Origin of the sequence: Arcticibacter svalbardensis MN12-7 (assembly GCF_000403135.1) — a bacterium.
Lineage (GTDB): Bacteria > Bacteroidota > Bacteroidia > Sphingobacteriales > Sphingobacteriaceae > Arcticibacter > Arcticibacter svalbardensis.
Map to the genome: position 1 here is coordinate 1 of NZ_AQPN01000085.1, position 57,671 is coordinate 57,671.

Genomic DNA, 57,671 nt, shown 5'->3' on the forward strand with positions numbered 1-57,671 from the left:
TTTTATGTTTATGCTATATGACTACGATAAAACTAGCCATTAAAGAGGTTTCCAAGGCCACCAAGCATATTCGTGCTTAAAGCTTGCATTTCTACCTGGTGTACATTTTCGGCTTGTATAATCGCTTTATTTACGGCTACGGCAATTAACTCCTCTAATTCTTCTCTATCGGAACTTTTATAAAACTCCTCGTCAATATGAATCGCGCTGATATGCTTGTTACCATTTGAAGTAACCACTATTTTACCACCTTCAGCTTCTCCTTTTACGCTAATAGAATCTAACCTTTTCTTTATTTCTTCAGCTTGCTGCTGTACCTGCATCAATTTATCGAACATAACAATCAGTTTTTTTAATTAAACAATACGAAGTACCAAATAGTTTAAATCAATCCTTTAAGAATTGCAGGAGACAATGGTTTTGATATAAAACCCTTAACAGGTGGATAAGCCAGAGCTCTTATTTTGTCCGTTTCATCTACCGATGAGCTTACAATATAAATATGAATATCTTTAACTAGTTCTTGATCAAATAGCTTAAATCTTTCCAAAAAATCCCATCCATCAACAACCGGCATATTTAAATCTAATAAAATAACATCCGGAAGCTCTGATTTATTATTTAAATTTTCATTGATAAAATTTAAGGCCTTAATAGCTTCGGTATAACTGGATATAGTATTATAAGTATGATGTTTTTCAATCATTATTTGGGCAATCCTTTGATGAATTACATCATCATCAATGATAAAGACCTTGCTCATTGCAGTATAAATATAAATATATATTTCATTAGAATATTCCTTTCAACAATAAATGCCTTCTATATGCTAAACATACAAAAAGGAATTCGTTCTAGCATTATTTAAAAATAAATCACTCATCCGTACTATCACCATTTCCATGATAAGCAGACTTGCGAACAACCGGCATTCCTACCATTTTATACAAGTCATCCAATTGCAAAAGGCTTCCATTTGTTAAATTACTCAATAACACTATGGTCACATCCGATTTTAAATCGCGCAAATAGATGTGCCTGAATCCGTGCCACCAGCCAGTATGATAAACCACCTTTTCGCCCTTTCCATCAAATGTTCTCCAGCCATATCCATAACTAAAATGACCATGACTCAATTCACTATGTGCGGTATACGCCGAGTCCTGCCATGCCTTACTCAATATATTTCCTTTTCTTAATGCCCTGTCAAACAAAAATAAATCCTGAACAGTACTGTACACTCCTTTATCCCCTACTGGGCCATCAAGAAAATTCTGCACCACTGAATACCTCCATGTACGATCATGTCCCACCACATCTACCGGAATTGTTTCATATTCAGCCTTCGAATATACCGCAGTATGATGCATCCCTGCTGGTTTAAAAACATTCTCCATCATGAACTGAGAATAACGCATTCCGCTCACTTTCTCGATGATAGCACCCAGAACCATGAAATTGGAGTTATTATAATGGAACTTTACATTAGGTCGTGTGTAAGGGGAAGGCTTTTTCTCAGCGATTAATTTCATTACATCCTGATTACTGATTCCCTTACTTTCACTTTTCTTTTCCGCTTTAAAAACCCCATCCACAAAATAAACATAGTTCATCATTCCTGAACGATGAGAAAGCAACATCCTGATAGTAATACCAGGATATGGAAATTCAGGAAAGAAATCATTTACCGTCTGATCCAGTTTCAATTTACCCTTTTCTGCAAGCATCAAAATGGCAGTACCGGTCATCGTTTTGGTTAGAGAGGCCAGTTCAAACTGCGAATTAATATTCAAGCTATCCCGATGAAGGTAATCTGCCCATCCAATTGCATTCTGGTATATTATTTTTCCTTTTTTAGCTACCAGTACATTGCCATTAAAGCCTCTTTTCTTATGCAGGTTTTGCATAAATTCATCTATCTTAAGATCACCCTTCTTCGGATCATAAACCAGCATCAGGCTGTCCGATTTGTCATCTTCAACAGTACGGACTTCAGGCTTTTTCTCAGATGAGCAAAAGGTGAGTGCAATGGAAGAGCAAAGCAGAATTGTTATAAATAGGGATTGTCGTGTCATAAATCAATAAGAAAACTGAAATTCAACGGCGAAAGTCAGAATTTTATTACAAAAACCCTAACAAGAGTATTCCATAAAACACTTTTCAACTGATTATGAAGGATAAAAAAATTAAATTTGCCTACTAATATTTTACAATCATGAATTTTAGAATAGAAACTGATACCATGGGCGAAGTGCAGGTACCCGCAGAACAATACTGGGGTGCTCAAACTGAACGTTCAAGAAATAACTTTAAAATAGGTCCTGATGCATCCATGCCATCAGAAATTATCGATGCTTTTGCCTATCTAAAAAAGGCGGCTGCATTTACAAATACTGATTGTGGTGTACTTCCCGCTGATAAGCGTGATCTTATTGCCCAGGTATGTGATGAAATCTTAAAGGGTGACCTTTATAAAGAGTTCCCACTGGTAATCTGGCAAACAGGATCAGGAACACAATCCAACATGAACCTGAATGAAGTGATCGCCAATCGCGCACATGTGATTCAGGGACATAAACTAGGCGAAGGCAAAACCTTCATTCACCCTAATGATGATGTCAATAAATCACAATCATCAAATGACACTTACCCTACAGCCATGCACATTGCTGCATACAAAATGGTCCTTCATACCACTATTCCTGGAGTAGAGAAACTAAGGGATACGCTTAAAGGTAAAGTTGAGGCATTCAAAAACGTGGTTAAAATAGGTCGTACACATTTAATGGATGCGACTCCATTAACACTGGGACAAGAATTCTCCGGATATGTTTCTCAGTTAGATCATAGTCTCAGAGCCATAAAGAACACTTTATCGCACCTTTCTGAGCTTGCATTAGGTGGTACAGCCGTTGGAACCGGTATTAATACCCCTCAGGGTTACGACGTTAAAGTTGCAGCCTATATCGCCGAATTCACAGGCCTTCCTTTTGTGACAGCCGAAAACAAGTATGAAGCCCTTGCTTCTCATGATGCAATGGTCGAAACACATGGTGCATTAAAACAACTTGCTGTAGCCTTGATGAAAATTGCAAACGATATCCGGATGATGGCTTCAGGTCCCCGTTCAGGTATTGGCGAACTTATTATTCCTGCAAATGAACCCGGCTCTTCCATTATGCCCGGAAAAGTAAATCCTACACAGAATGAGGCCGTAACCATGGTTGCAGCCCAGGTAATGGGAAACGATGTAGCCATTACTATTGGCGGATCAAACGGACATTATGAGTTAAATGTATTCAAACCTTTAATAGCCGTTAACTTCCTTCAATCCGCCCGCCTTTTAGGTGATGTGTGCGTATCCTTTAATGATCATTGCGCCGTTGGAATTGAACCTAACTATGAAGGCATTAAAAAGCATGTAGATAATTCGCTGATGCTTGTTACTGCCCTTAATCCGCATATCGGTTATGAAAATGCGGCAAAAATTGCTAAAAAAGCACATAAGGAAAACAAATCACTTCGTGAGGTTTCCTTAGAGCTTGGTTTATTAACAGGAGAACAATTTGATCAATGGGTACGTCCCGAAGATATGATTGGAAGCCTTAAATAAAAATCCTTAAATCCCTCCCTGAAAAAACAAGGAGGGATTTATAATCTTTCTATGACATACAGATCACAGGTACTCGTTACTTTCTTATTTATTTTATTCCTCTTCTCTGCCTGCAGGTTTAACCCTGAAGTGCAACAACCTGGTTCTTCTGCCTTACAAGGCATTTGGGAGGAAGAACCTTTGAAATATGAGGATAGTTTACTCACACACACAAAACACTCATTTACATTCACCTGTGATTCATTTTATGTAACACTCGAAACTACCTCTAAGGTCAACTACTATGAGGAAGAATGTTACCACAATGGTCATTGGAAAGAATATGCTAAAGGCAATTACGTAGTAAGCCATGACACCCTTTACATCATTGGCACCTACACAAAGGAAAATTTCAAACAAAAGATATCAGGCTGTTATCGTACAGGTCAATACCTACCTATGTTTCTAATTCAGAAAATAGCACCAGGGGAAGTTAAATTGATGAACCTTCAACAGCATTTGCCAGTAACACTTAAACTAAAACAACGAACTAAGTGTAATCCTCAACCACTATAAAATGAACAACATTTTTAAAATAACTCTTATTGCAGGACTCATCCTATATCTTCCCCTACAATCTATGGCCTGGGGAATGCTTGGCCACCGCGTTGTAGCTGAAGTTGCAGAATCTTATCTCTCTTCAAAAGCGCGGAAACAGATCAAAATGATAATGGGGGACGAAAGTATCACCATGAGCAGCAACTGGATGGACTTCATCAAATCAAACTCTAGTTTTAACTATACAGGCAGTTGGCATTACGTCAATTTACCAGCAGGTCTTACTTACGAACAGGCAAAAGCTGCTCTTGCCAAGGATACCAGTGCAAATGCGTATAACAAAATACTTTTTGTATCTGCAGAACTGAAAAAGAAAACCGTTTCGAAGGAATTAAAGCAATTCTACATCCGGGTTCTGGTACACATGGTCGGCGATCTACATCAACCTCTGCACTGCGGCAGAGTAGAGGATAAAGGTGGAAATGATGTTGATGTCAAATGGTTTAACCATCCGGATAACCTGCACAGTATCTGGGATTCCAACCTGCCAGAATATCAACAGTTAAGCTATTCGGAATATACCCGTTTTATAAATCACCCTAATCCAACACAACTCAAGGAATGGCAACATGATGATTTAACAACCTGGGTTTTCGAATCGTATCAGATTAGTGAAAAACTATATAAAGAGGCTGAAACTAACACTTCTTACGGCTATAAATACAATTATGAATGGGTGGATACCATGAACAATCAGCTGCTTAAAGGCGGTATAAGGCTTGCCAGCTTATTAAATGGTATCTTTGCACATAATTAAATACTATGTCAGATCAACAAAAAGGTCCTTCTTTCTGGAATCAATACAAACGTTTTGCTACAACTGAACTCCTGATGTACCTTGTCATGATTGTTGGAATATTTTTAGGGATTGTTATTTTTAGTTAACAATCCTTTTTATCATACTGATCCTGCTTTCGTCCAGTTCAGCAACTTGCTGGTAAAAACTAACCAGGTCTTCATATTTTTCAGGAGGGTATATGCCCTCTTTTAAATGCAACTTACGCGTATAAACCAAAGTATTCCCTTTTTCCTGTATATCAATAGCATATTGACCAAAGGGTTGTTCTATTTTAAAGTTTTCAGGGCGGCCATCAATCTTATAATTGTCTGGAATCGTATAGGTTATTTCATCAATATCTGTATACCCACGACTGATATCCAGTATATTCACCCGGTTATGTACCTCTTTTATACTCCTTCCACGGTTTAAAGCATTTAACGTGATAAAATACTGCTGGCCATTTAATGAAGCATAATCCCCTGCATAAAATTTCATACGCTCTGTGGTAACCGGAACCCTGCCCTTATCCTGTTCCAGTTTAAAGGATTGGATCTCCAGATTATTTAATGTATAAATCTGCTGGAGCTTTTTAACCTGCTCCGTAAACGGTTCATCGATCAATTGTTCTCTATTATCATATTGCAAGCCATCAAAAGTAGTAGTCATCTCCCCATTTAAATTACCCTTTTCATCAAGTTTGAAGCTTGCTTTACGAATTTGCCTGCTCGCCTCAGACGTATACGCTGGTGTACGAATGAGTTTACCACCTGTTTCTGTACAAGCCAGGGCTATTCTATCATCAGTAAAGTCACCCAGATATCCAAAAGGGATTGTTTTACTTGTACAATCCACCCAAGTGGTATCCTTTGCAAAAGGAATGCATAGAATGATATGATTGAACTGGTTTATACTGGCAAAATCAACTATAGCACTTTTCTTTTCCGGTCCCGCTTCTACAATTGTATAGTAGGAATTGATTCCCACTACCTTCAGCAATCCTTTGGTATAATTAACCAAGCCTTTACAATCTCCATAACCTAAACGATCTACTTCAGCTGCTGTAATAGGCTGAAAGCCCCCAATCCCCACTTGCACACTCACATATCGTGTTTTACCTTGAACAAATTCATAAATTTTCTTTGCTTTAAGTCTTGGGTCTTCGATATCCTTCACCAGTTCCTTTATGTAAGTTGCCGTTTCAGCAGGAATAATATCCCGGTTTAGCAGGATTTTTTCATTCATCCACAATCCATATTCCGACCAGTTCGTAAAAGATCCGTTAACCGACTGATAAGCAAACTTTACAGGAGCAATACGTACGGCAGGCAGATAAGTATCAGCAGAAGGGCTATAAGGTTCATCCCGCAAAGCTTTAAGGTGATGTACTTCCCATGTATAGGTTTTTAACCCCTCTGTATCCGTCACATTTACCTTACCGGCATAATTTTCTTCTTTAAAACGGATCGCAAAATCAGGCTTGCACATCAATGTCAACTTTGCATTTTCCAATGAAACACCTGTGGTTGTATTGGGTTGCCAATCAGGCAAGGACAAACTCTGCTTAGACCGAATTTCATATTCATATTCGAGCGTATACGGATAGGTAGTAATAGCAGGAGAAAATCTTTTAACTCTGGTATCATCAAACAAGGAGGAATTACTTACAGCACTTTCATCTTTGAATTCCTTCTCCGCAATTTTGCCCTTTAATAAGCCAAACTCATCGTATACGACTGCCTTTATATATTTTATCTGCCGGGTCTTATCATACCACACAACCATACGCGCTTCGCTATCACCGTTTTTATTCAACACGGTAACAGCCTCCTTAACCCTGATTACAACATCATTCAAATCCTTCACTTCAATACTCATCTCATCATTTCTAATCACCGCACTTGCCCTCACCATGAGCTCCGGAGGAATAGCGCTGACCGCATAATTTTGTTGAGCAATTGTATCAAAGCTTACTAAAAGAAAGAAAAGTATACCACCTATAAGTCTCATTGTTTCTTTTTAAATATGATATCTGTTTTTTGAACCTGAACCATTTTATTAAAGAGCTCTTTCAGGTAAGGATATTCCTCTGGTTGATAAATTGATTTATTAAGCAAAGTCATTTGTTGAAATAAAAACTGACTGCCATCAATAGATATTTCACTTGTAAATCTACCCCCCTTGTCAGGCAAGGCCAATGCAACAGGCTCAGGCTTACTAGTCACTTCAAATCCATCAGGAAAAGTGCATACCAGGCTAATTCTTGTATCTGAGGGAGCCCCTAAATCTACCGGATAATTTCGTTCCCTCAGCTTGAATGGATTCTCTTTTGTCCGGTCCATAAAAAATGGATTAAATGCAAACTGACCTTTATTTAAATTGTCAAAAGCATTTATCTCTACTTCATAAGATTCCGATAATGGGACATCCAGACTATCTAAACCAACAATTTTATTACTGATGATTTTGGTTTTAGGCATACTTTCGTCTAAATTTTCTACGTATTCCTCTATGGAATTAAACTTTTTAATCGCCTTACGTTTATTATATGCCTCATATCCAAGAGAGATTTCAATAATTTTACCCTTAATTTTCCCATCAGGCAATAACTCAAGTGCCAGGTTATAGATCTTACTTTCTTTCTGTGAGGCTACCAGATCTACCCAGTAAGAGGGTTTGCTCATACTGATTACCCGACCCTGACCATTGATACATTTTATGGGCAATAATCCAAAAGGCAAAAATGGATTTGTCGCATCAAGCATATATGTTTTATCAGCAATATTAACCCGGGCAACTACATAATTAAAATCGCTGAGAATAGGGAACAGATTATTGACCAAGCCATTACTTCTTGTTGATAAAAGAACAGCATCTGCATTCAAACCTGCCTCATTTAATACCGATATCAAAGCCAGGTTTATATCAGCAATACTTCCTGAATGCGTTTCCACAGCTTTTTTAAGTCCGTCGACACTATAAATACCATTAAATCCATTCCATTTAAAATACTTTTGGAAAAAGGAATAGATTTTTTTAGCCTGTATAAGCGCATCAGGTTGTCCGGCTATCAATGCCGGAAGCTGAGTTTTAAAAAGATCTTTTTTTCGCATCTGACTACCGAAATAAGGATCTTTTTTAAGATCATAGTCTACATCTTTCCACTCTTTAGTAATTTGGTGTTTAACACCACGATAATCCATATAATCGGATAACTCATACTTGATAGTCGACTTAAAATTACTTGCAGCAGTCATATAGTCTTCTTCCACAAATGCGGGAATATCAGCCATGGTATACGTAATCTTAGAGCAATCTGCCTTAATTCCTCCACCAGGATTAAAACACTCTCTTTCTAATTCAGCCGTGTTCTTCGTTAGTTTTGTTGCTCCTACTAATACCGTATTGTAATTGTATAAAGCAGGTATATGTGCAATATATTCACTATAAACCTTTGGAATGTCGTCCTGAAAATACCAGTTGCGGAAATTAAATATAAAGGGCGAACTCAGCGTATAAACGTACTCAATAATACACCCGTTAGTCAGATCGGGCATCGCAAACTTAACCAGATTGTGGCGTTTGTCCATATCTTCACGAATAACCTTTTTAAGATCAAGTTTCGTTTCTCTCATCATCCCATCATGGTCGATAAAAAAAGTGGAGCCTTTAATGTCCGAAACTTCTTCATATCGATTGTCCTTGCTTTTGTTAAGCGGAATAACAATATTTCCCTGATTAAACCCTTTGGCATTAAAGATCTTAATACGCACATGATATTCAAATATAAGCGGAGTTTCGTCACCACTGCTGATATGCGTATTACCAAACTCCTGAAGAACTACTGCATTTGCTGAGGTATCTTTCGAATAAGACTTCATTTCTAAATCGGCAATGGAAACTGCGCCATAAGGAAAATTAGCAGGATAAACTTGAATGAAGGACAGGGATAAGGCCAGACAAAAGAATATTTTTTTCATTTCAATGAAAAGATAAGGTTATATAAAGGTTATAAAAGTTAGGCATCAAAATCTTTGAAGCAACACAGTGGAATAGAATCTAATTCCCTGATGATCCATTAGCATGAGAGAATTAAACACCTCTTAAAGAGCTTGATTAATTAAAATTTATATGTCAAATCTAAGGAATAAAATCAGGTTCAAGGAGGTAGCTGGGGAAATTATTAAGGGATTGTGGGAGAGAAATCAGTACGTCTTAAAAAGATGCGCTGATTCCTCTATTTGTACGTATACAAATCATAATACACAAATGAATTTGATTAAATAATATAGAAAATACATACTTTCACTCCAAATTAAACCTAGACTAAAAAATCTTTTTTATAGCATGGCACACTTAGACGAATTGAAAACATTTGGTCACACTTTAAGAGATATTGACAGTATATATTATTTAATAAGCGCTCAACATATAAAGGTTTACGCGTTAATAAACTTACATTACGTTACAACACATCCAAAATTCAATACTTCAAACCATTTTGATATGTACTTACAGAAATGGTTGGTCGATTACCTTCTAAACAATTAATAGGATGAGTAAAAATAGTATAATGACTGTTCAGGGAACGGATATATCAATAACAACCATAAACGAAAATGACTATATCTGCTTAACCGATATGGTAAAGGCAAAAGAAGATGATAGCAGAGCTGCTGACGTCATAAAGAATTGGATAAGAACAAGATCAACATTAGGATTTTTAGGAGTTTGGGAAAGCATTTACAACCCCGATTTTAAAGTGGTCGAATTTGACCACTTTAAAAGTGAAGCAGGATTACCAACGTTTACTATGAGTGTAAGTAATTGGGTTGCAAAAACAAATGCAATTGGAATATTTTCAAAGGCTGGTAAGTATGGTGGAACTTACGCACATAAAGATATTGCTTTTGAATTTGGCGGGGCAATCAGCCCAATGTTTAAACTATACGTACTTAAAGAATATCAAAGATTAAAAGAGATAGAGAGCAACCTTTATGGATTAGAATGGAATGTAAAAAGGATATTAAGCAAGGCAAATTATCACATACATACTAATGCGATTAAAAACCACATAGTACCTCATACGAGGTATAGCCAAGCAAAAAAATGGTTGCTTTATGCTGATGAGGCAGACTTATTAAACCTAGTGTTGTTTAGGTGCACTGCAAAGGAATGGAGGGATGCAAATCCACAAAGACATTTAAACGGTGAAAACATTAGGGATATAGCAAGTATAAATGAACTTACATTAATGTCAAATTTGGAAAGCCTAAATTCAATTTTAATTAAAAATGGTCTTTCAAAAAAAGACAGATTTAAAATTCTAAACGAAACTGCCAAAGAGCAAAAAGAAACATTAGATAGAATAGATTATATAAAAACGATTAAGAAGGAAACGGAATCCACTTTTATAGATAAGCAAAAAGAATCACCCGTAACAGATTTTAACAATACACTAAAGGGAATGCATTCAATTCCTCATCCTAAAAAAAAGAAAGACAAATAACTTTTTTATTTATGTACTTTAAAAACCAGCTTTTAAGTAGCTTTTTCTCTTTTAACCTGATTCGAGAAAGACAATGACATATAACCATGAGGGTCAACAAAATTTCGAATTTGTGACCCTCATGACATAAATCATTACTTTTAATTCAAATGAATACTACCGATCCCTTTTGCAAGCGCAGCTTCCTTTAAATCAGGCATAGCGGTACCTTCTACACGGAAAACAGTAACATCTTTCAGACCAATAAAGCCCAGTACTGTTTTCAGATAGGGCTCAACATAATCAATTGACTGCAAAGGCCCTTCGGAATAAACTCCACCTGATGCTAATGCAATGTAGACTTTCTTCGATTGAACTAATCCTACAGGACCATTTTCGCCGTATTTAAACGTTATCCCGGCTCTGGCAATATGATCAATCCATGCTTTTAGTGTGGAGTGAATGTTGAAATTATAAATAGGGGCACCAATTACAATAATATCGGCATCCATAAGATCCTGAATTGCTTCATCGGAAGGTTTCACAGCTGCCCAATTTTCTGGTGTCCGGTTTTCTGCAGGGGTAAAAAACGAGGAAAGGTGAGCTTCTTCCAAATGAGGAAAATGCGTTTTAACCAGGTTACTTTCCTTTACTGTACTGCCTGGATAAGCAGCCTGGATCTTTTCAATAACAGCATTTCCTAACTTTATGGTATAAGAGTCACCACTTCTTGGGCTCGAAATGATATGAAGTATCTTTTTCATTTTTTCAATTTTTATATGATCAAATCTATCTATATTTGGTTATAAAAAGTTAGTAGTATACAAAAGGTTAGTAGTAACCTTTTGTATACTACCTTAAACGTCAAAAATTATGCAGCTTAAAACTCCAGTCACCGCACAAGAATGCAAAGGATCGCTTACCGCAATTGGCGATGCGCTTTATGTTATTGGTGGCAAATGGAAATTGCGGGTAATTGTAGCCTTAAGGGAAGACAATAAGCGTTTTAACGAAATCCAGCGTACTGTAGAGGGTATTTCTGCCCGTGTATTATCCAGCGAGCTAAAGGAACTGGAAATGAATGGTTTTGTTAAAAGGATTGTACACCCTCAAACTCCGGTTATAGTCGAATATGAACTTACTGAATATGCGGACACACTGGATGAGGTACTAGACGCATTGAAAAGCTGGGGAACGATGCACCGGGAGAAGCTTAAATCGGATAGGTAACTCATCACATTAAGATCAGTTAGTGGTAAGATTAAGGGTGATGCCACGGTGAGGCCACAGTGACGCCACAGTGAGGCCACCTTTTCCCGCTAAAACGTGGCCTCACTGTGGCGTCACCCTAGCATCACTCTGGCATCAAGGGTAAACAGATCTTAGCTTTGTCTTAACTTGATTCCCTCTTATACTGTTGCAATCTGTTTCCCCAACTAAATCATACCCTTTCAATTTGATCTTCCAATCTGAATTAATCCTGTCAGATCCTAAGTCCTGTACCTAAATTAAGCAGGCAATTCGTATTTTTGCGCCATGGCGAACATTAAACCGTCTGTTCCTAAAGGCACAAGAGACTTCTCACCATCAGAAATGGTGAAGCGTAATTATATTTTTGATACCATTAAATCGGTTTTCCGCAAGTATGGGTATCAGGAAATTCAAACTCCTTCTATGGAGAACTTAAGTACCCTGACTGGTAAATATGGCGATGAGGGCGATAAGCTGATCTTCAAGATGTTGAACAGTGGTGACTTCTGGGCTGACCCTGAGAGTAAAAAACAAAAATCGGCTGATTTTACATATACCTCCAAATCGTTGTTACCCCTGATTTCAGAAAAGGCATTACGTTATGACCTCACTGTTCCTTTTGCCCGGTACGTAGTGATGCATCAAAATGAAATTTCCTTCCCTTTTAAACGGTTCCAGGTACAGCCGGTATGGCGTGCAGACCGTCCGCAAAAAGGCCGTTACCGGGAATTCTATCAATGTGATGCTGATGTAGTGGGTTCAGAAAGTTTGTTGAATGAGGCTGAATTTGTATTGATTTACAAGGAGGCATTGTCCTTATTGGGACTAAAAGATTTCACGATTAAGATTAACAACCGGAAAATACTATCCGGGATTGCCGAAATTATTGGCAAACCTGAACTGATTGTAGACATGACGGTGGCTATTGATAAACTCGACAAAATCGGGATCGAAGGCGTTACCAAAGAATTGCTTGAAAGAGGGTTTAGCGAGCAGGACATCGATCAGTTGAAACCTGTCATTCTGTTACAAGGATCAACAGAAGATAAACTTTCAGCACTTAAAAAGGTCCTTTCAACATCCACTATCGGATTAAAAGGTATTGCAGAAATTGAATCGATCATAGATTACTTAAAAAAACTAACGGCTTGCAGTCTTGACGAACTATCCCTATTTTTTGAATTGGATATCACCCTTGCGAGAGGACTAAACTATTATACCGGCGCTATCTTTGAAGTGAAAACGAATGAAGCTGCAATGGGAAGTATTGGTGGTGGTGGCCGCTATGATGACCTGACGGGCATGTTTGGACTTAAAGGATTAACAGGTGCGGGAATCTCTTTTGGTGCTGACCGCATCTATGATGTGTTGGAAGAATTGAATCTTTTCCCTGCAGGCACATCTTCTACAACGGAAGTACTGATTACCAATTTTGATGAACAGGCTGAGCAGTATGCGCTGCCGATCATTAAGGCATTAAGGGATCAGAACATTGCGGCTGAGTTATATCCCTCTGCTGCTAAGTTGAAAAAACAAATGTCATATGCGGACGATAAACATATCCCCTATGTCGTGCTGATTGGTAGTGATGAAATGTTATCAGGGAAGCTGACCTTGAAGAATATGCAGCTGGGAACACAAGAATTGCTGACTAAAGAAGAGTTGATAGCCAAACTAAAAAAGGCATAAAATCAAGCTTTCAGGGCTAAAAAAACACATTTTTTAATGGTAGAAATGAATTCCATGTTCTATTAGAAAAAGTCGGTTGAAAAAAGCAATATCAATTCAAGCCCGCTTATAGAATAGATTGAACTGATTTTAATCAATGAAATTTTATTTCATATTGACAAAAAAATAGGCTGCTATCGTATTTACGATGCAGCCTATTTTTTGAACTATAAACAGGCTTTTAGGGCCTCTTTGTATTATCATTCTACTATTGGTTCAACTACCGTTTCCACTAAAGGTTCGCGACGTGAGCCATCATATAATTCATATTCAAACAAACGGCAATCCAGTTTCCCATTGTAAAATTCTATACGGCGGGAAGCTCTTAATCCGATTTTCTTGGCCAGATCAGGGTTTCCGGTAAACACATATCCGTAATAACCTCTACATGACTGTTTTAAGAAATCACCAACACGTTTGTAAGTAATTTCAAGCTGGGAATGAATTCCCATACGTTCGCCATATTCAGGGTTGAACATGATTACACCTTTTTCCTCAGGCATCACCGTATCAGCAAAGTCGCATACCTGGAAATCAATCAGCTGATCAACACCGGCAGTCTTTGCATTCTGACGGGCTTCTTCAATTGCTTCTTCCGAAATATCACTGGCAATAATCTTGATGTCGACTTGCTTAATAACAGCATCTTTCAGCTTTCTGCGTTCTTCGAAAAACACCTGCTCATCATAACCAAGAATGTGCATAAAACCATAGTTCATGCGGAACAAACCGGGCCTTCTATCAGTAGCAAGAAGAGCTGCTTCAATAGCAAGTGTACCCGATCCACACATTGGATTCACAAAAGTACTTTTACGGTCCCATTTGGTCGCCAGGATAGTAGATGCTGCTAAAGCTTCCAGCATAGGTGCCTTTCCGGGTAACTTCCGGTAGCCATGTTTGGAGATCACTTCTCCGGAAGTATCTATAAAAATCTCAGCTACATTCTCTTTCCAATAAAGATGAACGACAGTTTTGTCGATTGAAGAGCCGGTATTAGGCCTTACTTCTTTCTTGTCTCTGATCCGGTCGACAATTGCATCTTTCACTTTTACATTGGCAAATAGTGATGTGCGGATGTGTTCGTTCTCTACATTGGATGTAATGGAGAAATAACCGGCGAAATCAATGATCTCTTCCCATGCAATTTCTATTAAACCGTCGTAAAGTTCTTTTGGACTGGGTGCATCAAAACTTTTAATGGAGTATAAGACCTGACTGGCGGTGCGCAGATTAAGATTTAATACGATACAGTCGTTGACAGTGCCTTCCAGCTCTAGTCCTGTATTAAATTTGCGTTTGATATCGAAACCTAATGCTTCTACCTCATTTATAAGATAAGGCGTAAGCCTGTTGTTGCAGGTAATAATGATCCTGCTGGGAGTGTTGAAAACTTGCATAAAATATTTTCAAAGTTAATCAATTAATTTCGCCAGTTTTGATTTGATTTTAAAAGAACTAAAAGTATGGATATTAAGGGAAAAGTACATGAGATCTCTCCGGTAATGAATGTTACTGAATCATTTAAGAAAAGAGAGTTAGTTGTAGAATATGCAGAGAATCCTACGTACCCCGAATACATAAAATTCGAAGCATTGCAGGATAAGGTAAACTTACTTGATAGCATGAAGGTTGGAGATCAGGTAGAGGTGTTTTTTAATCTGCGTGGTCGTGCTTACAAAGATAAAACTGGTAAAACAGGTTATTTCAATTCGTTAATTGTATGGAGAGTGAATGTTCTTAATGGCGAAACACCAGAAAGCAGCACTCCTGAATATGCTCCGCCAGCGAATTTCAATGCAGCACCACAAGATGATGACTTACCATTCTAGCTTTTCATCACGAAAAGCTTATACTAACATCATATTCTAAAGCGTTTAAAAAGGCCCTTTGCGAGATGCAAGGGGCCTTTTTAATTTAAAAAAATTATTGAGACAAGAATAGCTGTGTTAAAAAATGTTAAAAGATAATTACAGGACAGGCACTTATGTATTTTTGTAAAGGATGAAGAAAAGAAGTATAGCTCTTATTCTAGGATTGATGAGTGCCGCACTGTTTGGTGTGATAGCTATGCAATATTATTTTATTCGCGAATCTTACGTTCAGAAATCTCAACTATTCGATCTTTCTGTAAATAGTTCCCTCAGCGAAGTAACGAATAAACTGGCTAAACAGGATGCAATGCTTTTTGTTAAAAGAAAGGCTATTGCAGAAGAATTAAAGAAAAATGCTGAGGAAAAAAGACAGGATAGGCTACAGGCAAAAAGGCAGGTTGAACGCTTTACTACCCGCATAAATGCGCTTTCGCAGAATATAGAAAAGGATTTTAAAAAACGTGACAGCACCTTAAGGAGTAAGTTTCCAAGGATCATGACCATAGACAATGATTTTTATGAAACCTATTTTCGTGATCCCGATCAATTAAGTAAAGTACATTTCAAAATAAAAATGCATCAGTCCGTTGATGACTATGGACAAGTGTTTCAGAATGAAGTACATGAACTGTATGTGGACAATGCGGAAGGACAAAAGCTAAAAAAAGCCCGCTCATCGGTTAAAGACACTGTTTTTTATCTGATTGAAGATCCCGTTGCAGGCATAAGGGTGGTATCACTGCCACGAAAAAACCAGACCCTGATTAAAGAATTAGCACTTACCAAGGAACAGAAAGAGACTCAATTTAGGGAGCAACAACTCAGAGAACAGCGCCATAAGGAAGCAAAAAGCATGAATCAATTCTTTAGTAGCGCAAAAAAGACAAATCATAAGTCTGCGATATTTGAAGATCTGGCAAACGACTATGAGCAATTTGATATTCCACTACTCAGACGAGTGAATCCCAGGACAGTGGATACGCTCTTGCAAACTGAGTTAATTAACAGGGGAATTAATCTGGATTATTCCTATAAGATTTCGACAGCAAATTCCGATTCCTTGTTATTTTCAAGCATCTCCAATGTGGAGGGGAAAAATGACGACTTAAGCATTTATCATACGACGCTTTTTCCAAAGGGAATTATATCTGACACCGGTTTACTTACGGTCATGTTTCCGGGTAAGAACCAGTACATGTTTCAAAATATGCATGCAGTACTCGCCTCTTCCGCAAGTTTGCTATTGGTATTAATCGGGTGTTTTGCCTTTACCATCATGACTATTTTCAGGCAGAAAAAGCTTTCAGAGATGAAAACTGACTTCATAAATAACATGACGCACGAGTTTAAAACTCCTGTGGCCACGATTATGATTGCCAGTGAGGCACTGAAAGATCCGGAAATTACAGAAGATAAGTCGCGCATTAGTCGTTTAGCGGGGATCATTTACGATGAAAATATCCGCTTAGGTAACCATATTGAACGCGTTCTGAATATTGCCAAGCTGGATAAGGGTGACTTGAAGCTCGACTTTATGAAAGTAGAGATGAATGATCTGATTAGTGCCATATCCGACAGTATGGAGCTACAGTTTCAAAAAAAGAACGCGAAAGTACAACTTGACCTGCAAGCAGAGCATGCGGCTATTAATGGAGATGAGCTCCATTTAAGTAACGTCATTTTCAATCTGATAGACAACGCCCTGAAATATAGCAAGGAGATTCCTGAGATTAAAATATCGACCTTTAACACAGGGAAAAAATTGGTAATCCGCGTATCTGATCATGGTGTTGGGATGAGTAAAGATCACCAATCGAAAATCTTTGAACAGTTTTACCGTATCCCTACCGGCAATTTGCACGATGTAAAAGGCTTTGGCCTTGGCTTAAGTTATGTGCATGACATTGTGAGCAGACATCGTGGGGAAATAAAAGTGAAGAGCGAAAAGGACAAGGGATCTGACTTTGAAATTATTTTTCATACCGTCTAAGTCACCCAAGCCTTGAATCAGTATATGATTCCTCTTAAAACAGTGCTTTTGAAGCTTAATTACTAACTCTAATGAAGAAAATTTTATTGGTAGAGGATGATCCTAACCTTGGAATGCTATTACAGGATTACCTGGAACTGAAGGGAAAATACGAAGTAAAACTCGCAAAAGATGGCGAAGAAGGACTTACCTTTTTTAACAAAGAGAGCTTCGACTTATGCATCCTTGACATCATGATGCCTAAAAAAGATGGGTTTTCTTTAGGAAAAGATATTAGAAAATCTAACCCGCTGATTCCGATCATATTTGCTACTGCAAAGGCGATGATTGAGGATAAATCGGAAGCTTTTTCACTTGGTGGCGATGATTACATTACCAAACCATTTCGGATTGAAGAGCTGCTTTTACGGATCAATGCGCTACTTAAAAGGGTGGCTAACCAAAACAGTTCATCCACGACGACTCCTGATAGATTTGAAATAGGCCAGTATTATTTTGATTATACCTCACAGTCGATCAAAAAGGATGATTTAATTCAAAAGTTGTCAACTAAAGAAGGCGAATTGCTCCGCCTACTTTGCCTCAAAAAGAATAATGTACTCACTCGTGAAGAGGCGCTATTGAGCATCTGGCATGATGACAACTACTTTAATGGCCGCAGCATGGACGTTTTTTTAAGTAAACTGAGGAAATATTTGAGAGATGATCCTGCTGTTGAAATTATTAACGTTCATGGAAAAGGGTATAAACTGATTGTGAATTAATACCGGAGAACTTCAGGACGCTGAACTATCCTATAATTAATGTGCTGATGGAATGGGGTAAGCTTATCGTTTCTGCCCCTGTCCGGCAATCCAAAGATAATAGGGAAGTTTTTCTTCTGACATATTCAGCACTACGACCACAATTTTCCCATCCGGATTGATGAAAGCGGTGGTTTGAAGATTAACTCTGCTTGAAGAACTAACGATGCGTTTAGCGCCGGGTTGCAGGAATTTGGAGAAATGTCCCAGATAATAATAGCTGTTGGTATAAATTAAATTGCCGGTTTTTAGGTTTGCATGTATGGGTGCAAAACAAAAATTACCAACATGATTGGGGCCGCCATTTTCATCAAGTAAAATATTCCAGTCGGTCCAGCCAGTTGTACCACTATTAAAATCATTTACCAGAGAATTTCCGTAACGCTCTCCTAAACGCCAGTTATTGACATCATCGAGACTGAACTTTTCTACGCACCCTTCTGTGAACATCAGATTTTTATCAGGGAATGCTTCGTGAACCCGTTTTACGTTCTCAAAGTTCATAGCTGTGCCTGTCCATGTTTCATACCAATGGAACCCTATTCCCCAAACGTATTTGGCGGCTTCCGGATCATTTAAAATTGTGCTGGCGCGTTGATAAACCTGATCACGGTTATGATCCCATGCGATTAGCTTTTTAGCACTCAGCCCCTGCTTTTTTAATGTTGGTCCCAGGTAGTTTTTAATAAAGTCCCGTTCTTCTTCAGCAGTAAAAACACATGATTCCCATGTTTGTGTAGCCATAGGCTCGTTCTGTACAGAGAGACCCCAGATAGGAATGCCATCTGCCTCATAGGCTTTGATAAATTTACCATAGTAATTAGCCCAGGGTTGCATAAAATCCGGTTTCAACTTGCCGCCTTTCAGCATATCGTTGTTCGTCTTCATCCATGCTGGTGGACTCCATGGTGTAACAAATAGGTTGAGCTTTCCGTTTGTTGCCTTTTGGATTTCTTTAATTAAGGGGATCTTAAACTTTTTGTCGTGACTGATATTAAACGTTTTAAGATCCTTATCGTTATCGGCAACATAAGTATAACTGTCACTTGAAAAGTCGCAGCTATTGATGTTTGTACGGCCTAGTGTGTAACCAATGCCTTTCTCTTTATCATAATAAGCAGTAAGTAGTTCCTGTTGTTTTTCTTTAGAGAGTTTGGCAAATACTTCAGCAGATGCATCGGTAATAGCCCCTCCTATGCCTAAGATAGACTGAAAGGTTTTAGTAGGATCCACAAAGATGATCAGTTGAGTTTCCAAAGGTTGTTTCATTTCCTTAAAATGAAGGGTACCCGTTGGAGAAAGGTGTAACTCTGTATTTTTTGCAGTAGTGTAAACGGTGATATCTTTATTGTTTGGCTGTCCTATGGTGGCCATTGGACTAGCAAAAAAGGAGATTAAGAGTAAAGAAGTAGTAAGGAGGTGTTTCATAAAAACAGGATAATGGGGATTCAACTAATATCAAAATAGCTATAGAATGGCCTATTAAGCCATTCTATAGCTATATAGACTTAATAACCAGGATTTTGAGCTAACCCACCAGTTACTACGTCATTATTGGGAATCGGAAGAAGTTCATGTTTGCCTTTTACGAAACCTAGTGGACCGAGTTCCTGCACGGCAAGATCCCATCTTACAAGATCCAGGTAACGGAAACCTTCGAAGGCCAGTTCTAATTGGCGTTCTTTTACGATAGCCGTAAAGAGGGTATTGCCAGTAAGACCAGTTAAAACCGGCATAGAACGATGGGTTCTTAAGTTATTCAGATAACCCAGACCTTTGGCTTCTGAAACTCCACCTCCACGATAATTTGCTTCAGCAGCCATTAAAACGACATCGGCATAGCGTAAAAACCTCCAGTTGGTACCATAATTTAATTCTTGTACAGCACCTGCAGAAGTACTGGACTGTGTAGCGAATGATCCATACTTGCGTTGAAAGCAGCCATCAAAGTCATAGACACCTGAGGCAGGAAATTTGCCACCGGCAGCGATTAATTCATCTCTGGACATGATAGTTTGTCCTCTTCTCACTACATCGCCTGCAGCTACAAATGCATTATATAATTTTTGTTTAGCCAGGTTCATTCCCCAGCCTCCAAGTAAGGAATCACCGGGAGCCATTACGTAACCTGCATCAGAACGTGGTCCCCATAGTTGTACGTGGATATTACTTTCTGGTGTGTTACTCCATGGAAAATTACCATAATCATAACCGGAAGTATTGGAATAAGAGATTTCGAATAAGGATTCAGATCCAAATTCACCAGCTTTTGAGAAAGCAGCACCAACAGATGATGCCAGCTGATATTCATTGGAATTGATAACGTTTTCAAACTGAGCAGCAGATTCTGCCCATTTCTTTTCGTATAAGTACACTTTTCCTAATAAAGCTTGCGCGGCACCTTTGGAAGCTCTGAACTTATCTGCTTTGGAATATGCACTTTTTAAAGGAAGCCCTTCGATTGCTTCTTTCAGGTCACTTTCAATTAAAGCATATACATCAGCTTTTGGAGTTCTTCCAATAGAGGTATAACTTGCAGGATCAATATCAGTTGTTACCAATGGAACATCTCCCCATAAGCTAACTAAATCGAAATAATTATACGCCCTCAGGAATTTTGCTTCTGCAATAACTCTTTTACGAATATCCGTATCAGCAGACACTTTCACAATGATCTTGTTTGCACGATACACAGCAGTATAACATTTTTGCCAGGCTGCTGATACTTTATCATTCAGTGGAGTCGTGGTGTATTTATCCAGATCCTGGTAACCGGGCTGATCACCTGTATTTGCTCCACCGGCATTACTTTCGTCTGATGGCATGATTTTGAGCATCAGCATGCTGGTCCAGCCACCATTCCAAAAATCGGATTGCATAATGTCATAGACCGCAATAATGGCCAGATTTGCATCTGCATCCGTTTTATAAAATTCGTCTTCGGTCAGCTTACCTTCAAGTGGCTGATCTAAAAAATCTTTACTGCATCCTCCTATAGTAAGCATTATGACCATGCTTAATAGTATCGTTTTTATAGTTTGTTTCTTCATGACTTCGATTTGTTAGAAATTAAAGGATACTCCAGCCAACACCTTCTTTGAAACAGGATATGCTCCTCGATCTATTCCTACACTGTTTCCTCCATTATTTCCACCTTCAGGATCCAGTCCTTTGTATTTAGTGAAAGTAAAAAAGTCGTCAAGGGATACATAGAAGCGGGCGTTCTTTACACTCAGTTTGCTAAGCAGTGTATTTGGCAAGGTGTAACCTAACTGCATTTGACGAATACGAGCATACGATCCATCAAAAACCATCATGTCACTATTGTATACCCTTGCATCTGCATTGGGTGCAAACCAGGTATTTGTACTTCCATCTCCTGTCCAGCGGTCAGTGTAAAAGAATTCGGGTAAATTAGAGGTACGACGGTCATTACGGACAAAACCAAGAATAACATCGTTTCCCTTTGAACCCTGTAGAAATGCAAGGAAATCAAAGCCTTTGTAACTTAAATTGATCCTTGCTCCATAAGTAAAGTCAGGTATCGCATCCCCAATGTAAGTTTGATCTGTTGGAGCAATTACTTTATTACCGTCAACGTCTACAATTCTTGGATCTCCAGGTTTTGGATTATAGCCGGTAAGGCCGTTATCTGATATGTATTGATTTATATCCGCCTGATTCTGGAAGATTCCGTCTGTTTTATAACCATAAAAATACCAGATAGGAAGTCCCTTTTCAAAGCGGGTAGCTTGCCATCCTGTTCCTACTCCAGCACCAAAAATTACGGGATACAAAGGATTCGTATAGGTTACCTCATTTTTAATTGGACTGATGTTACCCGCTATTTCGTATTTGAAGGCGTTAGTATTGGCATTATGGTAAGTAAGTTCAAACTCCCAGCCTTTATTAACCACATTACCGCTATTGACATCATTCAAGACGTTTCCAGCGAAATAGGGTGCAGAGCCATTGGTAATCAAATCCTTTGTTGTTTTCTTATACCAATCTGCGGAGAACACCAATTGACTATTGAAAAAATTCGCATCCAAACCTATATCCAGCTGTTCACTGGTTTCCCAAGTCAATGGTAAATTAGGAAGATTTGAAGGAGCAGCACCAAGAACAAAATTACCGTTGCCATCGGTATACTTTTGAGCTTGAGAAACAGATGCAGCCCAAGATCCACTACTAACATTAGATAAGCTACCATTTTGCCCCCAGCTTCCACGCAATTTCAGGTAATTGACAGTTTTGGAAATTCCGGAAGTATAGAAGTCCTCTTTGGAAATAACCCAACCAGCAGATACTGAAGGAAAAGTACCCCATTGATTATCTGTAAAAAACTTTGAAGATCCATCACGGCGTATGGTTGCGCCAAATAAATACTTGTTTTTATAGTCATAATTCAAACGACTATAATACGAGAGCAAGGTTACTGTGCTATACTTTCCGTATAATTTAGCAAGCTTTTCAGGTGTATCAGATACAAAATCAGGGTAAGCCCATTTATCTTCTTCTTTAAATATACCTGAATAACTACCGCCAACGTTATTATACAGGTTCTTTAGCGAAGAAGTACCTACTAAAAATGTTAAATTATGGTCGCCAAATGACTTGGTATAATTAGCAAAATTTTCCCATTGCCAGTTAAAATAATTGGTCTGTGAATCAAATCCATTTGCAGTAGAATTCAATTTTTCGCTTGAATACCAGGAGGTAGGATTCCAGCCATGAGTCCGAACGAAAGCCGCATCGATTCCAAACCTGGTAGTAAACTTAAGTCCTTTGAACAGATCTATGTCAGCAAATACATTTCCAACTAGCTTGTTCTGGTTAGTACGACTTTGCGTCTGCTGAATCAAAGCCAGTGGATTGCCAAATTCCCCCAATACATATTGTGAGATTCCATAATAATTACCATTTGCATCTTTCACCAATGGATTTCCTAATTTACTTTGCACAAAGGCAGGTAAATCGCCGGTATAAGTAACAGGAGTGAATGGATCCAATGACAACATGCTTCCTACTACAGATCCATACTCGGTATTTTCAGATAAACCATGGCTGGTAAAATTGGAATAAGAAAGTCTTTCGCCTACGTTCAACCAGGATTTTACTTTGTTATCTGAATTAATTCGGAAAGTGTAACGGTCAAATTTTGACTTTTCTCCCCCAATAATACCTTCCTGGGTGAAATAAGTGCCACTAATTAAATAAGTAGATTTATCTGAACCTCCACTAAAGTTAATCGTGTGGTGTTGCTGAGGAGCACTTTGGGTGACTTCGGCAATCCAGTCTGTACCATCGCCTATAGCTGCTGCATCTGCAACGCTTGGTCCTGTAAGATTACCTTCAGCAAGATATTGTTGATATTGAGGCGCATTCATCAGGGAAAGCTTACTTCCCAGTGATTGTTCGCCATACTGGAAGGTATAATTAGCAACAGGAGCCATTCCTAACTTTCCAGATTTGGTAGTGATAATGATTACCCCATTTGCACCTTCGGCACCATAGATTGCTGCTGACGCAGCATCTTTCAATATTTCTATAGCGGCAATTTCTGATGGATCTATATATTCAATCCCTCCAGCTCTAACACCATCTATAATGTACAAAGGCTCCGATGCCCGGTTTGATCCGGTACCCCTTACGCGGATACTAATTCCAGCACCTGGTGAACCTGAATTAGGCATAATATTTACACCAGCAGTTCTTCCCTGTAGTGCCTGATCGATTCTGCTGGATGAAACTGTTTTTAATTCTTCTGCACGGACAGATGAAATAGCACCTGTTACGAGGCTTTTCTTTTGTGTACCGTAACCTACTACAATTACCTCATTGAGAGCACTGGTACTTTCCGAGAGGATAACATTTAATGGGGAACTGTTTGTTACGGTCAGGTTTTGAGTAAGCATGCCGATCTGGCTAAAAACGAGTACAGAACCAATGCGTGGAACGCCGATTCTGAAGTTACCGGATGCATCGGAACTCGTAGCCTGACGGGATCCCTGTACGCTTATAGTAACTCCGGGTAATGGACTGCCATCACTTTTTAAAGTTACCTTTCCTGTTACCTCTACTTGTTGTGCCCAAAGATTTAATGGGCACCACAGAAAGCAGGAAATGAAGAAAATCAATGTAATTCTTCCTTTCATAAGAATGATTTTAATTAGTTTATATTGGTTTGATTTTTAGTTGCCTTGGTTGCAACAGATCAAAAATAGAGTAGTACTAGTTCAAATAACTATTTTTTACCCCTACAAAACCCATACAGACAAGGTATAAAAAGTGATTTAGATCATTTTTTATACTACAACACCACTACAAAATCAAGAAACAGGTAATTTTCTTTTCATACAGCAAAAAAGAGGTCTTTTTTAGTGTATTAAAGTTTCTCAATTATGGACTTAATTATGCCTTTAAGTGTATTTAGACTATTTTTGATCTCTCTGGAAGAATATTTTATTTAAGGACATGAGAAATCATTTTCTCTACTATAAGCTGGTTTTCAGTTTTAATACCTCTACCTTCGTTAGATTATAATAAGTACATGAAAACTTCTCTTTTACACTGTTTGGCTTTTACGCTCCCCCTTTTAATTTTGTTAAGTTCCTGTTATAAAACATCAAAACTAGTAACGACTACACCCATTGATACCGTAAAAGAAGTTACGGATACGGAGAATGATGAAAGCACTGTTTCTGCTGAAACTTTCAAAAATAAAGACTTTATACCGAATGAATTAGGACGTGTGATGGTTTTGGAATATCATTTAATTGGATCTCCGGAAGCACGTTGGAGAAGAACTCCTCAAAATTTAAAGAAAGACCTCCAATTACTGTATGATCATGATTATTATCCGGTAAGCGTACATGCCATCGCATCAGGAGAATTGAATGTGCCAGCAGGAAAAACACCTTTTGCCTTAACATTTGATGACTCTAGTGCCGGTCAGTTCCGCTTTTTAGAAAAGAATGGCAAATTGGTAATAGATCCTGAATGTGCAGTAGGTATCGTGGAGAGCTTTAAAAAAGCACATCCTGATTTCCCCCTTACAGCTACTTTTTATGTATTGCCGGCTATAAAACCAACCCTTCGTCTCTTTGCACAGCCGGAATACAAACAACAGAAATTAGAATGGCTGCAGAAAAACGGTTATGAAATAGGTAATCATACCTGGTTTCATGCCCAGCTATCGAAGCTAAGTGATGAAGAGGCTCAAAAACATCTGGGCATGTTTGTAAAAGAAATGCGGGCCTTTCTTCCAGATTATGAACCTAAAAGTCTGGCCTTACCATTAGGCATGCACGCAAAGAACCGGGCGCTTGAGGTATCGGGTGAGTTTGAGGGAACGAAATACAAACATGAATCAGTAATGCTTGTCGGATCAGCTACTTCTGTATCCCCATATTCTAAAAGATTTGATGCTTTAGCAATTCAAAGGGTACAAGGAGGAGAGCATCAGGAAAACCCTGAAAACTTCATGAATAGTCAGATTAAACATCAAACACGATTTGTAAGCGATGGCAATCCAAAAACTATATCTGCTCCCGAAGCGTTAAAAGAGGAACTTAATGTCCGTTTAATCAAAAAATACAAGGTTAACTGGATTAAAACACTACCTGAACAACATGAAAAAGATAGTACTTCTATTATTGCTAAGCGTTAGCACATTTGCTTTTGCTCAAACAGATACCCTTTCAATTACGCTTGAAAATGTCAAATACCCTTATCCTGTAAGCTTTATCAATTTGCAAACGGAGGGGCAGGACATCCGTATGGCCTATATGGATGTGAAAGCACAAAATCCAAATGGTAAAAGCATCATTTTGTTCCATGGTAAGAACTTTGGTGGGTATTACTGGACGAATGTAATTAAAGCTTTGTCCGATAAAGGTTATCGCGTGATCGTTCCGGATCAGATAGGCTTTGGAAAATCATCCAAACCCTTTATACATTATAGCTTTCATTTGCTTGCACGCTTTAATAAACAACTCCTGGATAGCTTGGGAATTTCGAAAACAGCTGTATTAGGGCACTCCATGGGAGGAATGCTGGCTACTCGTTTCGCCTTAATGTATCCTGGCGTAACCAGTAAACTACTCCTGGAAAACCCAATTGGATTAGAAGATTACAGGACGATTATACCCTATTCGAGCACAGAGGATCAGTATAAAACTGAATTGAAAACAAGTGCGGCAAGTGTAAAGAAATATTACGAGTCTTCTTATTTCCCGGAATGGAAGCCTGAGTATGATTACCTCGTACAAATTGCTGCAGGTGTAACGAAAAGTGCTGATTTCCCAAGGTATGCAAAAGTGGCTGCAATGACCTTCACTATGATCTTTGAACAACCTGTCGTTTATGAATTTCCGCTATTGAAAGTTCCAACTGTTCTGTTTATTGGAACCGCTGATAAAACGATTGTTGGAAAAGGAGCACTCTCTAAGGAAGATCAACAAAAATACGGGCAGTACATTATCCTTGGTAAAACTATTGCAGCCAAGATAAAGGGTTCTAAACTGATTGAGTTTGCGAACGTAGGACACATTCCACATCTTCAGGTACCTGATGCTTTTTTGAAAGCACTGATCGCAAATGTAGATTAAACACAGAGGGATATGATAAAACAAACTGATCTTATTACTAAAACTGTTGAGTTTGTAAAGAATTCGCTTCAAAATGCAGAAAGCGGACATGACTGGTGGCATATAGAGCGCGTATGGAAGAATACACAGCTCTTGCTCAAGACAGAAACAGCAGATCATCTGATTGCAGAACTTGCTGCTCTTTTGCATGACATTGCGGATGCTAAATTTCACAATGGGGATGAAGAGATTGGTCCTGCAACGGCACGAAACTTCCTTCAGTCATTAGCTGTATCCGAAAACATAGTTTATCACGTGGAGCAGATTATCAGGCATATGTCGTTTAAGTCCAGCTTCGAACCTGCCCCCTTTTCCTCCATTGAGATGAAAATAGTGCAGGATGCAGACCGTCTGGATGCTATTGGAGCGATAGGAATAGCCAGAGCTTTTACCTATGGCGGATATAAAAACAGGCAGTTGTACGATCCCACAATAGCACCAAACCCGAATCAAACCAAAGAAGAATATAAGAATAGTACGGCCCCTACTCTGAATCATTTTTATGAAAAGCTGTTACTGTTAAGAGATAAAATGAATACATCGAGTGGCAAAACAATCGCTATCCAGCGCCATGAGTTTATGGAGGGCTTTTTGAAACAATTTCATGCTGAGTGGGTTGGAGAATTATAGTATAATTGCATTATGAAACTCCGGGTACTTGTACTGATCAATGCATTAGCTGTAGCTATCTCTTTAGGCATTGCCAACTATTACTTTCAACATAGCTGGATTCACCTTATTGTAACCTTCGCAATAGCCCTGGTATGTAGTTATATTGTTTTTTATTATATGATTGAACGGTATGTATACAGCAAAATTAAGCTGATCTACAAGCTGATACATAATTTAAAGCTAGGTAAGGAACTTAAAGATGCCTTAGGAGAATATGTAACAGATGACCCTATTAACGATGTGGAATCAGAAGTTAAGGAATGGGCCAGAGTGAAAAAAAATGAAATTGATCTATTAAAAAAGCAGGAGCAATTTAGAAGAGAATTTCTAGGCAATATATCACATGAACTTAAAACACCTTTATTTGCCGTGCAGGGCTATATTGAAGCCTTACAAGATGAAGGTTTGGAGGATAATGAAACCACAAGGGGCTTTTTAGAGAAGGCTTCGCGAAACATCGACCGCCTAAGTCTGCTCATTAAAGATATTGATGCGATTTCCAGACTGGAAAGCGGGGAAATTCAAATCAACTATAAGAAATTTGATCTTTCTTTACTGATTAAGGAAGTTATTGAACAAATGGAATTAAAGGCCGGTAAACAAAACATTCAACTGGTATTTAAGGACAAGTATAATTTCCCTACATGGGTTAACGCAGATCGGGATAAGATACAACAGGTACTTATTAACCTGGTAAGCAATTCGATCAAGTACGGTAAGAAACATGGTAAAACCAGTATCAAAATATTTGAACTTCATGATCAGATTCTTGTTGAGGTAACTGATGATGGAATTGGCATTGAGGAACAATACCTTCCAAGGGTATTTGAACGTTTTTTCAGGACTGATAAAAGTCGCTCCAGAAAGATAGGTGGATCAGGAATTGGCCTTGCCATAGTGAAGCATATTTTAGAAGCTCATCAACAAACTATTACCGTGAGAAGTACAGAAGGATTGGGCTCCACCTTCGCATTTACCATTGCAAACGCCTAAACTTATTTGCCCACAATACAAAAACTTAACATTAGCTTAACATTGGAACGGTATTTTTGCATGTAATTTTAAACAGACACATGTCATTAAATAGCATTATCCAATACTTTGTACCTAAAGACAGAAAATTCTTTCCTTTATTTGAGAAAGCCAGTGGTAACCTGATCGATTTAGCTGAAGCACTTAATGAACTCGTTAACACACCTGACATAGAGAAAAGAAAGAAACTAACTCAGGATATTGAAAAACTTGAACATATTGGAGATGACATTACTCACCTGATCTTTCTAGAGATGGGGAAAAACTTTATCACTCCATTTGATAGGGAAGACATGCATTCTCTAGCTTCAGCATTGGATGATATTGCCGATTATATTCATGGTTCTGCTGCCCGAATGGAACTATACAAAATTATAGACATTACACCTCCGATCATTAAACTAGCTGAACTTATATTACAGGGCTGCATTGAAGTAAACAAAGCGATTGAAGAACTTAAAAATTTGAAGAACATTCGTTTAATTACAGATTCATGTGTTCGGATCAATAGTATGGAGAATCAGGCAGACTTAATTTTTGACCGCGCTGTAGCTGATCTATTTGAGTTTGAAGATGATGCGAAAACCATCATCAAGTATAAAGAACTGTTTGCTGCCATGGAAACAGCTACTGATAAATGTGAGGATGTAGCCAATGTTTTGGAAACCATCCTGGTTAAGAACGCTTAACTGCTAAAAAAAACTTATAAATGATCACTCCACTTCTGGTAATTGTCGTCATTCTGGCAATAGCCTTTGATTATATCAATGGCTTTCATGATGCGGCAAATTCAATTGCCACTGTTGTTTCTACGAAAGTTCTGTCTCCTTTTCATGCCGTTTTATGGGCTGCCCTATTTAATTTCGCAGCTTACTTTTACTTCAGTGATCATAAGGTAGCGAATACCGTTGCTAAAACGGTAATAGAGAATTATATTACCATCTACGTTATATTATCAGGCTTAATTGCTGCAATCTGCTGGAATTTATTTACATGGTATTTCGGTATTCCTTCCAGCTCATCGCACACCCTAATTGGTGGTTTCGCAGGAGCAGGTGTAACGAATGCATTGCTTAGTGGGGCTACTGCAGCCGACGCCTTAAACCTGGGCTATGTATTTAAAATCATTTCCTTTATAGTCCTCGCACCTATCATAGGTATGGTTATTTCAATAATCATCACGCTGATCATTGTTAATTTAAGCCGGTGGTCTAAGCCTGCAACAGCAGAAAAATGGTTTAGAGGACTTCAACTGGCTTCCTCTGCGGCCTTAAGTTTTACCCATGGTGGGAATGATGCACAAAAAGTTATGGGTATCATCTACGTCGCCCTGGTTGCTAATGGAGTAGTGAGCAGTTCCTCTCCTATGCCCGAATGGATCCCTATTGTATGCTATACGGCTATATCCCTTGGTACAATGAGTGGAGGATGGCGAATTATTAAAACAATGGGAACCAAAATTACTAAAGTAACTCCTTTAGAAGGTGTAGCAGCTGAAACTGCAGGTGCCATCACTTTAGGGATCACAGAACATTTTGCCATTCCTGTATCTACTACACATACCATAACCGGTGCAATCATTGGTGTTGGAGTTACTAAACGTGTTTCTGCAGTCAGATGGGGCGTAACCATTAACCTTTTATGGGCATGGATTTTAACTATCCCCGTATCTGCAATCCTGGCTAGTATAGTCTACCTAATCATCAATATTTTTATCTGATTATTTCAGTAAATCATCTATTGTATTATAAGAGACTGAATGATAATTCGGTCTTGCTTTTTTATAGATCTTTTTTGCCCATTCCATACCTGCTGCACTAGCGGCCATTTCTTTATAAAGCGGGATCAGAAACTTACGCCTTCCCACATGATTCAGGAAATCTTCTATAGCAGGATAGGCTGCTTGATAATGATGCCGGATGGCGAGTACATACCAGGCACAATTCAACTCTGCGTTACCCGACTTTGTGAATCCAAACTCTTTATCAATCCCTGCCATATCTTTGGTACTCAAATTAGCAGGAAGAACCTTTATGAAATAAAGCTGCTCATTGGCAGAACCAAGTTTTTCCTTTAACCCTTCAGCATGTATTTGACCTTTCCATCCTGCAACCAATGAATCAATTGCCTGGAACTTTGCGGACCCTATCGTTGGGAAATTAGCAGGAATTCCAGGTTCATAAACCCATTGCTTCACTTTTATTTGATCTGCCCAGGCAGCATTTTCTTTTAGCAAATGACTATCCAGATAGGATAAGAAATCTGCTGTAGTGGCAGACTGAAATGAGTGATTTTTAAAGTAATCTTTTAAAAACGCATCCATACGAGCTCTACCAACAGTATTTTCAATAGTCTTCAAAAATAAGTAACCCTTTTCGTAAGCAATATCGGTCATCCCTTCATCCGGATCGCGTCCTTCATAATCACCTTTAAGACGGGTATCGGGACTTTTAGCTCCTAAATCCTGAAGCGTTTCTTTCAAGCTTTCATAGCCAAGTACCTCTTGCATTTTTGCTTCATCCTTGCCATATATATCTTCTACAATGCGTCTTTCCAGGTAAACGGTGAAACCTTCATTTAACCAGAAGTCATTCCATGTTGCATTAGTAACCAGGTTTCCACTCCAGCTATGCGCCAGTTCATGTGCAATGAGGCTAACCAATGAACGGTCGCCCGCAATAACAGTAGGCGTTAAGAAAGTCAGCATCGGATTTTCCATCCCTCCAAAAGGAAAGCTAGGAGGTAAAACGATCGCATCATAACGTCCCCACCGGTAAGGACCATATAGCTTTTCAGCAGAAGTAACCATTTTTCCCATATCGGCAAATTCCCATGCAGCCTTATCAATAGCAATAGGTTCAGCATAAATGCCTGTTCGGGAGTCAATAGCTTTAAACTTTAAATCGCCAACCGCTAAAGCCATCAGATAAGAAGGAATAGCATGAGGTTGCTTGAAATGATACACACCTTTAGCATTTATTTGCTGAGGATTCTCCGCACTCATCAACGCCAAAAGGTTGCTGGGTACAGTTATAGTGGCATTATAAGTGAAGCGAATTCCAGGACTGTCCTGACAAGGAATCCAGCTACGGGCTAATATAGCCTCAGACTGAGTGAAGAGGAAAGGATGCACCTTGCCGGAAGTCTGCTGTGGACTTAACCATTGCAGAGCAGAAGCATCAGTAGAAGTCGTATACCAGATCGTAACTTGAGTAGTAGAATCTTTTATCCCTACTTTCAGTGCACTACCCAGATATTTCTTTTCCGGGCTTAAAGAAAAACCTGTCTTTCCCCCATTGGACAAGGTAACACGCAAAACATGAAGGTTATGTGTATCAAAAATAATGGAATCAGCACCTTTAATATTTTCAATCGCCCATGTAGCCTTACCCGTTAAGATCTTAGTATCAAAGTTGACGTTTAAGTCCAGATCCAGATGTTTAACTATAACCTGATCGGGATTAGAAAATGAATGCGGATCAGTAGAATCACCATTCTCATCAGTAACTTTTTTTTGATTGCAGGATAATAGGGCTAATGAAAGCAGAAAAATGATGTTTTTCATTAATAAAGATTAGATAATATGTAAGAAAAGTTAAAATGTCGGAAAGGGTTACAACGGTTCAGTATTTGCAATTTAAAAAAGGACTGTTACCCAAATTAAAAAGGAACCGTTACCCGCCCCTTAAGCAACCCTTCACCTATATTCGTTTTCCATCGTGAACCTTGTTTAATTAATCGAATCGCTTCCTTATTATGCAGCTCATCTATCCCTTTCTCAATAGTCAAATTGATAGGATTTCCATTCACATCCACATTAAAAAGAACGATTACAGAATCCTTAGTTAATGTTTTAAGACTAGAATTTTGATTTTTAACTAAGTACTCGCGGTAAGTCTTCCATCCTTCAGCTGGCTCAGCTAAACCTTGCTTATTTATGGATCCATAACCTAACACAACCACTTCATTGAGCGAATTAGATGGTTCTGCTGACATAGGTTGAGCACTTGCTGTTCTGGATAGTCTCGCATTTGGTGCAGAAGCAATTAGCAAATCAGATTTCGCAGTAATTGCCGATGAAGATGTTCTACCATTTGCACTGGTTGTTAACTCTGCTTTTGTATTTTCATTTAGGGGTACATTGGCATACGCTTCTTTAGTTTTACTAGCACTTACATCAGCAGCTTGAACCTTTGATCTGGTGGAAGATCCTGAAAGGCTTTCTGGAGATGATATAGAAGGAACTGCAGTTCTAACCTGGGAATTCGTTGATGGCAATGATCCAGCGTCAACCGCTTTATTAGGTACAGTAGCAGCCACAAGCTGTTCTTCATCTTTCCTATTAGGATCAGACTCTTCCTTACCCAGCCGATCCGCAGCAGTAAGTTTTACTTCTGTTTGTTTTGGGTTAACTGCTACTTTTGCGGAACGATTTGCTCCTTTCATAAAAAAGAGAATACTTGCTGAGACAAACAACAGACTTGCTGCAGCAGCAACACTCAAACGCTGCCAGGTAAAGAACATCGCATTTTTCTTCACATATTTCTGCGCAATACGATCCTCCAACTGCCTTTGCAGAATACTCAAATGAGGGTGCACTGATCCTTTAATATGTTCATAACCATCCAGGGCTTCAGCCAGAAAAGGATCTTCTAAAGCATCTTTTTCAAGCTCATGCATCCCTTTAGGATCAAGCTGTCCATTCAAATACTGCTGTAAGAGGTTATATTTTAATTTATTCGTTTCTCCCATTGCGTTCCATACAATTTTTCAAGTTACGCTTCCCGTTCTGAATATAACTTTTCACTTTGTTCATATCAAAACCTGTACTATCTGCAACCTCTTTATAACACTTCTGCTGAAGATAAAAAAGGTCTATCGTCATGCGCTGTTCTTCTGGCAGGGTTTCCATACACTTTTCCATGCTCAGCAACTGACTCTCATTACTTGTATCTATAGAAAGATGCACAACTTCGGGTCTTTCCATATTTTCGTTATCTAAAGATACAAAAACGTGTTTAGAATTGCTTCTGAGTATCATCAAACAATGATTCCGTGCAAGGGTATACAACCAGCTTTTAAAGTTGCTGACTTCAAACTTTTTAAGCTTTTCTATCAGCTCTTCAAAAATCTGCATTACCGCATCTTTACTTAATTCCTCGTCCTTCAGATATTTCAAACAGAGCCCGTAGACAAGGGTCATATAGTCATTATAAAGCTTGCCTAAAATTTCAAGATCACCTGTTCGTCGATAAGCTGATAACATATCAGCTTCCTCAACGTTTGTATGACCTTCTTTATTTTTTATAAACTTCAAAGCTTTAATTCTATGGTCAAGTATAGCTTTTTTTTACGGATATATGGAAATGTCAAATTTATTTCATCCTGATTAAAAATTGATTATGAAAACTACCATCGCCTTAACTTCATTTTTAGCATTCATGCTACTCATCGGATTTAAAACCAGCCAAACTATTAAAGTTTCGGGCATGGTAACAAGTACACAGAATTTGAATCCCCTTTCGGGCGTTCAGGTTACATTAAAAAACACCAGGATAAGTACACAAACGGATGCCAAAGGAAAGTATACGCTAGAAATTCCTGCAAAAGGAAGTATCCTGCAGTTCGCTTTTATCGGTTATAAAAAAGTTGAAATCAAGTATACAGGACAGCGAATAATCAACGTGGCAATGGAAGAACTAGCTTCACTAACTGAAGTTGTGGTTACCGGCTACGGTAAACAAGAAAATAAATCCACACCCTCCCCGTTGTTTGATATGAATATGAACATAGCAAGTGTTCAGCAAGGGAGAAATTCCATCAGGATGAGCATACCAAGACCTGTAAACCAAAACACAGAAACCTATGCCACTGTCAATGAAAACAGATTTACAGATCCACGGAACACTCCCCTGTCCACATTTGGAATAGATGTAGATGCTGCTTCATACAGTAACGTTCGTCGATTTATTAATCAGGGGCAGCTGCCACCAACTGATGCCGTCCGCATTGAAGAAATGATCAATTACTTTGCCTATGATTACCCTCAACCCACAGGCAATCAACCATTTTCTGTCAATACAGAACTTGCTGCAGCTCCCTGGAACCCACAACATCGTTTGCTACGGATTGGATTACAAGGGAAAAAGATGGATACAGCAAATATTCCAGCCTCTAATATTGTCTTGCTTATTGACGTTTCCGGATCTATGAACGATTACAATAAACTTCCGCTGGTTAAATCATCTTTAAAAATGTTGGTTAATCAATTAAGGCCAAAAGATTATGTGTCCATTGTTACCTATGCAGGATCGGCCTCAATTGCCCTGAAACCTATATCAGGCAATCACAAAGCTGCTATAAAGGATGCTATTGATAATCTGGAAGCTAATGGTTCAACAGCTGGAGGCGCAGGATTAACGATGGCCTATGATCTGGCTTCTAAACATTTCATCAAAAGAGGAAACAACCGGGTGATCATGGCTACAGATGGCGATTTTAATATTGGTGAATCTAGTGATGCACAGATGCAACATCTTATTGAAGCGAAAAGAAACTCTGGTGTCTTCCTCTCTGTGCTTGGCTTCGGTATGGGAAATATAAAGGACAGCAAAATGGAGACCCTGGCAGATAAGGGTAACGGCCATTATGCTTATATAGACAACATCAGCGAAGGGCGCAAAGTATTGGTTACCGAATTTGGGGGAACGCTGTTTACCCTGGCTAAAGATGTAAAGTTACAGCTTGAATTTAATCCTGCTTACGTACAGGCGTATCGTCTGATAGGTTATGAAAATCGCTTGTTAAATAAAGAGGACTTTAACAATGACCAGAAAGATGCAGGAGACCTGGGTGCCGGACATTCCGTTACCGCTCTTTATGAAATCATTCCTGCTGGTTTGAAAAGTAAATTCTTACCGTCTATAGATCCCTTGAAATACCAACTGAATAAAAAGCTTTCCTATGCTGGAAATCAGGAAATGGTTACCATTAAACTGAGATACAAGTCCCCTGATGGCGATAAAAGCAAGCTGATTAGCACAACAGTTGCTGATACCCCCGTGCTATTAAAGAATGCCAGTACCGACTTCCGCTTTGCCGCTGCTGTTGCTGGCTATGGGATGCTTTTAAAGAAATCTGAATTTATACAACATGGAACTTATCAGCAATCAGCCGCACTGGCATCCTCCTCTATTGGTCCGGATAATGAAGGATTCAGGAGTGAATTTGTACGATTAGTAAAGGCTTCTTCATTGTTGGCCGAGGATTTGCTCTCCTCTACACAAAATTAATAATGAGAAGACCACTATTAGGGCTACTATTGTGTTCGACTGTACTACTAAGCAGTTGCGAAACGTTGAATCAAACTGCACAGGTTTTATCCCAATCATTGGGAACCCCTACATCATCAGAGATTGCCTCGGGACTTAAACAAGCATTAGAACTTGGAACTAGTGCAAGTGCCGAACGCCTTAGTGCAAAAGATGGCTTTTTAGGAAACCTGACGATCAAACTGTTATTTCCTCCTGAAGCACAAAAGGCAGAGAAGACTTTAAGGTCACTAGGTCTTAATTCATTATGCGACAATGTAATAACCAGCTTAAACAGGGCAGCAGAAGATGCCGCAATTGAAGCCAAACCGATATTTATTTCTGCTATTAAGCAAATGACTATCAGCGATGCTACCTCTATTCTATTGGGAAATCAGAGTAATGCAGCTACTCAATACTTTGAAAGAGTGACTAATTCGCAACTTAATGCAAAGTTTCAGCCCATCATTCAAAGCAGTCTGGGTAAAGTTGGCGCAACTAAATATTGGGGAGATGTAGTGTCCCGTTACAATCAAATTCCTTTGGTTTCGGACATCAATCCTGACCTTACCGCCTACGTAACACAAAAAGCAATACAAGGACTTTTCGTTGAAATAGCAAAAGAAGAACTTAAAATAAGACAGAATGTCTCCTCAAGAAACAGTTTGTTATTGCAAAAAGTATTCGGCTATGCAGATAAACAGAAATAATTAAAAGATAAACAGAAATAATTAAACCGATGGGTTGCTACTTTAAACCAGCAGCCCATTTATTCATTTTGCTCTCCAGAATAGATAACGGTAGGCATCCATCTTTCAAAAGTTCATCATGAAAATCTGAAAGTCTGAATTTACCTTTTAACTCCTTTTGGTACTTCCCTCTCAGTTCGCGTATTTTCAATGCCCCAACCTTATAGGACAAGGCCTGTCCCGGAATAGCCATATATCTTTCCACTTCTGCTGTAGCTCCATTTTCATCTATCGACTCATTCTCCATCATATACTTGATAGCCTGCTCCCTGCTCATTCCTTTCAAATGAATCGCAACATCAACAACTAAACGGACGGCCCGATGCATTTCATCTCCTAAAGCTCCCATATATTGGTAAGGATCGGTATAAAGCCCTAATTCCTTTCCTAATGATTCCGTATATAAAGCCCATCCCTCACCGTATGCCCCATACCAGGCAAAGCGACGGAATGCTGGGAGACTTTCATTCTCCTGTTGCAAAGAAACTTGATAATGATGACCAGGTATAGCTTCATGAAGGAATAAGGATTCCATGCCTGAAGTAATATTAAATTTAGCAGCATCCGGCACTGGCACATAAAAGATTCCAGGCCTTTTACCATCAGGAGATCCCTGATTATATTCCGCACTGGCAGATGCTTCACGGAATGCCTCAGTCTGACGAATTTCAAATAGTGCTTTTGGCTTAGTTCCAAACAACTCATTAACGTTTGGCTTCACCCTTTCATAGATCCCACTAAAGGCATTTAATACATCTTTTGCCGATTTAAAAGGTGTGAACCTTGGAGAAGTCCGCAGATAAGTAAAAAACTCTGGCAAATCACCAGAAAACCCTACTTCATTTTTAACCAACTCCATTTCAGAGCGGATTCGTGTAACCTCTGATAAACCAGTCTTATATATTTCTTCCGGAGCCTCATTCGTGGTAGTATAATATTTCACCAGGTACGAATACATATTCTTACCCCCTGGAATTGCTGATAATCCGGAAGACTTCCTTGCCTTGGGCAAATAGTCTTTCTGCAGAAAAACAAGCAGTTTCTTATAATCCGGAATTACATCAGTCTGAATCATTTGGATATACTGAGTCTTCAATTCCTCTTTTTGCTGCGCAGTAAAACTTGCAGGGAATTTATTCAAGGGGCCATAAAAGACACTTTTTGAAGGATCATCAACCACCATGGCCTGCATCTGCGGTATCATCTTCAGAACAAGGGATGCAGGAAATACCAGCCCTTTACTAATTCCTGTTTTCATATTAGCAATTGCAGAGTCAGTCCAAGGCCCAAATGCCTTCACTCTGAGCAGCCAATTCTGATAATCTTTTACGGTTTTAAACGGCTGAAAGCCATCTCCGGAGCCAAGCTGAGCAAGTGTAATCGGTAAACCCCAAAATTGATTAAAAGGAAGCATCCACGTATTTTGTTTCAATCCTTCCAATTGTATATTCATTTCATAAGCAAGAACATCATAGCTGATCTGATCATTCGCATTTAACGAATCCCGTTTATACGTTTTAAGCTCGTTTAATGTAGTAGTATAAAATGCCTTTAATGTGTCTCGGTAAGCCTGTGTCTGATCATCAGGCAATACATCGTTATAGCGGTTATCCCCTTGTTGAGTAGCATCTATAGGATAAAGCTGGGCATGCTTTTCCCAGTATTTACTAAATAACCCGGATATATCTTTCTGCGCAGGCAGCGTATTCTTGGTAGATTTCTGAACACAGGAGACAAGAAGAATCAATAGTGCACCTGCTGCGAGCTGTAATTTCATATAGAAGGATATGGATTTATTTGCACAAATTACTCATTATTTGCTCTTATCTTCACAATCTTCTTCACTATTTTCATCAAGAGCACAATGATTCTGCTTAGGAAGTACTTTTACAGAAACTTCCTCCTCTGTTTGAACCAGATGTACAGCATAATCTGCTGGCTGAATGCTTCCTCCAAACTTCTCCGCATACACTTGGGTAAACTCCGCACCGAAATAAAGAATAGCTGCTGTATAATACACCCAGGTTAAAATCACAATCAATGATCCTGCAGCACCAAAAGTAGATCCAGTACCTGCCATCTGAAGATACAAGCCGATTAACACCCTTCCTAACATAAAAAGCAAAGCTGTAGCAATAGCTCCTACCCGTACATATTTCCACGAAATCTTTACATCAGGAAGAAACTTGAATATGATGGCGAACAAGACAGAAATAATAGAAAATGTCAGGAAAATATTGAAAGCCTGCAAGAGAATTACCGTGATCTCTGGAAATAAACGACTTAACCTGTCACTTAACCCAGCAACCAAACCATTGATCACCAAGGAAACTACTAATAAGAAACCCAGACTTATAATCATCGAAAAGGATAGTACTCGATTGATCAGCAATTTTTGATAGCCCTTTTTAGGTTTAGGCCTCACTCTCCAGATAATATTTAAGGTATCCTGAATCTCCGTAAATATGGCAGTTGCACCAATAAGCAACACTACTATACTAATAATAAGCGAAAATGTACTACCCCCTGACAAGGCGCTTTTCTCTATCAGTGTTTGTATCTGCTGCGCTGCATCGCTGCCAACAAGTTGATTTATCTCTGAAAACAACTTTCCCTGAATCGCTTCCTTTCCATAAAATATACTAGCAAGTGATATAATTAATACCAATAAAGGAGACAATGCAAATATGGTACTGTAAGCGAGAGAAGCACTGTATTTCATTGCTTTATCGTCTGCAAAAGCACTTGCAGAGCCCATAAATACTTTTCCAAGATCTTTAAGATACTGTTTATTTACACGCATAAAAGGCAGATTTTTCTTATGAAAAGTCTTTTATCGTCTAAATTGTTTTAACAGCCTTATATTTCCGTATAAGCAACTCTTACCGATGCGAAATGATCAACAGATCAAGGTCTTTCGGCGGCATATTGAAACGGCTTGCCAAATCCAGGTTCGTTAAATGCCCCTGGTATAAATAAATCGCATTCCGTACCCCCTGTTTTTCCCAGATTACATTTTTAATACCTCCCATATCACCAATATCCACTAAAATGGGAGTAAAAATATTAGTCAGTGCATAAGTTGCAGTACGCGCTACACGAGAAGCAATATTAGGTACACAATAATGGATCACATCATACTTGCGAAATACAGGATGCGTATGGTTCGTTATTCTTGAAGTCTCAAAACAGCCACCCTGATCAATGCTCACATCAATAATTACCGAATTAGGTTTCATCTTACTGACCGTTTCTTCGGTAACAATACAGGGACTCCTTCCATGGTTAGCCCTTAAAGCACCAATAACCACGTCGCAGCTTGTTATTGCTTTATTTAATACCAAAGGTTGAATCACAGAAGTGAACACCCGGCTTCCAATGTTATTTTGCAACCTCCGAAGTCTATAAATAGAAGTATCGAACACTTTTACTTCAGCACCAAGGGCAATAGCAGTACGTGCCGCATATTCAGCCACAGAACCACCACCCAGAATAACAATCTCTGTCGGCGGCACACCAGTAATTCCTCCCAGCATCAAACCCTTTCCGTCAAACACGTTACTCAGATATTCTGCTGCGATCAAAATAGAAGTCGCTCCAACAATTTCACTCATCGAACGGATTACAGATAAAGAACCTCCCTCATCCCGGAGATACTCATAAGACAAAGCCGTGATCTTTTTCTTCATCATCGCTTCCAGACTCTCTGCTTTCAGCGAAGCCATTTGAAGCGTAGAAAACAAAACCTGACAAGGTTTCATCATTTCAATTTCATCAGCCGTCGGCGGACCAATCTTAATGATGATATCGGCGTTAAAAACCTCCTTTTTATTGTATTCAATCTGGGCTCCCTGTTCACTATAATCATTATCAGAAAAATTAGCACCCTTTCCTGCACCAGTTTCAATGACCACCCGATGCCCATTACTAACCAATACGGCAACCGACAGCGGAGTCAAAGCAATCCTGTTTTCCTGAAAAGACGATTCCTTTGGAATGCCTATATAAAGACTATTTTTTCTAGGTTTAATTTCCATCATTGCTTCCTGAGGCTGCATCATAGCCTGTTTTGCAATGTCAGATAGTTCATTCATCATGGGATCCATTCAATTTGAAGCCTAATTTACACATTTGATACTATATCCTTGTTAATATCTCGTCCCTGTATTTTAGCTGTGATAACTCTGCCATTATTTGCTGCTAATTCAAGGTCTACCCTGACCACCTGGTCCGGTATCAGATCAGGTATTTTTTCCGGCCACTCTATAAAGCAATATTCGCCAGAATAAAAATACTCTTCATATCCCATATCAAAAGCCTCACTTTGATCTTTAAGTCTATAAAAATCAAAATGATACACCAGGCCCTGCGGATATTCATACTCATTAACGATAGAAAATGTAGGACTTGAAACCGTAGCCGCAACACCCAGTTCCTTGCATAAAGCCTTTATAAAAGTCGTTTTACCGGTACCCATTTCTCCATAAAAAACCAGTACACGATGCTCTCCTGCAAATAAAAGAAGCTTCCGGGCTAATGCCGGGAGTTCCGTTAATGCTGAAACTAGTTTATTCATATTTTATTTTGGACTATAGGTAATAAAAGGAACGATCATCTCTTCCATAGAAACCCCTCCATGCTGAAACGTTTCATTGTAGTAATTCACAAAGTGATTATAGTTGTTCGGATACACAAAATAACTATCCTCCTTGGTAAATATGAAACTGGAGCTTACATGTAGTTTTGGTAAAAGGGCATCATGTGGATTTTTAATAAGAAAAACCTCTTTCGCATTGAAATTTAAATTCTTACCCTGCTTATATCTTAAATTCGTATTCGTATTACGATCGCCAATTACCTTACTCGGATGTTTAACCCGTATCGTTCCGTGATCGGTTGTAATGACCAGCTTACAATTCTTCTGCGAAATCTTTTTTAACAATTCCAATAATGGTGAATGCTCAAACCACGAAAGCGTAAGGGAACGGTAAGCCGCTTCATCATTGGCCAACTCCCTGATCATCGCCATGTCCGTACGGGCATGCGAAAGCATATCAACGAAATTAAATACAATCGCATTTAAATCATTTCCCATCAAATTATTAAAATTCTCCACTAAATCCTTCCCCTGTTCATAAGTAAGAACCTTAGTATACGAGTGTTTAATATCTTTTTTCAACACCCTTTGGATCTGATCTTTTAAAAATTGCTCCTCAAAAAGATTCTTTCCTCCCTCATCCTCATCATTCTGCCACATCGATGGAAAACGCTTTTCCATCTCCAAAGGCATCAATCCTGAGAATATTGCATTTCTTGCGTATTGTGTCGCAGTAGGTAAAATACTGAAATAGATATCCTCTTCATCCAAACGAAAATGCTCCGTTATAATGGAGTTTAAAATTTTCCATTGATCATACCTTAAGTTATCGATCAGAATAAAGAAAGTGGGTTTAGAAGGCTCCAACAGGGGAAACAACTTCTTTTTCATCAGCTGGCTTGAGGTAACGGGACCACTATCAGGGTCCTTCAGCCAGCCGATATAATTTTTCTCTATGAATTTGCAAAACTGAGCATTCGCTTCCGCTTTTTGCATGGTCAGGATTTCATGCATCCCTGCGTCTTCCAGCTTTTCCAGTGAGAGCTCCCAGTAAATAAGCTTTTTATACACATCCACCCATTCGCTATAGCTTAAATTATCATTTAAGGTCATTCCCAACGTGCGGAAATCCTGCTGATAGGCCATAGATGTTTTTTCACTCACCAGGCGTTTATTATCCGTCAGCCGCTTTATCGTCAGCTGAATTTGCTTCGGATGAACTGGCTTAATTAAATAATCATCAATCTTTGATCCTATGGCATCCTCCATCAGATGCTCTTCTTCATTCTTTGTTATTAATACAACCGGCACATCCGGATTAATATTCTTAATTTCAGCAAGCGTTTCCAGTCCGGTAAGTCCCGGCATATTTTCATCCAGGAAAACTATGTCAAAATATCCGTTTCTAAAAGCATCAAGGGCATCGTGTCCATTTGTCACTGTAGTTACTTTGTACCCTTTTTCATTAAGGAACATGACATGGGGTTTTAATAAATCAATTTCATCATCAGCCCATAGTATGGTGGTTTCCTGCATATTATCTATCTATAAGAATTTTTATATTTATTCGAAAAAATTATAACAATTAAAGTTGTCTTTTGTATTCATGAAAATTAACAATTTTTGCCTAGAGAACATTTATTTTGAACAAGAAAAAGATAATTAACGACCCGGTATACGGATTTATAACCATTCAGTCTGATCTGATATATGACCTGATAGCCCATCCCTATTTTCAGCGGTTACGCAATATCAAACAACTTGGCATGACGCATCTGGTGTACCCCGGTGCGGTACATACCCGCTTTCATCATGCCCTTGGTGCCATGCATCTCATGAATCTTGCTATAGAAACATTAAGATGGAAAGGCCACCACATTACCGAAGAAGAGGAGGAGGGTGCCAAAGTTGCCATTCTGCTTCATGATATTGGACATGGGCCTTATTCTCATGCATTGGAAAACACTATTGTAAACGGTATTTCACATGAGAATATTTCAATGCTTATGATGAATAACCTCAATAAGGAGTTCGACCATAAGCTTGATCTTGCCATTCAGATCTTTCAAAATACCTACAGTAAGCCCTTTTTACATCAGCTGGTATCCGGACAATTGGATACCGACCGTATGGATTATTTAAACCGCGATAGCTTTTTCACCGGAGTATCGGAGGGGATCATCGGATTTGACCGCATCATTAAAATGCTCAATATATACGGAGGCTCTTTAGTGGTAGAAGAAAAAGGCGTTTATTCCGTAGAAAAGTTCTTAGTAGCCCGCCGCATCATGTACTGGCAGGTCTATTTGCACAAAACTTCTGTATCGGCAGAACACCTCCTGGTTAACATTTTAAGAAAAGCTAAGTCACTCAGCAATGAGGGGCACGACCTTTTTGCCACACCTAGTCTTCATCATTTCTTAACACAAACCATCACAAAAAAAGACTTTGAAGAAAACCCGCTTCATCTGCATCATTTTTCTAACTTAGACGATCATGATATTTACTCGGCAGTTAAAGTTTGGGTTACTGAAAAAGACAGCGTACTTTCGCAATTATGTAACAATTTGTTAACACGGTCGCTTTACCATGTAGAAATAAGTCACGTACCTTTCAGTAATGAAAGAGTGGAAAGACTTAAACAAGAAGCTTCAGCGTTATTAAATATTGAAAACCAGGATATTAAATACTTCGTATTTACTGATACTATAACGAATCATGCCTATAAGGCAAGCGACGGGAGCATAAATATCCTGATGAAAGATGGAACAATTAACGATATCACAGCGGCTGCGGACAACTCCATTTTGGAAGGCTTGTCCAAGACAGTGAAGAAACATATCTTATGTTACACAAAAGAGTTAAATAATGCTAAATAATTAAATTAACTTCATTTGTGAACCTATTATTTACAAATTTGATCATTAATTAATAACTTATAACTTTACCCGATGCAATTTACTGCGCAACAGATTGGAATATTACTTAATGGAAGTGTGGATGGGAATCCTGATGTTACAGTAAATCAGCTGGCTAAGATCGAGGAAGCCCAGGAAGGCTCTTTGTCTTTTCTGGCAAACCCCAAGTATGAACAGTTCATTTATCATACAAATGCTTCTATTGTAATCGTCAGTAATGACTTTATACCTACTGCACCAATCACATCAACCCTGATTCGTGTAGAAAATGCTTATACCGCATTCTCTGTTCTCCTTCATCATTACAACACTTTTAAACTCGCTAAAACAGGCATTGAACAACCTTGTTTTATACATCCTTCCGCCAAAATAGGTGCCGATGTATATATCGGTGCGTTCGTTTATATCGGTGCCGATGTAGTTATTGGCGACAATGCCAAGATCTATCCACAAGTATATATAGGTGATAATGCTTCTGTAGGATCAGGAACGACACTTTTTCCAGGTGTTAAGGTGTATTACGATAGTCGGATCGGCTCAAATGTAACCATACATTCAGGTGCTATAATAGGTAGCGATGGATTTGGATTTGCGCCTTTAGAAGATGGCAGTTATAGCAAGATCAGCCAGATTGGGAATGTAATTATTGAAGACAATGTAGAAATAGGCTCTAATACCTGTATTGACCGGGCAACAATGGGTTCTACGCTGATTAAAAAGGGAGTCAAATTAGATAACCTGATTCAAATTGCCCATAACGTGGAAATCAATACCAATGCCGTCATTGCCTCACAAACCGGAATTTCCGGAAGCACTAAAATAGGCGAACAGTCTATTATTGGTGGGCAGGTTGGTATTGTGGGACATATTACAATTGCCAAAGGCTCACAAATACAAGCTCAATCGGGCGTAAACCGTTCTATTCTGGAAGAAAATAAAAAATGGGCAGGCTCACCAGCTACCTCATTTAATAATCAGATGAGAGCGCAGGTTATTTACAACCGACTCCCTGAACTAGAACGTAAAGTCGAAGAATTAGAACGCAAATTAAAGGAATTCACAAAATAAAAACTGATACTCATGCATCAGGATATGAACGTTAAACAAAGAACAATTAAAACAGCAATCACTGTTTCAGGAACAGGATTACATACAGGACAACCTGTAAATATGACTTTTAATCCTGCACCTGAAAATCATGGATATAAATTCAGACGAATTGATATTGAAGGTAAGCCTATTATTGACGCAGATGTTGATAATGTAACGGACACCTCCAGAGGAACCACAATATCTCAAAATGGCGCAAGTGTAAGCACAATAGAACACGTTTTAGCCGCTTTAGTAGGTTTAGAGGTGGATAACGTTTTAATTGATCTGGATGGACCTGAAACCCCTATCATGGATGGAAGCTCAATCCAATTTATAGATGCTTTGGAAGATGCTGGGTATATTGAACAAGACGCAGAAAGAGAATACTATCATATTCCTTTTAACATCCATTATACCGAAGCCGATCGAAAGGTAGAAATGGTTGCTATGCCTGTTGACGATGAATATCGCTTGACCTGCATGATTGACTATAATTCACCTATTCTGGGAAGTCAGCATGCTGCAATCACCAGCATTTCCGAGTTTAAAAAAGAAATAGCATCAAGCAGAACCTTTTGTTTTCTTCATGAACTGGAAACCTTACTGGAGCATAACCTGATTAAAGGTGGTGACTTAAACAACGCCATTGTTGTGGTAGACAAAGAAGTAAGCAAAGAAGAATTAAAACATCTTGCTAAACTTTTCAACCGCGAAGATATTGATGTAGCGCGGGAAGGAATCCTGAATAATATTGAGCTGAGACATCAGAATGAGCCAGCCCGACATAAACTGTTGGACATGATCGGCGACCTTGCCCTGGTTGGCGTTCCATTGAAGGGCCACATTATGGCAGCCAGACCAGGACACGCAGCCAACATTGCCTTTGGAAAGAAGATCAAAGCACAGATCAAAAAAGAACGTAAAAAAAATCTCTACAAACCATACGATCCGAGTGTCCCCCCTTTATATGACACGGTACAGATCATGAACATTTTGCCCCACAGACAGCCATTCCTGATGATCGACCGGATCATGGAACTGACTAAAACATATGTGATCGGGGTTAAAAATGTAACCATGAACGAAGATCTCTTCCGCGGTCATTTCCCAGGTAGTCCCCTGTTCCCAGGTGTGCTGCAAATTGAGGCAATGGCTCAAACAGGAGGAATCTTAGTGCTCAGCACTGTTCCCGATCCAAAAAACTGGCTCACTTTATTCTTAAAAATAGAAAACGCACGATTTAAAGCTCCTGTAACCCCTGGAGATATCATCGTTTTCAGATGTGATCTGATGGCTCCGATAAGACGCGGCATTGCACAAATGAAAGGTGTTGGAAGAGTGGGAGAGAAAATAGTTGTGGAAGCCGAATTGATGGCCCAGATTGTAAAAGTTAAAAACGAAGAAGAATGATCCAACCATTAGCCTATATACATCCTGAGGCAAAGATTGCAGACAATGTGGTTATTGAACCCTTTGTGACCATTTATAAGAATGTTGTTATCGGAGAGGGTACCTGGATTGGTCCCAACGTAACCATTATGGATGGTGCCCGGATTGGCAAGAACTGCCGGATCTTTCCGGGAGCAGTTATCTCGGCTATTCCCCAGGACTTAAAGTACGAAGGCGAAGATACAACAGCCGAAATAGGCGACAATACCACGATCCGCGAATGTGTGACCATAAACAAGGGCACAAAAGATAAGTGGAAAACAGTGATCGGGAAAAATTGCCTCATCCAGGCATACTGCCATATCGCACATGACTGTGTGGTAGGTGATAATTGTATTTTTTCCAATAGCACTACGCTAGCCGGACATATTACTATAGGCGACTATGTGGTTTTAGCCGGAATGGTAGCGATTCATCAATTTTGCAAAGTAGGTTCTCACGCCTTCATTACCGGAGGTTCCCTGGTTAGAAAAGATGTACCTCCATACGTAAAAGCAGGTCGCGAACCACTCTCTTATGTAGGGATCAATTCAGTAGGACTACGCCGCAGAGGATATACCAACACACAGATCAATGAAATTCAAGATATCTACCGTACACTATTTGTAAAAAACTACAATACAGCCGTAGCGCTTGATATCATCGAAGCAGAACATCAGCCAACAGAAATAAGAGATGAGATCCTTGATTTCATTAGAACATCAAACCGTGGTATTATGAAAGGATACCAGGGGGCATAATGACACTAAAGCCGGTCCGGTACTAATGGAAATAACACTGCATCATATTGGCCGGCGCTTTAATAGGGAATGGATCTTTGAGAACCTGAACTATACCTTTGAACAAGGAAAATCATACGCCGTATTAGGAATTAATGGCTCTGGCAAATCAACCCTATTGCAGGTGATTGCCGGAAGTCTTACTCCTTCCACTGGCACCATTACCTATACCACGCAGCAAAAGGAAATTGATATAGACGAAGTTTATCCCTATTTCAGTATTGCAGCCCCCTATATGGAATTAATTGAGGAGTTTACGCTCAGCGAATTCCTTGAGTTTCATTTCAAATTCAAATCTTCCTTACAGCATCTGAAACCCAAGGACATCATTTCCCTTATGGGACTGGAAAAGTCTGCCGATAAACTAATTAAATACTTTTCATCTGGGATGAAACAGCGTGTTAAACTTGCTGTCGCACTTTGTTCCGACACACCTGTGGTGTTGCTTGATGAACCAGCCTCCAATTTAGATGTAGCCGGAATCATCTGGTACAAAGATCTTGTGGCCCTATTCGGCAGTAACCGTACCCTGATTATCTGCTCCAACCAGGAGTATGAATATGATTTCTGTAACTTTGAAATTCAGTTAGCGGACTATAAAAGACACTGATCGGATCTAAAACTTCATTTATGCCGGACAAGAAGGAAGTAAGAAAGCAGTATGCTCTAAAAAGACAGCAAATCCACCCCGATCAATTGGAGCAATGGAGTACAGATATCGCCCAACAGTTTTTTTTAATGAACCTCGATCAGGTTAAATATCTCCATATCTTCTACCCCATCATTGGAAAACAGGAGATCAACTGTCTGCATATTGCCAATCAGATCCGCGAAAAACATCCGAACATCACCCTTGTACTTCCAAAAAGTAATTTAGCCGACTTTTCACTTCAACATGTTATCTGGAGAGCCGACACCACCTTGGTAATGAACGCTTGGGGCATTACCGAACCTCATTCCGAAGAATATGTCCCAGCAGAAAAGATAGATCTGATTCTAATCCCCTTATTGGCATACGACAAGGAGGGGAACCGTTTAGGATATGGAAAAGGCTTTTATGATCGGTTCCTGAGCGAGTGCCGCCCCGATGCAGCAAAAGTTGGTCTATCTTATTTTCCACCAGAAGAAAACATCCTTCCTCATGATGCACTAGACATCCGACTGGATAGCTGCATTACTCCCGACAAAACCTGGGAATTTTAAACTCATCCAAACTTCTTATTTGATTACTGTATTGATCTTACCTAACAGGCAACTGTGTTGCACCTTCTTCGCATTTCTGATGCTTCGGAGCGGAGAAGGTGCGGAGGAGGTGCGGACAAGGTGCCTATAATGTGCGCTTAAATTAATAACGAGATAGTACAAAATCAGCTCGGATGATTGGATCTAAATGCAATAAGTAAGCTGTTGATCTGTAAGTTTTTTTAGATATCGAACTCTACCAGCACGGGACAGTGGTCTGAATGAATGGCCTGCGACAAGATAGATGACCGTTTTAGAGCGCTTCTCAGCCCTTCTGACGCCAAATTGTAATCAATACGCCAGCCCAGGTTCTTAGCGCGTGCCCCAGCCCTGAAACTCCACCAGGTATAATGGTGCGGATCGGGATTAAACTCACGGAACGTGTCGACAAAACCGGCATTGATAAAGTTTTCCATCCACTCTCTTTCTTCGGGTAAAAAGCCGGAAGAGTTTGCATTTGATTTTGGATTATGGATATCAATGGGTTTATGACAAATATTATAATCGCCGGAAATGATCAGGTTGGGACGGCTTAATTTCAGCTGATCGATGTAGACTTGAAAATCTTTCAGGAAGCGATATTTAAAGGCCTGCCTTAAATCACCACTGGAACCTGAGGGGAAATAGGTACTTAGCACAGAGAAACCCTCAAAATCAGCACGTAATACGCGACCTTCAAAATCATAATCGCAATCGCCACAGCCGTATTCTACGTGTGTGGGACTTATTTTTGAGAGGATAGCCGTACCACTGTATCCCTTTTTCTGGGCAGGATACCAATAATGTTCATAACCTAGTTTTTCTAATAAGGGAAGAGCAGTAATGATTTGATCCGGAGATGCTTTTATTTCCTGAAGGCATACAATATCGGGGTTTGCGGCCTCTAGCCAGGTAAGCCAGTCTTTACTTAAAGCAGAGCGAATGCCGTTGACGTTATAGGTGATGAGTTTCATTTCATGATGAGTTTACGGCGGAAAGACTCTTGAGTAAGCTGTTTTTCGAGGTTGCGGACTTCTTTTCCTTTCAGTACGGATACTTGCATAACAATATCTTTTACTGGCCGGTCATTTCGGTCTGTTTCAGTGTCGGCAATTTTATCAACCATATCATAACCGGATACAATCTCTCCAAATACGGTATAGTTCATATCAAGAAAAGGAGCCCCTCCTATGGTTTTGTATACGGTGCGGTGGTTAGCAGGGATCTTTCTTCCGTTTAGCTTAATTTTCTCAACGCGGTCAAGCTCTTCGTCTGTATAGGTTTTCCCTTGCACCAGGTAAAACTGTGAGGCACTGGAGGCTTTGTCAGGTGTATCGTCCCTTGCAGCCGCCAGAACACCCTTTTTATGAAATAAATCAGGATTAAGTTCAGCGGGAATAGTGTATTTAGGTCCCCCTTCTCCAAGCAACTGACCTGGCTTTGCATGTTTTGAATCGGGGTCGCCTCCCTGGATCATGAAGTTTTTTATCACACGATGAAAGAGCGTTCCATTAAAATAACCACTCTTAGCGAGTTTAATAAAGTTGGCCGTATGTTTCGGGGTTTCTCTATAAAGACGAATAATGGATGAGCCCTTAGGAGTGCTGATGCGGACATACATATTCTGGTCTTTCTTGCCAAATAGATTATTGAAGAAGTTCGGTTTATTCTCTTGCGTTGTTTTTTTTGCAGAAGCATCCGGTTTCAAGACGGCACAAGAGGAAAACAGGATCGTAATTAACAAAAAGGGGATTATATATTTCATTCTTGTTCAAAATAGGTAAGGATAAGCGTTTTCATGAGCATTTCCTGCTCCATGAGGGTATAATTAGGCATTTGTTTAGCTAGTTTCCAATGCGGCCAGCCATCCTGATCCAGTCCCTCCAGTTCATAGAACCCCAATTCGCTGAATAACCTGCAGTTAGCAATATGCATCAACTCCTCTTTCTGTCTTTTGGAGAACTTTTTGGGTCCCTTGCCCAATTCCTGAACGCCTATTAAAAAGAGCATCACTTTAATATCGGGGAGGTCAGTGTCAAAGTCAGCAGCAATCTTTACCTGCAACTCCGTCCACTTTTTATTAATCTCAGCAGGTTTCATTTCGTATATGGTTTAACGGTACAAAACAAACATAATTACTTGTAATCTACAAATAGTCTCCATTAAGCCATAATCGCCATCATTGATCTTATTAAGAAAAAAATTGTTATTTTTGTAAAATTCGATAACAGCGTTAAAAGATGGAAAAGAAATTATCCACATATAAAACAGCTAGTTCCTTGTTTTATAGTGCATTATTTTTGGGGAGAGCCGATTGTGGAAAACTCATCATTTCTATATTTTTTCCTTTTATTATTTTAATAAAAATAAAACCTGTGGGACTATTTAAGGTATACTTAAAATCCAGTACAAGCGTTCTTTAAACATAGTATATATGGAAGAAGATTTTGAATTTGAATTCTCTGAGGATCCTAAGTTTTCAGTAGAGCGATATGAAGAGATGATTAGGAATGAAGATCAGCTTTTTTTCGACTCTAGGGCATTTGAAAGCATCATTGATTATTACATTTCGCACAATGACCCGGTTAAAGCCTTACAGGTTGTTGAATTTGCTATAAACCAACATCCCTTTGCTTCCGCTTTTTTTCTTAAGCAGTGTCAACTGTTTATGGCAACAAATGAGCCGGAAAGGGCATTTGCATCTCTAGTTAAAGCAGAAACATTAGAGCCATCGGATCCGGATATTTACCTTTTAAGAGGGAATATCTACGAATCGCTGGAAAGACATCATGAGGCACTAGAAAATTACTTTAAAGCCTGTTCCTTAGCAGAAAGCACGGATGAGATATTGCTTCAGATTGCATTGGTTTATCAAAACCTGAACGATTATGAAAGCGCTATCATCAACCTTCGTCTTGCTCTGGAAGAAAACATGGAAAATCAGGATGCGCTATATGAGCTGGCATTCTGCTATGATGTAACGAACAGACAGGATGAGTGCATTGATTTCTACATGCAATATATAGACAAAGAGCCTTACTCCTATCCGGCCTGGTATAATCTCGGAAATGCTTATCATAAAATGGATTTATATGAAAAAGCAGTAGATGCCTATGATTATGCGATCCTGATTAAGGAAGATTTCTCCTCTGCCTACTATAATAAGGGCAACTCGCTGATCCATATGGATAAATTTGAGGAAGCGATTGAAACTTTAAAGCTCTCACTAGGCTATGAACCACCTAATGCGGACACATTCTGTTCTTTAGGTGAGTGTTATGAAAAGCTGGAGCAAATGGAGAAAGCGAGATCTTACTACAAAAAAGCGGTAAAGATCAATCCTGAACTGGGTGACGCCTGGTATGGAATTGGTGTGACGCTTGATTCGGAGGGACGGATCTTTGAATCGCTGCATTATTTCAAAAAAGCACGTGATTCGGATGAGTCGTTCCCAGATTACTGGTTTGGAATTGCAGATGCCAACTATAAACTTGGTAATTTGGCCGCCTCACAAAAGGCTTATCAGAAAGTAGTGGAGCTGAATCCTTTGGATACAGATGCATGGCTTGACTTTTCATCGGTTCTTTATGAATCGAATGAGCTGGAAAAGGCTACTGAAACAATTCAGGAAGGAATTAAGAATAATCCGGATACGGCAGAGTTATATTACCGCATGGTTGCTTACATTATGGCAACAGGGAAATTTAATGAAGCCATTGAGACTTTGGAGATTGCGCTTAAAATTGACCCAACAAAACATGAGATCTTATTTGAGTATTTACCGCAGCTGCAATCAAATAAAGCGATCATTGAAGTGATAAATAAATATTTAATCTAATCACCATTCACCAGAATAGTAGAAAAATCCAATACCTTTTAAGCTGAGTATTGGATTTTTTTTTGAGATTTGTAAACGTATGTTAAATTATATTCTAAAAAATGTTCCTGTCCGCACTGAAAAACCCCGCGATCATGGTCTTACCATGGTTATGGATAAAGGTTTAAGCGTTCGGGAAATAGAAGACTTACTTGAAGTAGCTGGTCCACATATAGACATTGTTAAATTAGGATGGACAACCTCCTATGTAACACCCAACCTAAGCAGAAAATTAAAAGTATATCAGGATGCCGGCATTCCGGTATATTTTGGTGGAACTCTTTTTGAAGCTTTTATCATCCGCAATCAATTTGACGATTACCGTCGCATATTAGATAAATATGGGATGAAACACGCGGAAGTTTCTGATGGCTCTATTGATATTCCTCATGAAGAGAAATGTGAGTACATCCGCAAGCTTAGCGAGCAGGTTACTGTAATTTCGGAAGTAGGATCTAAAGATGCTCAAAAAATATTTGCGCCATACAAATGGATCAAATTAATGAAGGCAGAACTGGATGCAGGCTCATGGAAACTCATTGCCGAATCTCGTGAAGGGGGCAATGTAGGCATCTATCGTGAATCCGGAGAAGTTAGAGAAGGCCTGATTGATGAAATTTTAACTGAAATCCCGAAGGATAAAATAATTTGGGAAGCGCCACAAAAAGATCAGCAGGTTTGGTTTATCAAGCTTGTTGGAACGAATGTGAACCTGGGTAATATTGCACCAGCAGAAGTTATTCCCTTGGAAACCATCAGACTGGGACTAAGAGGCGATACCTTTAATCACTTCATTAATTCTTTATAACATTCCATAGCGGGGCAATAATCATGAAAAGATTTGGGTTAATAGGTTATCCCTTAAGTCATTCTTTCTCTAAAAATTACTTTACAAAAAAGTTTGAGGACGAAAAGCTTGCTGACTGCGTTTATGAACTGTATCCAATAGATAACTTAAGTGACTTTGAGGCACTTATCAATTCTACTCCAGATTTGAGCGGATTAAACGTAACGATCCCTTATAAAATAGGGGTTATGTTTTATCTGGATAAGATTGATCCGGTAGCCAAAGCAATTGATGCGGTAAACTGCATTAAGGTTGTAAAGAGTAATTCGTTGGAATCCATTTTTTCTGGTGAACTTGCCTCTACAAAGATGCGGCTTGAAGGATACAATACGGATAACTATGGCTTTGAGATTTCTCTAAAGCCTTTGTTGAAAAAACACCATACTAAAGCTTTGGTTTTAGGAAGTGGTGGCGCCTCAAGAGCCGTTACTTATGTGCTGAATAAGTTGAATATCAGCTTTAAGGTCGTATCGAGAAAAAAGTCAAGGAAACAGATGTTATATACGGATATCACTCCGGCACTGCTTTCAGAATATACTGTAATTATTAATGCCACACCTCTGGGTATGCTACCTGCGATAAATGAATGTCCGGATATCCCCTATGAACATCTGACAAAAAAGCATTTATTGTATGATCTCATCTATAATCCTGTAGAAACTGTATTTTTAAAAAGAGGCAGAGAAATGGGGGCAACGATTAAAAATGGCGATGAGATGTTACATCTTCAGGCAGAAAGATCATGGGAAATTTGGAATAGTAAATGAGGGTTGGCATTATGTATACCTCCTTTGTCATCCTACTGCTCTTCAGTTCTTGCGGAGGTGACTATGCGCCTAAACCTCGTGGTTTTTTTCGAATTACCTTTCCTGAAAAAAGCTACAGAACGTATAACGGAACTTGTCCGTATTCCTTTCAATATCCCGTATATGCCTCAATAGGGCCTGATAGCACGGCGCTGGCAGAACCTTGTTGGCAAAATATCAACTTTCCTCAATTTAACGCGACCCTTCATCTGAGCTATCATGATATAGATTCGAAGAAAACATTTAATGCGCTGACAGAAGATGCACGGACGTTTGCCTTTAAGCATACGTCGAAAGCGACTTCTATAGATGAGGGAAGAATTGCAGACCCTAAAAGGCGCCTGTATGGCATTTATTATACCATTGAGGGCAATACAGCATCCTCTGTTCAGTTTTATCTTACTGATAGCAGCAAGCATTATTTAAGAGCTGCTTTATATTTCAATGAGGAACCCAGAGCGGATTCCATTCAACCGGTGCTCAGGTTCATTAAAAAGGATATTGATGTCATGATTAAAACCTTTCATTGGAATTAATTGATGAATAAGCCATTTTTTAAGTTCAAATTTGAAGTATGATACAGGTCAAGTCTTTTGTATGTAATCCGTTTCAGGAAAACACCTATATTTTATATGATGAATCAGGGGAATGTGTAGTTATTGATCCAGGAATGTATACTGGGAATGAGCAAGATGAGGTGGTTCATTTCATCAGGACACAAGGACTAAAACCAGTGTTACTGCTGAATACACATTGCCATATTGACCATGTGCTGGGCAACAAATTCATTTTTGACAGCTATGGTTTGCTCCCGCGCTTTAATGAAGGCGAGTTACCGGTTCTTACTTCGGTGTCGGCTTATGCTGCGCCTATGGGCATTCAATATGAGGTATCGCCATTACCAGAAACTTATCTCGGGGAAAGCGGAACGATTACTTTTGGAAACAGCACGCTTGAAATTCTATTTGCTCCCGGCCATTCGCCTGCGCATGTATGCTTTTATGATAAAGAGGACGACTTCCTGATTGGGGGAGATGTTTTATTCTATAAAAGTATTGGCCGCACGGATGTGATAGGAGGAAATTACGATCAGCTAATCCAGAGCATTACACAAACACTTTTTAAGCTGCCTGATAGTTGTATGGTTTATCCCGGACATGGTCCTGCAACCACAATAGGGTTTGAAAAATTGCATAATCCTTTTTTAAACTGACTTTAGCATTGTATGAATACGCCCTATTTTATAGCTAAACGATACCTCTTTTCCAAGAAGTCAGTCCATGCGATTAACTTTATTTCAGGGATCTCTATGCTGGGTGTATTTGTAGGAAGTGCCGCTTTAATTATTATTCTATCGGTATTTAATGGGTTTGAAAACATGGTGTTATCCATGTATAATACCTTTACACCGGAAATTAAGATAGAACCAGCAGAAGGTAAGAGCTTTAACCCGCATAAAGCCGTTTTTACCACGCTTAAAAATGATCCCAGGATTATCAACTATACGGAGGTTTTACAGGAAAAAGCGTTGTTACGATACGGAAAAAGACAGCATATTGCCACTGTTAAAGGTGTAAGTGCCGATTTTTTGAAAAGGAAACAATTGGACAGCACGCTAACAGATGGAGCGTTTACCCTGCAGAAGGATGGCATTAATTATGCCGTTGTTGGGTCTTTGGTACAATTGTATCTGTCGGTTAATATTCATGATGATTTCCAGAGGCTGGACATTTACACGCCAAGGAAAGGTGCTGTTAATGCTATCAATCCGGCAGATGAATTTACAGTAAAGTCCATACACCCTATGGGTGTGTTTCAGATTCAGCAGCAATTTGACGAAACGGTATTGGTTTCATTGGAATTTGCAAGGCAACTGCTGGAGGAAAAAGATAATATTTCAAGCATTGAGATTTATTTGAAAACGGATGTATCTGCTGAGGCTTTTCAAAAAGAGATCGCAAAGGCGCTGGGAAGTCAGTATGTAGTGAAAAACCGCATTCAACAGAATGAACTGCTCTATAAGATACTCAATTCGGAAAAGTGGGCCATATTTGTGATCCTGACCTTTGTGCTGATCATTGCGGTGTTTAATATTGTAGGATCTTTAACCATGCTGGTTATTGATAAGAAAAAGGATATTGTGATTTTAAATAGCATTGGAGCAGGCACTTCCCTGATTCAGAAGATCTTTTTCTTTGAAGGAATGATGATTTCACTAATCGGATGCATCTCAGGAATGGCGGCAGGACTTGCTTTCTGCCTTGCGCAACAACACTTCGGATTTATTAAAATGTCTGAAGAAAGTTTTATCACCGATGCCTATCCCATAGGCTTGAATGTGAGTGATTTTGTTCTGGTATTCCTAACCGTAACAACGATCTCTATTATTACCTCCGGCATTTCATCCAGGCTAAGCATCAAGACACTCAGCCAGATGAAAGAGCAGTTATAGATTTCTCCATCAATACCTCCCGGCATTTTATCAACGCTAATAATGCCTGGTAAAGTGGCTTTAAAAGTATTTTCCGGAAACTAAATAATTCTGTACATAATCAGAAACACCTTCTTCGAGGGTGTGAAATGGGTTGTTATACCCTATAGCAAGCAATTTATGCATAGGCGCTTCGGTAAAGTACTGGTATTTATCGCGAATATCCTCAGGCGTAGGGATAAAGCTGATCTCAGGTTCCTTGTTTAAAGCTTTAAATGTATTGGTTGCCAGGTCAAGGAAAGTCCGCGCTTTTCCGGTTCCCAGGTTATAAATGCCTGAATCTTTCCTGTGGTGCATGAAGAAATAAAGTACATTGATCACATCTTTCACATAAACGAAATCTCTCATCTGTTCCCCATCTTTAAATTTAGGGTTATGCGACTGGAATAATTTCATTTCACCAGTTGCCTTAATTTGATTGAAAGTATGCAGGATGACAGAGGCCATACGACCCTTATGGTATTCATTAGGGCCATACACGTTGAAGAACTTCATACCTGCCCAGAAATAGGGAGCACGCGGTTGTTTTAACGCCCATATATCAAAATAGTTCTTTGATTCGCCATAAGGATTTAATGGTTTAAGGGTGTCGAGTGTGCGTTCATCATCTTCGTAACCCTGTTCTCCCAGTCCATACGTTGCAGCCGAAGAAGCATACACTAAAGGCAGGCCGAACTCTACACAGGCATTCCATACTTCTTTGGAGTATTCCAGATTGAGTTCATTTAAAAGAGCGTAATCAAATTCGGTGGTATCGGTACGGGCACCCAGATGGAAAATAAACTGGGTATGTATATGGTTTGCACGAATCCACTGAATGAAATCTTTACGGTCAACCTGATGCGAAAACCGTTTGCCTTCAAAGTTTTTATTTTGCTCAGCGCTGGAAAAATCATCTACTAATACCAGGTCATAAAAACCTTCATCGTTCAATTTTTGAACGAGGCAACTACTAATAAATCCTGCTGCACCTGTAATAACGATCATAATTTATGAAAGGGGTTTAAATAAGAAACAAGTGTTCTTTTACTTCTGGAATAACACCTGCACTGACCGCTTTA

At 39.1% G+C, this 57,671-nt stretch carries 53 protein-coding genes (1 of these 53 running past the window's edge); 30 read left to right on the forward strand and 23 right to left on the reverse strand.

Annotated features, from left to right (window positions below):
- Window positions 1–32: 32 nt before the first annotated feature.
- From ADIARSV_RS11095 to ADIARSV_RS11105, 3 genes are all read right to left on the reverse strand, one after another.
- Window positions 33–338 (reverse strand): YbaB/EbfC family nucleoid-associated protein, encoded by a 306-nt coding sequence (locus tag ADIARSV_RS11095; protein WP_016195611.1) that lies wholly within the window; start codon window positions 336–338, stop codon window positions 33–35.
- 44 nt (window positions 339–382) lie between these two features.
- Window positions 383–763, reverse strand: a complete 381-nt coding sequence (locus ADIARSV_RS11100) for a response regulator (RefSeq protein ID WP_016195612.1) — start codon at window positions 761–763, stop codon at window positions 383–385.
- Window positions 764–875: 112 nt separating this feature from the next.
- A complete protein-coding gene (locus ADIARSV_RS11105) occupies window positions 876–2,075 on the reverse strand; it encodes a serine hydrolase domain-containing protein (protein ID WP_016195613.1) in 1,200 nt (399 codons plus the stop codon).
- Window positions 2,076–2,215: 140 nt separating this feature from the next.
- On the opposite strand from ADIARSV_RS11105, the gene fumC reads away from it, so the two are divergent.
- From fumC to ADIARSV_RS22875, 4 genes are read left to right on the forward strand one after another with little or no spacing between them, the layout of a single operon-like run.
- Window positions 2,216–3,613, forward strand: a complete 1,398-nt coding sequence (gene fumC / locus ADIARSV_RS11110; RefSeq protein WP_016195614.1) for a class II fumarate hydratase — start codon at window positions 2,216–2,218, stop codon at window positions 3,611–3,613.
- 51 nt (window positions 3,614–3,664) lie between these two features.
- Window positions 3,665–4,168: a hypothetical protein gene (locus tag ADIARSV_RS11115; protein WP_016195615.1), complete on the forward strand. Its 504-nt coding sequence runs from the start codon at window positions 3,665–3,667 to the stop codon at window positions 4,166–4,168.
- Between the two features lies 1 nt (window position 4,169).
- Window positions 4,170–4,967, forward strand: a complete 798-nt coding sequence (locus ADIARSV_RS11120) for a S1/P1 nuclease (RefSeq protein ID WP_016195616.1) — start codon at window positions 4,170–4,172, stop codon at window positions 4,965–4,967.
- A 5-nt stretch (window positions 4,968–4,972) separates the two neighbouring features.
- Window positions 4,973–5,095: a hypothetical protein gene (locus ADIARSV_RS22875; RefSeq protein ID WP_016195617.1), complete on the forward strand. Its 123-nt coding sequence runs from the start codon at window positions 4,973–4,975 to the stop codon at window positions 5,093–5,095.
- Here ADIARSV_RS22875 and ADIARSV_RS11125 read toward each other — a convergent pair.
- Together ADIARSV_RS11125 and ADIARSV_RS11130 are read right to left on the reverse strand one after the other, a co-directional pair.
- The gene (locus tag ADIARSV_RS11125; protein ID WP_016195618.1) at window positions 5,088–6,998 is read right to left on the reverse strand and encodes a DUF3857 domain-containing protein; all 1,911 of its coding nucleotides are present in this window, start codon (window positions 6,996–6,998) and stop codon (window positions 5,088–5,090) included. The genes ADIARSV_RS22875 and ADIARSV_RS11125 overlap by 8 nt on opposite strands.
- Window positions 6,995–8,968: a DUF3857 domain-containing protein gene (locus tag ADIARSV_RS11130; RefSeq protein WP_016195619.1), complete on the reverse strand. Its 1,974-nt coding sequence runs from the start codon at window positions 8,966–8,968 to the stop codon at window positions 6,995–6,997. Before ADIARSV_RS11130 ends, ADIARSV_RS11125 begins: the two co-directional genes overlap by 4 nt.
- 575 nt (window positions 8,969–9,543) lie before the next feature.
- Here ADIARSV_RS11130 and ADIARSV_RS11135 point away from each other — a divergent pair.
- Window positions 9,544–10,497 carry a KilA-N domain-containing protein gene (locus ADIARSV_RS11135; RefSeq protein ID WP_016195620.1) on the forward strand — a complete coding sequence of 318 codons (954 nt, stop codon included), beginning with the start codon at window positions 9,544–9,546 and terminating at the stop codon, window positions 10,495–10,497.
- 140 nt (window positions 10,498–10,637) lie between these two features.
- Here the strand turns inward: ADIARSV_RS11135 and ADIARSV_RS11140 are convergent, their stop codons facing one another.
- Window positions 10,638–11,240: an FMN-dependent NADH-azoreductase gene (locus ADIARSV_RS11140; RefSeq protein WP_016195621.1), complete on the reverse strand. Its 603-nt coding sequence runs from the start codon at window positions 11,238–11,240 to the stop codon at window positions 10,638–10,640.
- Window positions 11,241–11,349: 109 nt separating this feature from the next.
- On the opposite strand from ADIARSV_RS11140, the gene ADIARSV_RS11145 reads away from it, so the two are divergent.
- Both ADIARSV_RS11145 and hisS read left to right on the forward strand, forming a co-directional pair.
- Window positions 11,350–11,706: a winged helix-turn-helix transcriptional regulator gene (locus ADIARSV_RS11145; protein WP_016195622.1), complete on the forward strand. Its 357-nt coding sequence runs from the start codon at window positions 11,350–11,352 to the stop codon at window positions 11,704–11,706.
- A gap of 306 nt (window positions 11,707–12,012) precedes the next feature.
- Window positions 12,013–13,416, forward strand: coding sequence for a histidine--tRNA ligase (gene hisS / locus ADIARSV_RS11150; protein ID WP_016195623.1), 1,404 nt, complete (start codon window positions 12,013–12,015; stop codon window positions 13,414–13,416).
- Between the two features lie 239 nt (window positions 13,417–13,655).
- Here the strand turns inward: hisS and ADIARSV_RS11155 are convergent, their stop codons facing one another.
- Window positions 13,656–14,852, reverse strand: a complete 1,197-nt coding sequence (locus tag ADIARSV_RS11155) for a THUMP domain-containing class I SAM-dependent RNA methyltransferase (protein ID WP_016195624.1) — start codon at window positions 14,850–14,852, stop codon at window positions 13,656–13,658.
- A gap of 66 nt (window positions 14,853–14,918) precedes the next feature.
- On the opposite strand from ADIARSV_RS11155, the gene ADIARSV_RS11160 reads away from it, so the two are divergent.
- The 3 genes from ADIARSV_RS11160 (at window position 14,919) to ADIARSV_RS11170 (ending at window position 18,080) form a co-directional block, all read left to right on the forward strand.
- Window positions 14,919–15,284 carry a DUF3127 domain-containing protein gene (locus ADIARSV_RS11160; RefSeq protein ID WP_016195625.1) on the forward strand — a complete coding sequence of 122 codons (366 nt, stop codon included), beginning with the start codon at window positions 14,919–14,921 and terminating at the stop codon, window positions 15,282–15,284.
- A 172-nt stretch (window positions 15,285–15,456) separates the two neighbouring features.
- Window positions 15,457–17,316, forward strand: coding sequence for a sensor histidine kinase (locus ADIARSV_RS11165; RefSeq protein WP_016195626.1), 1,860 nt, complete (start codon window positions 15,457–15,459; stop codon window positions 17,314–17,316).
- Window positions 17,317–17,387: 71 nt separating this feature from the next.
- Window positions 17,388–18,080, forward strand: a complete 693-nt coding sequence (locus ADIARSV_RS11170) for a response regulator transcription factor (protein ID WP_016195627.1) — start codon at window positions 17,388–17,390, stop codon at window positions 18,078–18,080.
- A gap of 63 nt (window positions 18,081–18,143) precedes the next feature.
- On the opposite strand, the gene ADIARSV_RS11175 is transcribed toward ADIARSV_RS11170, so the two are convergent.
- The 3 genes from ADIARSV_RS11175 to ADIARSV_RS11185 form a co-directional block, all read right to left on the reverse strand.
- On the reverse strand, window positions 18,144–19,547 hold the full coding sequence (locus ADIARSV_RS11175) for a glycoside hydrolase family 30 protein (protein ID WP_235048408.1): 1,404 nt from the start codon (window positions 19,545–19,547) through the stop codon (window positions 18,144–18,146).
- A gap of 80 nt (window positions 19,548–19,627) precedes the next feature.
- Window positions 19,628–21,169 carry a RagB/SusD family nutrient uptake outer membrane protein gene (locus tag ADIARSV_RS11180; RefSeq protein WP_040299843.1) on the reverse strand — a complete coding sequence of 514 codons (1,542 nt, stop codon included), beginning with the start codon at window positions 21,167–21,169 and terminating at the stop codon, window positions 19,628–19,630.
- A 12-nt stretch (window positions 21,170–21,181) separates the two neighbouring features.
- The gene (locus ADIARSV_RS11185) at window positions 21,182–24,277 is read right to left on the reverse strand and encodes a SusC/RagA family TonB-linked outer membrane protein (protein WP_016195630.1); all 3,096 of its coding nucleotides are present in this window, start codon (window positions 24,275–24,277) and stop codon (window positions 21,182–21,184) included.
- A gap of 395 nt (window positions 24,278–24,672) precedes the next feature.
- Here ADIARSV_RS11185 and ADIARSV_RS11190 point away from each other — a divergent pair, with 395 nt between their 5' ends.
- The 6 genes from ADIARSV_RS11190 to ADIARSV_RS11215 all read left to right on the forward strand — a co-directional run bounded on the left by ADIARSV_RS11190 (window position 24,673) and on the right by ADIARSV_RS11215 (window position 30,194).
- Complete coding sequence (locus ADIARSV_RS11190) at window positions 24,673–25,791, forward strand: polysaccharide deacetylase family protein (RefSeq protein ID WP_016195631.1); 1,119 nt, start codon at window positions 24,673–24,675, stop codon at window positions 25,789–25,791.
- Window positions 25,754–26,731 carry an alpha/beta fold hydrolase gene (locus ADIARSV_RS11195; protein WP_016195632.1) on the forward strand — a complete coding sequence of 326 codons (978 nt, stop codon included), beginning with the start codon at window positions 25,754–25,756 and terminating at the stop codon, window positions 26,729–26,731. The genes ADIARSV_RS11190 and ADIARSV_RS11195 overlap by 38 nt, the downstream gene beginning before the upstream one ends.
- Before the next feature lie 12 nt (window positions 26,732–26,743).
- The gene (locus ADIARSV_RS11200; RefSeq protein ID WP_016195633.1) at window positions 26,744–27,400 is read left to right on the forward strand and encodes an HD domain-containing protein; all 657 of its coding nucleotides are present in this window, start codon (window positions 26,744–26,746) and stop codon (window positions 27,398–27,400) included.
- A gap of 12 nt (window positions 27,401–27,412) precedes the next feature.
- Window positions 27,413–28,435, forward strand: a complete 1,023-nt coding sequence (locus ADIARSV_RS11205) for a sensor histidine kinase (RefSeq protein WP_016195634.1) — start codon at window positions 27,413–27,415, stop codon at window positions 28,433–28,435.
- A gap of 80 nt (window positions 28,436–28,515) precedes the next feature.
- Window positions 28,516–29,163: a DUF47 domain-containing protein gene (locus ADIARSV_RS11210; RefSeq protein WP_016195635.1), complete on the forward strand. Its 648-nt coding sequence runs from the start codon at window positions 28,516–28,518 to the stop codon at window positions 29,161–29,163.
- 20 nt (window positions 29,164–29,183) lie between these two features.
- Entirely contained in the window at window positions 29,184–30,194 is a 1,011-nt protein-coding gene (locus ADIARSV_RS11215) for an inorganic phosphate transporter (RefSeq protein ID WP_016195636.1), read from the forward strand.
- Here ADIARSV_RS11215 and ADIARSV_RS11220 read toward each other — a convergent pair whose 3' ends face one another.
- The 3 genes from ADIARSV_RS11220 to ADIARSV_RS11230 form a co-directional block, all read right to left on the reverse strand.
- The gene (locus tag ADIARSV_RS11220) at window positions 30,195–32,039 is read right to left on the reverse strand and encodes a M1 family metallopeptidase (RefSeq protein ID WP_016195637.1); all 1,845 of its coding nucleotides are present in this window, start codon (window positions 32,037–32,039) and stop codon (window positions 30,195–30,197) included.
- Between the two features lie 95 nt (window positions 32,040–32,134).
- Window positions 32,135–33,226: an energy transducer TonB family protein gene (locus ADIARSV_RS11225; protein WP_016195638.1), complete on the reverse strand. Its 1,092-nt coding sequence runs from the start codon at window positions 33,224–33,226 to the stop codon at window positions 32,135–32,137.
- The gene (locus ADIARSV_RS11230) at window positions 33,210–33,791 is read right to left on the reverse strand and encodes an RNA polymerase sigma factor (protein ID WP_016195639.1); all 582 of its coding nucleotides are present in this window, start codon (window positions 33,789–33,791) and stop codon (window positions 33,210–33,212) included. The genes ADIARSV_RS11225 and ADIARSV_RS11230 overlap by 17 nt, the downstream gene beginning before the upstream one ends.
- 85 nt (window positions 33,792–33,876) lie before the next feature.
- On the opposite strand from ADIARSV_RS11230, the gene ADIARSV_RS11235 reads away from it, so the two are divergent.
- Window positions 33,877–35,766, forward strand: coding sequence for a vWA domain-containing protein (locus ADIARSV_RS11235; protein ID WP_016195640.1), 1,890 nt, complete (start codon window positions 33,877–33,879; stop codon window positions 35,764–35,766).
- A 2-nt stretch (window positions 35,767–35,768) separates the two neighbouring features.
- A complete protein-coding gene (locus tag ADIARSV_RS11240) occupies window positions 35,769–36,494 on the forward strand; it encodes a DUF4197 domain-containing protein (RefSeq protein WP_040299847.1) in 726 nt (241 codons plus the stop codon).
- A gap of 37 nt (window positions 36,495–36,531) precedes the next feature.
- Here ADIARSV_RS11240 and ADIARSV_RS11245 read toward each other — a convergent pair whose 3' ends face one another.
- The 5 genes from ADIARSV_RS11245 to porX form a co-directional block, all read right to left on the reverse strand.
- Complete coding sequence (locus tag ADIARSV_RS11245; RefSeq protein WP_016195642.1) at window positions 36,532–38,310, reverse strand: DUF885 domain-containing protein; 1,779 nt, start codon at window positions 38,308–38,310, stop codon at window positions 36,532–36,534.
- A gap of 36 nt (window positions 38,311–38,346) precedes the next feature.
- The gene (locus tag ADIARSV_RS11250; RefSeq protein WP_016195643.1) at window positions 38,347–39,336 is read right to left on the reverse strand and encodes a YihY/virulence factor BrkB family protein; all 990 of its coding nucleotides are present in this window, start codon (window positions 39,334–39,336) and stop codon (window positions 38,347–38,349) included.
- A gap of 79 nt (window positions 39,337–39,415) precedes the next feature.
- Window positions 39,416–40,627, reverse strand: coding sequence for an alanine dehydrogenase (locus ADIARSV_RS11255; RefSeq protein ID WP_040299858.1), 1,212 nt, complete (start codon window positions 40,625–40,627; stop codon window positions 39,416–39,418).
- 29 nt (window positions 40,628–40,656) lie between these two features.
- Window positions 40,657–41,109, reverse strand: a complete 453-nt coding sequence (gene tsaE / locus ADIARSV_RS11260; protein WP_016195645.1) for a tRNA (adenosine(37)-N6)-threonylcarbamoyltransferase complex ATPase subunit type 1 TsaE — start codon at window positions 41,107–41,109, stop codon at window positions 40,657–40,659.
- A gap of 3 nt (window positions 41,110–41,112) precedes the next feature.
- On the reverse strand, window positions 41,113–42,666 hold the full coding sequence (gene porX, locus ADIARSV_RS11265) for a T9SS response regulator signal transducer PorX (RefSeq protein WP_016195646.1): 1,554 nt from the start codon (window positions 42,664–42,666) through the stop codon (window positions 41,113–41,115).
- Window positions 42,667–42,773: 107 nt separating this feature from the next.
- Here porX and ADIARSV_RS11270 point away from each other — a divergent pair, with 107 nt between their 5' ends.
- The 6 genes from ADIARSV_RS11270 (at window position 42,774) to ADIARSV_RS11295 (ending at window position 48,571) form a co-directional block, all read left to right on the forward strand.
- Window positions 42,774–44,009: an HD domain-containing protein gene (locus ADIARSV_RS11270; RefSeq protein ID WP_016195647.1), complete on the forward strand. Its 1,236-nt coding sequence runs from the start codon at window positions 42,774–42,776 to the stop codon at window positions 44,007–44,009.
- A gap of 72 nt (window positions 44,010–44,081) precedes the next feature.
- Window positions 44,082–45,116, forward strand: coding sequence for a UDP-3-O-(3-hydroxymyristoyl)glucosamine N-acyltransferase (gene lpxD, locus ADIARSV_RS11275; protein WP_016195648.1), 1,035 nt, complete (start codon window positions 44,082–44,084; stop codon window positions 45,114–45,116).
- A gap of 24 nt (window positions 45,117–45,140) precedes the next feature.
- A complete protein-coding gene (locus tag ADIARSV_RS11280) occupies window positions 45,141–46,550 on the forward strand; it encodes a bifunctional UDP-3-O-[3-hydroxymyristoyl] N-acetylglucosamine deacetylase/3-hydroxyacyl-ACP dehydratase (RefSeq protein ID WP_083936569.1) in 1,410 nt (469 codons plus the stop codon).
- Window positions 46,547–47,329: an acyl-ACP--UDP-N-acetylglucosamine O-acyltransferase gene (gene lpxA, locus ADIARSV_RS11285; protein ID WP_016195650.1), complete on the forward strand. Its 783-nt coding sequence runs from the start codon at window positions 46,547–46,549 to the stop codon at window positions 47,327–47,329. Before ADIARSV_RS11280 ends, lpxA begins: the two co-directional genes overlap by 4 nt.
- A 25-nt stretch (window positions 47,330–47,354) precedes the next feature.
- Window positions 47,355–47,978 carry an ABC transporter ATP-binding protein gene (locus ADIARSV_RS11290; protein WP_016195651.1) on the forward strand — a complete coding sequence of 208 codons (624 nt, stop codon included), beginning with the start codon at window positions 47,355–47,357 and terminating at the stop codon, window positions 47,976–47,978.
- Between the two features lie 20 nt (window positions 47,979–47,998).
- Window positions 47,999–48,571, forward strand: coding sequence for a 5-formyltetrahydrofolate cyclo-ligase (locus ADIARSV_RS11295; protein ID WP_016195652.1), 573 nt, complete (start codon window positions 47,999–48,001; stop codon window positions 48,569–48,571).
- Window positions 48,572–48,792: 221 nt separating this feature from the next.
- Here the strand turns inward: ADIARSV_RS11295 and ADIARSV_RS11300 are convergent, their stop codons facing one another.
- The 3 genes from ADIARSV_RS11300 to ADIARSV_RS11310 are packed head-to-tail and all read right to left on the reverse strand — an operon-like array spanning window position 48,793 to window position 50,689.
- Entirely contained in the window at window positions 48,793–49,563 is a 771-nt protein-coding gene (locus ADIARSV_RS11300) for an exodeoxyribonuclease III (RefSeq protein WP_016195653.1), read from the reverse strand.
- On the reverse strand, window positions 49,560–50,354 hold the full coding sequence (locus ADIARSV_RS11305) for a peptidylprolyl isomerase (protein ID WP_016195654.1): 795 nt from the start codon (window positions 50,352–50,354) through the stop codon (window positions 49,560–49,562). The genes ADIARSV_RS11300 and ADIARSV_RS11305 overlap by 4 nt, the downstream gene beginning before the upstream one ends.
- On the reverse strand, window positions 50,351–50,689 hold the full coding sequence (locus tag ADIARSV_RS11310; RefSeq protein ID WP_016195655.1) for a hypothetical protein: 339 nt from the start codon (window positions 50,687–50,689) through the stop codon (window positions 50,351–50,353). Before ADIARSV_RS11310 ends, ADIARSV_RS11305 begins: the two co-directional genes overlap by 4 nt.
- A gap of 334 nt (window positions 50,690–51,023) precedes the next feature.
- Here ADIARSV_RS11310 and ADIARSV_RS11320 point away from each other — a divergent pair, with 334 nt between their 5' ends.
- From ADIARSV_RS11320 to ADIARSV_RS11345, 6 genes are all read left to right on the forward strand, one after another.
- A complete protein-coding gene (locus ADIARSV_RS11320) occupies window positions 51,024–52,427 on the forward strand; it encodes a tetratricopeptide repeat protein (RefSeq protein WP_016195656.1) in 1,404 nt (467 codons plus the stop codon).
- A 79-nt stretch (window positions 52,428–52,506) separates the two neighbouring features.
- Complete coding sequence (locus ADIARSV_RS11325; protein WP_016195657.1) at window positions 52,507–53,274, forward strand: phosphosulfolactate synthase; 768 nt, start codon at window positions 52,507–52,509, stop codon at window positions 53,272–53,274.
- Between the two features lie 23 nt (window positions 53,275–53,297).
- The gene (locus ADIARSV_RS11330; protein WP_016195658.1) at window positions 53,298–54,080 is read left to right on the forward strand and encodes a shikimate dehydrogenase family protein; all 783 of its coding nucleotides are present in this window, start codon (window positions 53,298–53,300) and stop codon (window positions 54,078–54,080) included.
- Entirely contained in the window at window positions 54,077–54,655 is a 579-nt protein-coding gene (gldD, locus tag ADIARSV_RS11335) for a gliding motility lipoprotein GldD (protein ID WP_016195659.1), read from the forward strand. The genes ADIARSV_RS11330 and gldD overlap by 4 nt, the downstream gene beginning before the upstream one ends.
- Window positions 54,656–54,693: 38 nt before the next feature.
- A complete protein-coding gene (locus tag ADIARSV_RS11340; RefSeq protein WP_016195660.1) occupies window positions 54,694–55,332 on the forward strand; it encodes an MBL fold metallo-hydrolase in 639 nt (212 codons plus the stop codon).
- Window positions 55,333–55,344: 12 nt separating this feature from the next.
- Window positions 55,345–56,571, forward strand: coding sequence for an ABC transporter permease (locus ADIARSV_RS11345; protein ID WP_016195661.1), 1,227 nt, complete (start codon window positions 55,345–55,347; stop codon window positions 56,569–56,571).
- A gap of 60 nt (window positions 56,572–56,631) precedes the next feature.
- Here the strand turns inward: ADIARSV_RS11345 and rfaD are convergent, their stop codons facing one another.
- Window positions 56,632–57,597 (reverse strand): ADP-glyceromanno-heptose 6-epimerase, encoded by a 966-nt coding sequence (gene rfaD / locus ADIARSV_RS11350; RefSeq protein WP_016195662.1) that lies wholly within the window; start codon window positions 57,595–57,597, stop codon window positions 56,632–56,634.
- A gap of 16 nt (window positions 57,598–57,613) precedes the next feature.
- Window positions 57,614–57,671 carry the end of a 1,4-dihydroxy-6-naphthoate synthase gene (locus tag ADIARSV_RS11355; protein WP_016195663.1) on the reverse strand. Its footprint extends 779 nt past the window's final position, so only the last 58 of its 837 coding nucleotides appear in the window; its start codon lies off the right edge, out of view; its stop codon occupies window positions 57,614–57,616.

Bases quoted from the DNA above. Each gene is read 5' to 3' on its own strand.
- ADIARSV_RS11095 (WP_016195611.1), bottom strand. From the start codon at position 338: ATGTTCGATAAATTGATGCAGGTACAGCAGCAAGCTGAAGAAATAAAG.
- ADIARSV_RS11100 (WP_016195612.1), bottom strand. From the start codon at position 763: ATGAGCAAGGTCTTTATCATTGATGATGATGTAATTCATCAAAGGATT.
- ADIARSV_RS11105 (WP_016195613.1), bottom strand. From the start codon at position 2,075: ATGACACGACAATCCCTATTTATAACAATTCTGCTTTGCTCTTCCATT.
- fumC (WP_016195614.1), top strand. From the start codon at position 2,216: ATGAATTTTAGAATAGAAACTGATACCATGGGCGAAGTGCAGGTACCC.
- ADIARSV_RS11115 (WP_016195615.1), top strand. From the start codon at position 3,665: ATGACATACAGATCACAGGTACTCGTTACTTTCTTATTTATTTTATTC.
- ADIARSV_RS11120 (WP_016195616.1), top strand. From the start codon at position 4,170: ATGAACAACATTTTTAAAATAACTCTTATTGCAGGACTCATCCTATAT.
- ADIARSV_RS22875 (WP_016195617.1), top strand. From the start codon at position 4,973: ATGTCAGATCAACAAAAAGGTCCTTCTTTCTGGAATCAATACAAACGT.
- ADIARSV_RS11125 (WP_016195618.1), bottom strand. From the start codon at position 6,998: ATGAGACTTATAGGTGGTATACTTTTCTTTCTTTTAGTAAGCTTTGAT.
- ADIARSV_RS11130 (WP_016195619.1), bottom strand. From the start codon at position 8,968: ATGAAAAAAATATTCTTTTGTCTGGCCTTATCCCTGTCCTTCATTCAA.
- ADIARSV_RS11135 (WP_016195620.1), top strand. From the start codon at position 9,544: ATGAGTAAAAATAGTATAATGACTGTTCAGGGAACGGATATATCAATA.
- ADIARSV_RS11140 (WP_016195621.1), bottom strand. From the start codon at position 11,240: ATGAAAAAGATACTTCATATCATTTCGAGCCCAAGAAGTGGTGACTCT.
- ADIARSV_RS11145 (WP_016195622.1), top strand. From the start codon at position 11,350: ATGCAGCTTAAAACTCCAGTCACCGCACAAGAATGCAAAGGATCGCTT.
- hisS (WP_016195623.1), top strand. From the start codon at position 12,013: ATGGCGAACATTAAACCGTCTGTTCCTAAAGGCACAAGAGACTTCTCA.
- ADIARSV_RS11155 (WP_016195624.1), bottom strand. From the start codon at position 14,852: ATGCAAGTTTTCAACACTCCCAGCAGGATCATTATTACCTGCAACAAC.
- ADIARSV_RS11160 (WP_016195625.1), top strand. From the start codon at position 14,919: ATGGATATTAAGGGAAAAGTACATGAGATCTCTCCGGTAATGAATGTT.
- ADIARSV_RS11165 (WP_016195626.1), top strand. From the start codon at position 15,457: ATGAAGAAAAGAAGTATAGCTCTTATTCTAGGATTGATGAGTGCCGCA.
- ADIARSV_RS11170 (WP_016195627.1), top strand. From the start codon at position 17,388: ATGAAGAAAATTTTATTGGTAGAGGATGATCCTAACCTTGGAATGCTA.
- ADIARSV_RS11175 (WP_235048408.1), bottom strand. From the start codon at position 19,547: ATGAAACACCTCCTTACTACTTCTTTACTCTTAATCTCCTTTTTTGCT.
- ADIARSV_RS11180 (WP_040299843.1), bottom strand. From the start codon at position 21,169: ATGAAGAAACAAACTATAAAAACGATACTATTAAGCATGGTCATAATG.
- ADIARSV_RS11185 (WP_016195630.1), bottom strand. From the start codon at position 24,277: ATGAAAGGAAGAATTACATTGATTTTCTTCATTTCCTGCTTTCTGTGG.
- ADIARSV_RS11190 (WP_016195631.1), top strand. From the start codon at position 24,673: ATGAAAACTTCTCTTTTACACTGTTTGGCTTTTACGCTCCCCCTTTTA.
- ADIARSV_RS11195 (WP_016195632.1), top strand. From the start codon at position 25,754: ATGAAAAAGATAGTACTTCTATTATTGCTAAGCGTTAGCACATTTGCT.
- ADIARSV_RS11200 (WP_016195633.1), top strand. From the start codon at position 26,744: ATGATAAAACAAACTGATCTTATTACTAAAACTGTTGAGTTTGTAAAG.
- ADIARSV_RS11205 (WP_016195634.1), top strand. From the start codon at position 27,413: ATGAAACTCCGGGTACTTGTACTGATCAATGCATTAGCTGTAGCTATC.
- ADIARSV_RS11210 (WP_016195635.1), top strand. From the start codon at position 28,516: ATGTCATTAAATAGCATTATCCAATACTTTGTACCTAAAGACAGAAAA.
- ADIARSV_RS11215 (WP_016195636.1), top strand. From the start codon at position 29,184: ATGATCACTCCACTTCTGGTAATTGTCGTCATTCTGGCAATAGCCTTT.
- ADIARSV_RS11220 (WP_016195637.1), bottom strand. From the start codon at position 32,039: ATGAAAAACATCATTTTTCTGCTTTCATTAGCCCTATTATCCTGCAAT.
- ADIARSV_RS11225 (WP_016195638.1), bottom strand. From the start codon at position 33,226: ATGGGAGAAACGAATAAATTAAAATATAACCTCTTACAGCAGTATTTG.
- ADIARSV_RS11235 (WP_016195640.1), top strand. From the start codon at position 33,877: ATGAAAACTACCATCGCCTTAACTTCATTTTTAGCATTCATGCTACTC.
- ADIARSV_RS11240 (WP_040299847.1), top strand. From the start codon at position 35,769: ATGAGAAGACCACTATTAGGGCTACTATTGTGTTCGACTGTACTACTA.
- ADIARSV_RS11245 (WP_016195642.1), bottom strand. From the start codon at position 38,310: ATGAAATTACAGCTCGCAGCAGGTGCACTATTGATTCTTCTTGTCTCC.
- ADIARSV_RS11250 (WP_016195643.1), bottom strand. From the start codon at position 39,336: ATGCGTGTAAATAAACAGTATCTTAAAGATCTTGGAAAAGTATTTATG.
- ADIARSV_RS11255 (WP_040299858.1), bottom strand. From the start codon at position 40,627: ATGAATGAACTATCTGACATTGCAAAACAGGCTATGATGCAGCCTCAG.
- tsaE (WP_016195645.1), bottom strand. From the start codon at position 41,109: ATGAATAAACTAGTTTCAGCATTAACGGAACTCCCGGCATTAGCCCGG.
- porX (WP_016195646.1), bottom strand. From the start codon at position 42,666: ATGCAGGAAACCACCATACTATGGGCTGATGATGAAATTGATTTATTA.
- lpxD (WP_016195648.1), top strand. From the start codon at position 44,082: ATGCAATTTACTGCGCAACAGATTGGAATATTACTTAATGGAAGTGTG.
- ADIARSV_RS11280 (WP_083936569.1), top strand. From the start codon at position 45,141: ATGAACGTTAAACAAAGAACAATTAAAACAGCAATCACTGTTTCAGGA.
- lpxA (WP_016195650.1), top strand. From the start codon at position 46,547: ATGATCCAACCATTAGCCTATATACATCCTGAGGCAAAGATTGCAGAC.
- ADIARSV_RS11290 (WP_016195651.1), top strand. From the start codon at position 47,355: ATGGAAATAACACTGCATCATATTGGCCGGCGCTTTAATAGGGAATGG.
- ADIARSV_RS11295 (WP_016195652.1), top strand. From the start codon at position 47,999: ATGCCGGACAAGAAGGAAGTAAGAAAGCAGTATGCTCTAAAAAGACAG.
- ADIARSV_RS11300 (WP_016195653.1), bottom strand. From the start codon at position 49,563: ATGAAACTCATCACCTATAACGTCAACGGCATTCGCTCTGCTTTAAGT.
- ADIARSV_RS11305 (WP_016195654.1), bottom strand. From the start codon at position 50,354: ATGAAATATATAATCCCCTTTTTGTTAATTACGATCCTGTTTTCCTCT.
- ADIARSV_RS11310 (WP_016195655.1), bottom strand. From the start codon at position 50,689: ATGAAACCTGCTGAGATTAATAAAAAGTGGACGGAGTTGCAGGTAAAG.
- ADIARSV_RS11320 (WP_016195656.1), top strand. From the start codon at position 51,024: ATGGAAGAAGATTTTGAATTTGAATTCTCTGAGGATCCTAAGTTTTCA.
- ADIARSV_RS11325 (WP_016195657.1), top strand. From the start codon at position 52,507: ATGTTAAATTATATTCTAAAAAATGTTCCTGTCCGCACTGAAAAACCC.
- ADIARSV_RS11330 (WP_016195658.1), top strand. From the start codon at position 53,298: ATGAAAAGATTTGGGTTAATAGGTTATCCCTTAAGTCATTCTTTCTCT.
- gldD (WP_016195659.1), top strand. From the start codon at position 54,077: ATGAGGGTTGGCATTATGTATACCTCCTTTGTCATCCTACTGCTCTTC.
- ADIARSV_RS11340 (WP_016195660.1), top strand. From the start codon at position 54,694: ATGATACAGGTCAAGTCTTTTGTATGTAATCCGTTTCAGGAAAACACC.
- ADIARSV_RS11345 (WP_016195661.1), top strand. From the start codon at position 55,345: ATGAATACGCCCTATTTTATAGCTAAACGATACCTCTTTTCCAAGAAG.
- rfaD (WP_016195662.1), bottom strand. From the start codon at position 57,597: ATGATCGTTATTACAGGTGCAGCAGGATTTATTAGTAGTTGCCTCGTT.